The organism is Microbacterium terregens, from assembly GCF_039534975.1.
Lineage (GTDB): Bacteria > Actinomycetota > Actinomycetes > Actinomycetales > Microbacteriaceae > Microbacterium > Microbacterium terregens.
Genome location: NZ_BAAAWH010000001.1, coordinates 1,939,531 through 1,997,201, shown reverse-complemented (window position 1 = coordinate 1,997,201; position 57,671 = coordinate 1,939,531). Strand labels below are relative to the sequence as shown.

55 protein-coding genes and 4 tRNA genes (2 of these 59 only partly in view) are annotated in these 57,671 nt (G+C 68.3%); 45 read left to right on the top strand and 14 right to left on the bottom strand.

Going from position 1 to position 57,671, the window contains the following annotated elements; genetic code table 11:
- Positions 1–691, bottom strand: partial view of a septation protein SepH gene (sepH, locus tag ABD655_RS09135; RefSeq protein ID WP_344713377.1) — the 5' portion only. 344 nt of this gene lie to the left of the window's left edge; only the first 691 of its 1,035 coding nucleotides appear in the window; the start codon lies at positions 689–691; its stop codon lies off the left edge, out of view.
- A gap of 212 nt (positions 692–903) precedes the next feature.
- Between sepH and ABD655_RS09130 the strand changes: the two genes are divergently transcribed.
- Positions 904–1,197, top strand: a complete 294-nt coding sequence (locus tag ABD655_RS09130; RefSeq protein WP_344713375.1) for a DUF4193 domain-containing protein — start codon at positions 904–906, stop codon at positions 1,195–1,197.
- Here the strand turns inward: ABD655_RS09130 and ABD655_RS09125 are convergent.
- On the bottom strand, positions 1,172–1,669 hold the full coding sequence (locus ABD655_RS09125; RefSeq protein ID WP_344713372.1) for a DUF3093 domain-containing protein: 498 nt from the start codon (positions 1,667–1,669) through the stop codon (positions 1,172–1,174). The genes ABD655_RS09130 and ABD655_RS09125 overlap by 26 nt on opposite strands.
- A 12-nt stretch (positions 1,670–1,681) precedes the next feature.
- Between ABD655_RS09125 and dut the strand changes: the two genes are divergently transcribed.
- The 5 genes from dut to dxs all read left to right on the top strand — a co-directional run bounded on the left by dut (position 1,682) and on the right by dxs (position 8,517).
- Positions 1,682–2,134 (top strand): dUTP diphosphatase, encoded by a 453-nt coding sequence (gene dut, locus ABD655_RS09120; RefSeq protein WP_344713370.1) that lies wholly within the window; start codon positions 1,682–1,684, stop codon positions 2,132–2,134.
- Positions 2,131–2,730: a DUF3710 domain-containing protein gene (locus ABD655_RS09115; RefSeq protein WP_344713368.1), complete on the top strand. Its 600-nt coding sequence runs from the start codon at positions 2,131–2,133 to the stop codon at positions 2,728–2,730. Before dut ends, ABD655_RS09115 begins: the two co-directional genes overlap by 4 nt.
- Positions 2,727–3,488: a DUF3159 domain-containing protein gene (locus tag ABD655_RS09110; RefSeq protein ID WP_344713366.1), complete on the top strand. Its 762-nt coding sequence runs from the start codon at positions 2,727–2,729 to the stop codon at positions 3,486–3,488. Before ABD655_RS09115 ends, ABD655_RS09110 begins: the two co-directional genes overlap by 4 nt.
- Before the next feature lie 134 nt (positions 3,489–3,622).
- Complete coding sequence (locus ABD655_RS09105; protein ID WP_344713364.1) at positions 3,623–6,457, top strand: aconitate hydratase; 2,835 nt, start codon at positions 3,623–3,625, stop codon at positions 6,455–6,457.
- Between the two features lie 98 nt (positions 6,458–6,555).
- A complete protein-coding gene (gene dxs / locus ABD655_RS09100) occupies positions 6,556–8,517 on the top strand; it encodes a 1-deoxy-D-xylulose-5-phosphate synthase (protein ID WP_344713362.1) in 1,962 nt (653 codons plus the stop codon).
- Between the two features lie 66 nt (positions 8,518–8,583).
- On the opposite strand, the gene ABD655_RS09095 is transcribed toward dxs, so the two are convergent.
- The 4 genes from ABD655_RS09095 to ABD655_RS09080 all read right to left on the bottom strand — a co-directional run bounded on the left by ABD655_RS09095 (position 8,584) and on the right by ABD655_RS09080 (position 13,842).
- Positions 8,584–10,743, bottom strand: a complete 2,160-nt coding sequence (locus ABD655_RS09095; RefSeq protein WP_344713360.1) for a 3-hydroxyacyl-CoA dehydrogenase NAD-binding domain-containing protein — start codon at positions 10,741–10,743, stop codon at positions 8,584–8,586.
- Between the two features lie 11 nt (positions 10,744–10,754).
- Complete coding sequence (locus ABD655_RS09090) at positions 10,755–11,987, bottom strand: thiolase family protein (protein WP_344713359.1); 1,233 nt, start codon at positions 11,985–11,987, stop codon at positions 10,755–10,757.
- A gap of 72 nt (positions 11,988–12,059) precedes the next feature.
- The gene (locus ABD655_RS09085; protein ID WP_344713357.1) at positions 12,060–13,259 is read right to left on the bottom strand and encodes a ribonuclease D; all 1,200 of its coding nucleotides are present in this window, start codon (positions 13,257–13,259) and stop codon (positions 12,060–12,062) included.
- Positions 13,252–13,842 carry a DUF3000 domain-containing protein gene (locus ABD655_RS09080; RefSeq protein WP_344713356.1) on the bottom strand — a complete coding sequence of 197 codons (591 nt, stop codon included), beginning with the start codon at positions 13,840–13,842 and terminating at the stop codon, positions 13,252–13,254. Before ABD655_RS09080 ends, ABD655_RS09085 begins: the two co-directional genes overlap by 8 nt.
- 25 nt (positions 13,843–13,867) lie before the next feature.
- Here ABD655_RS09080 and ABD655_RS09075 point away from each other — a divergent pair, with 25 nt between their 5' ends.
- Positions 13,868–15,073: an alpha/beta hydrolase family protein gene (locus ABD655_RS09075; RefSeq protein WP_344713355.1), complete on the top strand. Its 1,206-nt coding sequence runs from the start codon at positions 13,868–13,870 to the stop codon at positions 15,071–15,073.
- 25 nt (positions 15,074–15,098) lie between these two features.
- Here the strand turns inward: ABD655_RS09075 and ABD655_RS09070 are convergent, their stop codons facing one another.
- Together ABD655_RS09070 and ABD655_RS09065 are read right to left on the bottom strand one after the other, a co-directional pair.
- Positions 15,099–15,539, bottom strand: coding sequence for a SufE family protein (locus ABD655_RS09070; RefSeq protein WP_344713353.1), 441 nt, complete (start codon positions 15,537–15,539; stop codon positions 15,099–15,101).
- A 52-nt stretch (positions 15,540–15,591) separates the two neighbouring features.
- On the bottom strand, positions 15,592–16,491 hold the full coding sequence (locus ABD655_RS09065; RefSeq protein WP_344713351.1) for a sulfurtransferase: 900 nt from the start codon (positions 16,489–16,491) through the stop codon (positions 15,592–15,594).
- A 121-nt stretch (positions 16,492–16,612) separates the two neighbouring features.
- On the opposite strand from ABD655_RS09065, the gene zapE reads away from it, so the two are divergent.
- The 3 genes from zapE to ABD655_RS09050 all read left to right on the top strand — a co-directional run bounded on the left by zapE (position 16,613) and on the right by ABD655_RS09050 (position 19,690).
- Complete coding sequence (gene zapE, locus ABD655_RS09060; RefSeq protein WP_344713349.1) at positions 16,613–17,647, top strand: cell division protein ZapE; 1,035 nt, start codon at positions 16,613–16,615, stop codon at positions 17,645–17,647.
- A gap of 204 nt (positions 17,648–17,851) precedes the next feature.
- Complete coding sequence (locus ABD655_RS09055; RefSeq protein WP_344713347.1) at positions 17,852–19,072, top strand: ammonium transporter; 1,221 nt, start codon at positions 17,852–17,854, stop codon at positions 19,070–19,072.
- Between the two features lie 81 nt (positions 19,073–19,153).
- Complete coding sequence (locus ABD655_RS09050) at positions 19,154–19,690, top strand: type II toxin-antitoxin system PemK/MazF family toxin (RefSeq protein WP_344713345.1); 537 nt, start codon at positions 19,154–19,156, stop codon at positions 19,688–19,690.
- Positions 19,691–19,706: 16 nt separating this feature from the next.
- Here the strand turns inward: ABD655_RS09050 and ABD655_RS09045 are convergent.
- Positions 19,707–19,779: transfer RNA gene (locus tag ABD655_RS09045), tRNA-Val, on the bottom strand.
- Positions 19,780–19,928: 149 nt separating this feature from the next.
- On the opposite strand from ABD655_RS09045, the gene ABD655_RS09040 reads away from it, so the two are divergent.
- From ABD655_RS09040 to ABD655_RS09030, 3 genes are all read left to right on the top strand, one after another.
- A tRNA-Gly gene (locus ABD655_RS09040) sits at positions 19,929–20,001 on the top strand.
- A gap of 56 nt (positions 20,002–20,057) precedes the next feature.
- Positions 20,058–20,131, top strand: a tRNA-Cys gene (locus ABD655_RS09035).
- 55 nt (positions 20,132–20,186) lie between these two features.
- Positions 20,187–20,258 (top strand) — tRNA-Val (locus ABD655_RS09030).
- Between the two features lie 188 nt (positions 20,259–20,446).
- Here the strand turns inward: ABD655_RS09030 and ABD655_RS09025 are convergent.
- Positions 20,447–21,862, bottom strand: coding sequence for an HNH endonuclease signature motif containing protein (locus ABD655_RS09025; protein ID WP_344713343.1), 1,416 nt, complete (start codon positions 21,860–21,862; stop codon positions 20,447–20,449).
- 187 nt (positions 21,863–22,049) lie between these two features.
- Between ABD655_RS09025 and ABD655_RS09020 the strand changes: the two genes are divergently transcribed.
- The 3 genes from ABD655_RS09020 (at position 22,050) to ABD655_RS09010 (ending at position 25,476) form a co-directional block, all read left to right on the top strand.
- Positions 22,050–22,715, top strand: coding sequence for a DNA alkylation repair protein (locus tag ABD655_RS09020; RefSeq protein ID WP_344713341.1), 666 nt, complete (start codon positions 22,050–22,052; stop codon positions 22,713–22,715).
- Positions 22,716–22,870: 155 nt separating this feature from the next.
- The gene (gene thrS, locus ABD655_RS09015; RefSeq protein ID WP_344713339.1) at positions 22,871–24,889 is read left to right on the top strand and encodes a threonine--tRNA ligase; all 2,019 of its coding nucleotides are present in this window, start codon (positions 22,871–22,873) and stop codon (positions 24,887–24,889) included.
- Positions 24,890–24,969: 80 nt separating this feature from the next.
- On the top strand, positions 24,970–25,476 hold the full coding sequence (locus ABD655_RS09010) for an HIT family protein (RefSeq protein WP_344715775.1): 507 nt from the start codon (positions 24,970–24,972) through the stop codon (positions 25,474–25,476).
- Positions 25,477–25,486: 10 nt separating this feature from the next.
- Here ABD655_RS09010 and pdxY read toward each other — a convergent pair whose 3' ends face one another.
- Positions 25,487–26,338, bottom strand: coding sequence for a pyridoxal kinase PdxY (pdxY, locus tag ABD655_RS09005; RefSeq protein WP_344713338.1), 852 nt, complete (start codon positions 26,336–26,338; stop codon positions 25,487–25,489).
- A gap of 96 nt (positions 26,339–26,434) precedes the next feature.
- Here pdxY and pdxS point away from each other — a divergent pair, with 96 nt between their 5' ends.
- From pdxS to ABD655_RS08950, 11 genes are all read left to right on the top strand, one after another.
- Positions 26,435–27,349 (top strand): pyridoxal 5'-phosphate synthase lyase subunit PdxS, encoded by a 915-nt coding sequence (gene pdxS / locus ABD655_RS09000; protein WP_344713337.1) that lies wholly within the window; start codon positions 26,435–26,437, stop codon positions 27,347–27,349.
- Positions 27,350–27,377: 28 nt separating this feature from the next.
- Positions 27,378–27,971, top strand: a complete 594-nt coding sequence (pdxT, locus tag ABD655_RS08995; protein WP_344713335.1) for a pyridoxal 5'-phosphate synthase glutaminase subunit PdxT — start codon at positions 27,378–27,380, stop codon at positions 27,969–27,971.
- 29 nt (positions 27,972–28,000) lie between these two features.
- Complete coding sequence (locus tag ABD655_RS08990; RefSeq protein ID WP_344713334.1) at positions 28,001–28,537, top strand: DUF1697 domain-containing protein; 537 nt, start codon at positions 28,001–28,003, stop codon at positions 28,535–28,537.
- A 42-nt stretch (positions 28,538–28,579) separates the two neighbouring features.
- A complete protein-coding gene (locus ABD655_RS08985; protein WP_344713332.1) occupies positions 28,580–29,338 on the top strand; it encodes a YebC/PmpR family DNA-binding transcriptional regulator in 759 nt (252 codons plus the stop codon).
- Positions 29,339–29,407: 69 nt separating this feature from the next.
- Complete coding sequence (ruvC, locus tag ABD655_RS08980; RefSeq protein WP_344713331.1) at positions 29,408–29,968, top strand: crossover junction endodeoxyribonuclease RuvC; 561 nt, start codon at positions 29,408–29,410, stop codon at positions 29,966–29,968.
- Positions 29,969–30,039: 71 nt separating this feature from the next.
- Positions 30,040–30,660 (top strand): Holliday junction branch migration protein RuvA, encoded by a 621-nt coding sequence (ruvA, locus tag ABD655_RS08975; RefSeq protein ID WP_344713329.1) that lies wholly within the window; start codon positions 30,040–30,042, stop codon positions 30,658–30,660.
- A complete protein-coding gene (gene ruvB, locus ABD655_RS08970) occupies positions 30,647–31,675 on the top strand; it encodes a Holliday junction branch migration DNA helicase RuvB (protein WP_344713328.1) in 1,029 nt (342 codons plus the stop codon). The genes ruvA and ruvB overlap by 14 nt, the downstream gene beginning before the upstream one ends.
- Positions 31,676–31,759: 84 nt before the next feature.
- Positions 31,760–32,221 carry a preprotein translocase subunit YajC gene (locus ABD655_RS08965; RefSeq protein WP_344715772.1) on the top strand — a complete coding sequence of 154 codons (462 nt, stop codon included), beginning with the start codon at positions 31,760–31,762 and terminating at the stop codon, positions 32,219–32,221.
- Positions 32,222–32,259: 38 nt separating this feature from the next.
- Positions 32,260–33,993 (top strand): protein translocase subunit SecD, encoded by a 1,734-nt coding sequence (secD, locus tag ABD655_RS08960; protein WP_344713326.1) that lies wholly within the window; start codon positions 32,260–32,262, stop codon positions 33,991–33,993.
- Entirely contained in the window at positions 33,993–34,982 is a 990-nt protein-coding gene (gene secF, locus ABD655_RS08955) for a protein translocase subunit SecF (RefSeq protein WP_344713325.1), read from the top strand. Before secD ends, secF begins: the two co-directional genes overlap by 1 nt.
- Positions 34,983–35,057: 75 nt before the next feature.
- Entirely contained in the window at positions 35,058–37,307 is a 2,250-nt protein-coding gene (locus ABD655_RS08950; RefSeq protein ID WP_344713323.1) for a RelA/SpoT family protein, read from the top strand.
- Here the strand turns inward: ABD655_RS08950 and ABD655_RS08945 are convergent.
- The 3 genes from ABD655_RS08945 to ABD655_RS08935 form a co-directional block, all read right to left on the bottom strand.
- On the bottom strand, positions 37,286–37,861 hold the full coding sequence (locus tag ABD655_RS08945) for a hypothetical protein (protein WP_344713322.1): 576 nt from the start codon (positions 37,859–37,861) through the stop codon (positions 37,286–37,288). The two genes, ABD655_RS08950 and ABD655_RS08945, sit on opposite strands and share 22 nt — an antisense overlap.
- Before the next feature lie 88 nt (positions 37,862–37,949).
- Entirely contained in the window at positions 37,950–39,605 is a 1,656-nt protein-coding gene (locus ABD655_RS08940) for a DUF349 domain-containing protein (protein WP_344713320.1), read from the bottom strand.
- A gap of 104 nt (positions 39,606–39,709) precedes the next feature.
- Positions 39,710–40,009 (bottom strand): dioxygenase, encoded by a 300-nt coding sequence (locus tag ABD655_RS08935; protein WP_344713319.1) that lies wholly within the window; start codon positions 40,007–40,009, stop codon positions 39,710–39,712.
- A gap of 161 nt (positions 40,010–40,170) precedes the next feature.
- On the opposite strand from ABD655_RS08935, the gene ABD655_RS08930 reads away from it, so the two are divergent.
- From ABD655_RS08930 to ABD655_RS08845, 18 genes are all read left to right on the top strand, one after another.
- Positions 40,171–41,487, top strand: coding sequence for a replication-associated recombination protein A (locus ABD655_RS08930; protein ID WP_344715770.1), 1,317 nt, complete (start codon positions 40,171–40,173; stop codon positions 41,485–41,487).
- A 176-nt stretch (positions 41,488–41,663) separates the two neighbouring features.
- Positions 41,664–42,293, top strand: coding sequence for a 30S ribosomal protein S4 (gene rpsD, locus ABD655_RS08925; RefSeq protein WP_344713317.1), 630 nt, complete (start codon positions 41,664–41,666; stop codon positions 42,291–42,293).
- Between the two features lie 256 nt (positions 42,294–42,549).
- Positions 42,550–42,900, top strand: coding sequence for an ATPase (locus ABD655_RS08920; RefSeq protein ID WP_344713316.1), 351 nt, complete (start codon positions 42,550–42,552; stop codon positions 42,898–42,900).
- 55 nt (positions 42,901–42,955) lie between these two features.
- Positions 42,956–45,616, top strand: a complete 2,661-nt coding sequence (gene alaS, locus ABD655_RS08915) for an alanine--tRNA ligase (RefSeq protein WP_344713314.1) — start codon at positions 42,956–42,958, stop codon at positions 45,614–45,616.
- A complete protein-coding gene (ruvX, locus tag ABD655_RS08910; protein ID WP_344713312.1) occupies positions 45,613–46,086 on the top strand; it encodes a Holliday junction resolvase RuvX in 474 nt (157 codons plus the stop codon). Before alaS ends, ruvX begins: the two co-directional genes overlap by 4 nt.
- Position 46,087: 1 nt before the next feature.
- Positions 46,088–47,677 (top strand): endolytic transglycosylase MltG, encoded by a 1,590-nt coding sequence (mltG, locus tag ABD655_RS08905; protein WP_344713310.1) that lies wholly within the window; start codon positions 46,088–46,090, stop codon positions 47,675–47,677.
- Positions 47,671–48,513, top strand: coding sequence for a shikimate dehydrogenase (locus ABD655_RS08900; RefSeq protein ID WP_344713309.1), 843 nt, complete (start codon positions 47,671–47,673; stop codon positions 48,511–48,513). Before mltG ends, ABD655_RS08900 begins: the two co-directional genes overlap by 7 nt.
- Positions 48,514–48,517: 4 nt before the next feature.
- On the top strand, positions 48,518–49,747 hold the full coding sequence (gene aroC, locus ABD655_RS08895; protein ID WP_344713307.1) for a chorismate synthase: 1,230 nt from the start codon (positions 48,518–48,520) through the stop codon (positions 49,745–49,747).
- Positions 49,731–50,261 carry a shikimate kinase gene (locus tag ABD655_RS08890; protein ID WP_344713305.1) on the top strand — a complete coding sequence of 177 codons (531 nt, stop codon included), beginning with the start codon at positions 49,731–49,733 and terminating at the stop codon, positions 50,259–50,261. The genes aroC and ABD655_RS08890 overlap by 17 nt, the downstream gene beginning before the upstream one ends.
- Positions 50,258–51,340 carry a 3-dehydroquinate synthase gene (aroB, locus tag ABD655_RS08885; RefSeq protein WP_344713303.1) on the top strand — a complete coding sequence of 361 codons (1,083 nt, stop codon included), beginning with the start codon at positions 50,258–50,260 and terminating at the stop codon, positions 51,338–51,340. Before ABD655_RS08890 ends, aroB begins: the two co-directional genes overlap by 4 nt.
- Positions 51,340–51,804 (top strand): type II 3-dehydroquinate dehydratase, encoded by a 465-nt coding sequence (aroQ, locus tag ABD655_RS08880; RefSeq protein WP_344713301.1) that lies wholly within the window; start codon positions 51,340–51,342, stop codon positions 51,802–51,804. Before aroB ends, aroQ begins: the two co-directional genes overlap by 1 nt.
- A 137-nt stretch (positions 51,805–51,941) precedes the next feature.
- Positions 51,942–52,502 (top strand): elongation factor P, encoded by a 561-nt coding sequence (efp, locus tag ABD655_RS08875; RefSeq protein ID WP_344713299.1) that lies wholly within the window; start codon positions 51,942–51,944, stop codon positions 52,500–52,502.
- Positions 52,503–52,521: 19 nt separating this feature from the next.
- A complete protein-coding gene (nusB, locus tag ABD655_RS08870; RefSeq protein ID WP_344713297.1) occupies positions 52,522–52,932 on the top strand; it encodes a transcription antitermination factor NusB in 411 nt (136 codons plus the stop codon).
- 112 nt (positions 52,933–53,044) lie between these two features.
- On the top strand, positions 53,045–54,622 hold the full coding sequence (locus ABD655_RS08865) for a Rieske 2Fe-2S domain-containing protein (protein WP_344713296.1): 1,578 nt from the start codon (positions 53,045–53,047) through the stop codon (positions 54,620–54,622).
- Between the two features lie 106 nt (positions 54,623–54,728).
- On the top strand, positions 54,729–55,262 hold the full coding sequence (locus ABD655_RS08860; RefSeq protein ID WP_344713294.1) for a DoxX family protein: 534 nt from the start codon (positions 54,729–54,731) through the stop codon (positions 55,260–55,262).
- Positions 55,263–55,407: 145 nt separating this feature from the next.
- Positions 55,408–55,947: a bifunctional pyr operon transcriptional regulator/uracil phosphoribosyltransferase PyrR gene (gene pyrR / locus ABD655_RS08855; protein WP_344713293.1), complete on the top strand. Its 540-nt coding sequence runs from the start codon at positions 55,408–55,410 to the stop codon at positions 55,945–55,947.
- Positions 55,944–56,927, top strand: a complete 984-nt coding sequence (locus tag ABD655_RS08850; protein ID WP_344713291.1) for an aspartate carbamoyltransferase catalytic subunit — start codon at positions 55,944–55,946, stop codon at positions 56,925–56,927. Before pyrR ends, ABD655_RS08850 begins: the two co-directional genes overlap by 4 nt.
- On the top strand, positions 56,924–57,671 hold the 5' portion of the coding sequence (locus ABD655_RS08845) for a dihydroorotase (RefSeq protein WP_344713289.1). It continues 599 nt past the right edge of the window; the window shows 748 of its 1,347 coding nt (coding positions 1–748); the start codon lies at positions 56,924–56,926; the stop codon falls past the right edge of the window. Before ABD655_RS08850 ends, ABD655_RS08845 begins: the two co-directional genes overlap by 4 nt.

Genomic DNA, 57,671 nt, shown 5'->3' with positions numbered 1-57,671 from the left:
CGCGCAGGTCCGGGGACTCCAAGTCGGCCTCCGGCATGCGGCGCGGTCCGAATGCCCCGCTGTCGAAGCGTGTGTCGTCCTTCACCGGGGTCGCATCGAGCGCACGGAGCCGGGGGATCAGGCCTTCGGGAAGGGAACCCTGGCGGGACAGCTGGATCGCGTCCGCGTTGAGCGGCGACAACGTGCTGCGTCGGGGGTCGAAGCCCCACCGCGCGTCATGGTCTACGTCGTTCGCGGTGAACTCGAGCTTGACGATCCAGCCACCGGGGCCCTTCCAGCTCGTCCAGCGCTCGCCCGAGGCACCCGCCTCGGCCAGCTTGGCTCGCACCGCACTGCCGAATGTCGGGTGGATATCCGGATCGAGTTCGGCACCGAGCAGCACGGGGACGGCGAGGGCCTGTCCCACGACGTGTTCGCGCTCGGCGAGCACCGGCCCCTCGAAACGCGCGATGTCCTCGACGCGCGCGCCCAGCAGGGCCGCGACCTCATCGGCAGACATGCCCGCACGGATGTGCGATTGGATTTCACGCGGGCTGGCCCGCACGGTCTGCGGATCACCGTCACGTTCCTTGCGCGCTTTGCGCAGTTCTACGCGCAATACGTCATCGACGGGGAGCGAAAACCGCTCACCCGACTCGGTCACCAGGACGAGCACCTCGTCCTCGGTTCCGATCACTTTGAGCTGTTCCATGCGAAAAGCCCCTCCGATCCAGCGGTGTGCGCCCATGTTGACACAGCGGTTGCCATACGACGGGAATATCCTGCGCGCGCCGCGAGTTTCACGGCACGCAGGCCCCGAAACCGACTGCGCATTTGCGAAATGGGTTCAGGTCGTGCAAACTATCGCCGCCCCGACAGGGTCAGTGCACGCAAGCTATTCCCCGGAAGTTGAGACGTTAACGCATGGCCACGGATTACGACGCCCCCCGCAAGACCGAAGATGACAGCGAATCGATCGAGGCACTCAAGGAGCGCGTCCCCGACAAGCTGTCCGGGTCCGTCGATGCGGAAGATGCCGACAACCCCTCGGGGTTCGAGCTGCCCGGCGCGGATCTTTCCGACCTCGAGCTGGATGTCGTCGTGCTGCCCGCCCAAGAGGACGAGTTCACCTGTGTCAGCTGCTTCCTGGTGAAGCACCGTTCGCAGCTGGACCACGAGGACGCCGACGGTCCTATCTGCCAGGAGTGCGCGGCGTAGTCTGCGCGCGTCGCAGCCAGGCCGCCAGCCGGTCCGGTGTCCGCGACGAGATGACCCACGACGGCGCCGGATCGTCGGGGTCCGTGATCGATACGATCACCAGCCCGTCGATCCCGCCGCGGATGACGTGCCACGACCGCGGATTCAGACCTGGTCCGCGCGCCTGCTGGGCGTCCGCGCCCGCGACGACCGCGACGTCACCCGTGAATCCCACGTCGATGTGCGCGCGTCCCGCGGTGAGCACTCCGTCGCGGATTTCGACGACCGGCGAACCCGCGATCAGCAGCCAGATGAAGCACACCCCGATCGCCGCGCCCGCGACGAGCGCGAGGTTCGTGTCGAACGGCGAGAGGACGAGCGCGGCCATCGGGGCGACGACGGCTGCGCTGGCGATCACCCACAGCGACGGACTGAGTCGCTCTCGATAGCGGGTGGCCGAACTGGCGCGGACACCGCTCACTGTCTTCTGCATTACCCTCATTGCGTGGCTGAAACTGTGGACGTCCCCATTATCGCCCCCGACGTTCCGGTGTACGCACACCCGGGCGACGCGGGAGCCGATCTCGTCTCGACCGAGGCACTGCGACTCGAGCCCGGCCAGCGCGCACTCGTCGGCACCGGCGTGCGGATCGCGCTGCCGGACGGCTACGTCGCCTTCGTGGTCCCGCGCAGCGGGCTCGCCACCAAGCACGGGATCACCATCGTCAACAGCCCCGGCACGGTCGACGCCGGGTACCGCGGCGAGCTCAAGGCCACCCTCTTGAACACCGACCCCGAGCACGCCTACGACATCGCCGTCGGCGACCGGATCGCGCAGCTGATCGTCATGCCGGTCTCGCGAGCGCACTTCATTCCGGTCGACGCATTGCCGGACAGCGTCCGCGGAGACGGCGGATTCGGTTCGACCGGCTACCAGAAGAACGGAGTCCCGTCATGACCGACCCGACACACACGGGCGCAGACAGCGCCGAACCACCCGCAGATCGCGCCACCGCTGGACCTTTCGATGAATCGGAGGCCAACCCGGTGCGGCCTTACATCGACCTGGGCGGCATCAAGATCCTGCCGCGCGAGGGTCTGAATCTCCGCCTCGAGGTCGAGGAGCAGACCAAGCGCATCGTCGCGGTCGGACTCGACTACGCCGGCTCCACCCTCCAGGTTCAGCCGTTCGCGGCGCCGCGCACCACCGGGCTGTGGGAGGAGACCCGTGAGCAGATCAAGGCGCAGATCCGCCAGCAGGGCGGACGCGTCGAAGAGCGCGACGGTCCCCTCGGCCCGGAGCTGCTCGCCGAGGTCCCGGTCGCGGCGGGGCCGGACGGTGCCGCCGGCAAGCGCCTCGCGCGCTTCGTCGGCGTGGATGGCCCGCGGTGGTTCCTGCGCGGTGTGATCGGCGGCTCGGCCACCGGCGACGTGGAGGCGGCCGGTCAGATCGAGGACCTGTTCCGTTCGATCGTCGTGGTGCGCGGCGGAACCCCCATGCCCCCGCGGGACCTCATTCCCCTCCGGATGCCGGCCACTCCAGGCACGGCATGACCGACGCACCGCGTCCTTCGGCGGACCCGGACCCCGACGACGCTCCGGACCAACCCGGACCCAGCGCGTCGGAACTGCTCGGTGCGGCACTGGGCGGGGCGGCCCTTCGGGCCGGCTTGGATCCGGCGGACGGTGCACCCACCGGGCACGTGGTCTGGCGCGCGATGGGCGGGTGGCGCGGCATCCTGGAATCGGTCCTGCCGAGCCTCGTGTTCGTCGTCGTGTTCACCGTCACCTACGACCCCACCGCGCAGGCCGGCAACCTGTGGCTGTCGCTGGGCCTGTCGGTCGGCCTCGCGGCGATCTTCACGATCATCCGACTCGCCACGAAGTCGCCGCCGTCCGCCGCCATCGGCGGATTGCTGGCGACCGCCGGCGCCGCAGCCCTCGCACTGTGGACGGGGCGCGGCCAGGACAACTTCGTGCTGGGATTCTTCACCAACGCCGCCTACGGCACCGCCTTCCTCGTCTCGGCGCTCATCGGCTGGTCGCTGATCGGCCTCGCCGTGGGCTTCCTGATGAGCGAGGGCACGCGCTGGCGGGCCGACAAGCGCAAGCGGCGCGTGTTCTTCTGGCTTGCCATCGCCTGGGCGGCTCTGTTCGCCGTGCGACTCGCCGTCCAGCTGCCCCTGTACTTCGCGGGTGATGTCACCGCGCTCGGCACCCTGAAGCTGATCATGGGGCTGCCCCTGTTCGCACCGCTGGTGGCGGTGACCTGGCTCGCCGTGCGCGCACTCTATCCACCCACGCGCAAGTGATATATTTATCTTGACATCAAGATAAATTCTCCCGCCCAGCGGTAAGGCTGGCCTCACTAGCCAGTGCTGCCGGTGACGGGGAAGATGGGGAGAGCCGGGCCTTTGCGCTCGCTCCGCCGACGAAGGAGACCTACGTGTCCACGGTTGACAGCTTCGGTGCCAAGAGCACCCTGACGGTCGGCAGCACCGACTACGAGATCTTCCGCATCGATGCCGTTGACGGCTACGAGAAGCTCCCCTTCAGCCTGAAGGTGCTCCTCGAGAACCTCCTTCGCACTGAGGACGGCGCGAACGTCACCAAGGCGCAGATCGAAGCCCTCGGCTCGTGGGATCCCGCCGCCGAGCCCGACACCGAGATCCAGTTCACTCCCGCGCGGGTGGTCATGCAGGACTTCACCGGAGTGCCGTGCATCGTCGACCTCGCCACGATGCGCGAGGCCGTCGCCGCGCTCGGCGGCGATCCCACGAGGATCAACCCGCTCTCGCCCGCCGAGATGGTCATCGACCACTCGGTCATCGCCGACCTGTTCGGCAGCGAGAACGCGCTCGAGCGCAACGTCGAGATCGAGTACGAGCGCAACGGCGAGCGGTACCAGTTCTTGCGCTGGGGCCAGACGGCCTTCGACGACTTCAAGGTCGTGCCGCCCGGCACCGGCATCGTGCACCAGGTCAACATCGAGCACCTTGCGAAGGTCATCTACGACCGCGAGGTCGGGGGAGTGCTGCGCGCCTATCCCGACACCTGCGTCGGAACCGACTCGCACACCACGATGGTCAACGGCCTGGGTGTGCTCGGCTGGGGCGTCGGCGGCATCGAGGCCGAGGCGGCGATGCTCGGCCAGCCCGTCTCCATGCTGATCCCGCGGGTCGTGGGCTTCAAACTCACCGGGCAGATCCCGGCCGGAGTGACCGCGACGGACGTGGTGCTCACGATCACCGAGATGCTTCGCAAGCACGGCGTCGTCGGAAAGTTCGTCGAGTTCTATGGAGCGGGCGTCGCATCGGTTCCCCTCGCGAACCGCGCGACGATCGGCAACATGAGCCCTGAGTTCGGTTCCACCGCGGCGATGTTCCCGATCGACGACGTCACGCTGGACTACTTGCGCCTCACCGGTCGCGAGGAGCAGGCGGTCGCGCTGGTGGAGGCGTATGCCAAGCAGCAGTCGCTGTGGCACGACGCAGATCGCGAGCCGACCTTCAGCGAGTACATGGAGCTCGACCTGTCCACCGTCGTACCTTCGATCGCCGGCCCGAAGCGCCCCCAGGATCGCATCCTGCTGTCCGAGGCCAAGTCCCAGTTCGAGTCGGACATCCTCAACTACGCGACCCCGCTGACCTCCGACGAAATCGTCGATCTCGAGTCGAAGCACTCATTCCCCGCGTCCGATCCCGGCTCATCACCCGGGGACGAGCACGAGGACACGCGTGAGGTGCATATCTCCAGCGGGGGCCCGGCCGCGGCATCCAAGCCCGTCAAGGTGACGGCCGCCGACGGCTCGACCTACATCATCGACAACGGCGCCGTGACGATCGCGGCGATCACCTCGTGCACGAACACGTCGAACCCGTCGGTCATGCTCGCGGCGGGGCTGCTCGCCCGGAACGCCGTGAAGAAGGGGCTCAAGGCCAAGCCCTGGGTCAAGACCACACTCGCCCCCGGGTCGAAGGTCGTCACGGACTACTACGAGAAGGCCGGCCTGACACAGGATCTCGAAGCGCTGGGCTTCTACACCGTCGGCTACGGGTGCACGACATGCATCGGCAACTCCGGACCGCTGATCGAGGAGGTCTCGGCCGCGATCAACCACAGCGATCTGGCCGTCACGGCCGTCCTGTCGGGAAACCGCAACTTCGAGGGCCGGATCAACCCGGACGTGAAGATGAACTACCTCGCCAGCCCGCCGCTGGTGATCGCGTACTCGCTCGCCGGATCGATGCACTTCGACTTCGAGACCGACCCGCTCGGCAAGGACCGCGAGGGCAACGACGTGTTCCTGAGGGACATCTGGCCGGATGCCGCGGAGGTACAGGCGACGATCGACTCGTCGATCAGCAAGGAGATGTTCACGCATCAGTACGCGAGCGTCTTCGAGGGCGACGAGCGGTGGAAGACCCTGCCGACGCCGACCGGCGCGGTGTTCGAGTGGGATGAGAACTCGACCTACGTGCGCAAGCCCCCGTACTTCGACGGCATGACGATGGAGCTGACGCCGGTCACCGACATCGCCGGAGCGCGTGTGCTGGCCACCCTCGGCGATTCGGTGACCACCGACCACATCAGCCCGGCCGGCAACATCAAGAGCGACAGTCCTGCCGGACGCTACCTGGACGAGCACGGCGTCGATCGCAAGGACTACAACTCCTACGGCTCGCGGCGCGGCAACCACGAGGTGATGATCCGCGGCACGTTCGCGAACATCCGTCTGCGCAACCAGATCGTCCGCTCGGTCAACGCCGGCGCGGAGGTCGAGGGTGGCTTCACCCGTGACTTCACCCAGGAAGGCGGCCCGCAGTCGTTCATCTACGACGCGAGCCAGAACTACCAGGAGCAGGGCATCCCCCTCGTCATCTTCGGCGGCAAGGAGTACGGGTCCGGATCGTCCCGCGACTGGGCGGCCAAGGGCACGAGCCTGCTGGGCGTCAAGGCGGTCATCACCGAGAGCTTCGAGCGCATCCACCGCTCGAACCTGATCGGCATGGGCGTGGTCCCGCTGCAGTTCCCGGACGGTCAGAGCTGGGACACGCTCGGCCTGGACGGAACCGAGATCGTCTCGATCACGGGGCTGGAGCAGCTGAACGAGGGTGTCACCCCGCGCACGGTCCGCGTCTCTGCCGCGCCGAGCGAGTTCTCCGCGCCCGGCAAGGGGATCGTCGAATTCGACGCTCTCGTGCGGATCGACACACCCGGCGAGGCGGATTACTACCGCAACGGCGGCATCCTGCAGTACGTGCTGCGCTCGCTGGTCTGAGCGTCGCGGACGGGCCGGGCGGCCGTGTGCCCGGCCCTTCCCCCGCCACGCCGCGGGTAGACTTTCCAGGGCCTGCCGTGGCTCGGAAAGGATGGGGAATGTCGCTGCTGTCGTCCGTGTCAGGACCCCGTGACCTCGATGCCCTGAGCGTCGAGCAGCTGGGGCAACTCGCGGGCGAGATCCGCGAATTCCTCATCGAGAACGTTTCACGCACCGGCGGGCATCTGGGCCCCAATCTGGGCGTGGTCGAACTCACGCTCGCGATGCACAGGGTGTTCGACTCCCCGAACGATCCGATGATCTTCGACACGGGTCATCAGTCGTACGTGCACAAGCTGCTGACCGGCCGGCAGGACTTCACGGGCCTGCGCGCCCGCGGCGGACTGGCCGGGTACCCGCAGCGGTCCGAGAGCCCCCACGACGTGGTCGAGTCCTCGCACGCGTCCAGCTCGCTCAGCTGGGCTGACGGCGTCTCGCGAGCCCTCACGCGCACCGGTCGTCTGGACAGACACGTCGTCGCCGTCGTCGGCGATGGTGCGCTCACGGGCGGCATGACCTGGGAAGCGCTCAACAACATCTCCGATGACAACGACCGCAACCTCGTGATCGTCGTCAACGACAACGGCAGGTCGTACGCACCGACCATCGGCGGCATGGCGCGCTACCTCAACCGCGTGCGTACGGCGGACAGCTACCGCACCCTGCACCAGAGCTCGGATTCCTTCGCCCGCCGGCTGGGCCCCGCCGCACGCGCGTTCTACCGTGGCGTGCGTGGCGGAACCCGCGGATTCCTGTCGCGGTTCACGAACAACGCCGCGCTCTACTCCAACCTCGACATCAAGTACCTGGGCCCGATCGACGGCCACGACCTGCCGATGCTCATCGAGACCCTGCAGCTTGCCAAAGACTTCGGCGCACCTGTCATCGTGCACGCGATCACCGAGAAGGGACGCGGATACCAGCCGGCACGCGACGATGAAGCCGACCAGTTCCACGCGGTGGGGCGCATCGATCCCACCTCGGGGGAGCCGGTCGGCGTGTCCAGCGCCACAGCCTGGACCGACGTCTTCGCCGAGGAACTGGTCGCCGTGGGGGAGGAGCGCTCCGAGGTCATCGGCATCACCGCCGCGATGCTCCGACCGACCGGGCTGCTGCCGTTCGCCCAGCGGTTCCCTGATCGCGTCTACGACGTCGGCATCGCCGAGCAGCACGCGGTGGCGTCGGCTGCGGGACTGGCATACGGCGGACTGCACCCCGTCGTCGCGATCTACGCGACGTTCATGAATCGCGCCTTCGATCAGGTGATGATGGACGTTGCCCTGCATCGCGCGGGCGTCACGTTCGTCCTGGACCGCGCCGGAGTGACCGGTCCGGACGGCCCCAGCCACCACGGGATCTGGGATCTGGCCATGCTCCAGATCGTCCCGCACATCCGCATCGCCGTCCCGCGCGATGCTGAGCGGCTCCGCGAGGAGTTGCGCGAGGCCGTCGCCGTAACGGACGGGCCGACCGTCATCCGGTTCCCGAAGGGCACCGTGAGCCCCACCCTGCCCGCGCTGGAGCGACTCAGTGACGGTGTGGACGTGCTGGTGCGATCCGAAGCCCAGGACGTCCTGATCGTCGGCATCGGACCGATGGCCCACCTGGCCGTCGACGTGGCGCATCGGCTCCGTGCCCAGGGCATCGGCGCCACCGTGGTGGACCCGCGCTGGGTGGTTCCGGTACAGCCGTCGATCGTGGATCTCGCGGCATCTCACCGTCTGGTGATCACGATCGAGGACGGCATCCGGGTGGGTGGCATCGGCACACGGGTGCGGCAGGTGCTGCGCGAGGCGAACGTCGACACCGCCGTGGACGAGCTCGGGCTGCCCGACGAGTTCATCTCGCACGCGACGCGGGAGCAGATCCTCGAGGATGCCGGGCTCACCCCGGAGAAGATCGCACAGGATGTCGTGTCCCAGGTTCTGGGTACCCGCATCCCGGTCGCCCGACGGACCGAGGAGCAATCCGATTGGATGGCGGGTGTGCCCACCCCGCACAACGAGGTGCGGGACGCATAGTCCCATCCCGCGCCGGAACGGAAACGCCCGCCCTCACAGAGGACGGGCGTTTTCCGTTCCGGGGCGCTAGCCTGCGATCCCCTTGATCATGGGGTGATGGAACGTGTCGCCGAACACGCGTTCTGATGCACCCTCGCGATCGAGGTACGGCGAGGCACCACCGTCGATGAACGGCCAGGCCGCGCCGAGGATGAGGCAGAGGTCGATGTCCTCGACCTCGGGGACCACGCCCTCGTCGAGCATGAGCTTGATCTCCTGCGCCAGTCCGTCCTGCACGCGGCCGAGGATCTCGGCTTCACTTGCAGGACTCGAGCCGACGGCACCCTTGAGGACCTTCTCGGCCGCCTTGGACCATCCGGTGACCCTGCCGCTCTTGTCCTTCTCGACGACCTCGGGCAGCTCGGCGAGCTGGTGGAAGTTCTCCGAGGCGAAGAATCGGCCGGGGAAGGCCCGGGCCATCGTGTCCTGCACGTGCGCGGCGACTTTCCAGCCGACGAGGTCGATGAGCTGGAAGGGCGTCATCGGCAGCCCGATCGGCGCGAACGCCTTCTCGACAGTCAGCAAAGGGGTTCCCTCGTACACGGCTCGCGCCGCCTCGCCCATCACCTTGGCCAGGAGTCGGTTCACCACGAAGCCGGGAGCGTCGGCGGTCAGGACCGCGCTCTTCCCCAGTCCACGCGCGACCACGAAGGCGGTCGACAGTGCCGCATCCGCCGTCTGCGGGGTCTTGACGATCTCGATGAGCGGCATGACGGCGACCGGGTTGAAGAAGTGGAAGCCCACGAGTCGTTCCGGGTGGGCGAGCTTCGCGCCGATCTCTTCGACGGAGAGCGAGGACGTGTTCGTCGCGAGGATCGCGTCGTCCGCGACGATCTTCTCGATGTCTCCGAAGACCTGCTGCTTGACGCCGACCTCTTCGAACACGGCCTCGATGACGAAGTCGCAGTCCGCGAACTCGGCCTTGTCCGTCGTGCCGTGAATGAGCCCGCGGAGCCGGTTGGCGGCGTCGCCGTCGAGCCGGCCCTTGGCCTCCAGCTTGCCGATCTCGTCATGGATCGAGGCGAGCCCCTTGTCCACGCGCGCCTGGTCGAGGTCGGTGATCAGCACCGGAACCTGAAGCCTGCGCAGGAACAGCAGCGCGAACTGACTCGCCATGAGCCCCGCGCCGATGATGCCGACCTTGGTGACCTTCTTCGCGAGCGCTTTGTCGGGCGCGCCGACGGGTCGCTTCGCGCGCTTCTGGACAAGGTCGAACGCATACATGGAGGCGGCGAACTGATCGCCCGTGACGAGCTCGGCCAGCGCCTCGTCCTCGCGAGCGAAACCTTCGGCCTTCGTACCGCTCTTGGCCTTGTCGAGCAGTTCGAGGGCCGCGTACGGCGACTTGGGGACCAAGCCGATCCGGCTCTCCAGCATGCCGCGCGCCATCTTGATCGCGATCGGCCACTTCGTGAGGCGCTCGATCTTTCCCGGCTCGTGCTTGCGGTCGACCTTGATCGTGCCGCCGAGCACGCCGTCCGCCCATTTGAGCGAGTCCTCGAGGTAGTTCGAGGCGGGGAATATCGCATCCACGATGCCGTAATCGAACGCCTGCTTCGGCTTGAGCATGCGGTTCTGCTTGAGCGGGTTGGAGATGACCACCTCCAGCGCGTTCTCGATCCCGATGAGGTTCGGCAGCAGGTACGCGCCGCCCCAGCCCGGGATGATGCCGAGGAAGACCTCGGGCAGCGCGATGGCGGCGGCCGAAGCATCCACCGTCCGGTAGGTGGAGTTCAGAGCGATCTCCAGACCGCCGCCGAGGGCGAGGCCGTTCACGAATGCGAACGAGGGCACGCCGAGCTCGGAGAGCTTGCCCAGTACGGCGTGTCCCAGCTGTGCGACCAGGCGCGCGGTGTCCTTGGACTCCACCCGACTGATGTCGGAGAGATCGGCGCCGGCGGCGAGGATGTACTGCTTGCCGGTGACCCCGACCGCATGGATCTGCCCGGCGGCAGCGCGGATCTTCAGCGCATCCAGAACCCCATCGAGCTCCTTCAGCGTCGTCGGCCCGAGCGTGTTCGGGCGGTTGTGGTCGCGGCCGTTGTCCAGGGTGATCAGCGCCAGCACCTTGCCGGAGGCGAGGCGGATGTCACGGACCCGTGAGTGAGTGACCACCTCGCCGTCGGCGAGGGCATCCAGCGGCGAGAAGTCGATCTTCGCGTATTGATCCGAGGCGGTATTGGTCATCGTCGCGCTGCTCACTTCTTCCCTGCGTTCTTCTTGCCACGGGCGCCGGGGCCGTCGTAGTGCGGGTTCTCCCAGATGACCGAACCGCCCTGTCCGAGGCCGACGCACATCGCGGTGAGGCCGTAGCGGACGTCGGGACGCTCGGCGAACTGCGCCGCGAGCTGGATCATGAGACGCACACCGGACGCTGCCAACGGGTGACCGAGCGCGATCGCGCCGCCCCACTGGTTGACGCGGGGGTCATCGTCCGCGATTCCGAAGTGGTCGAGGAGCGAGATCACCTGAACGGCGAACGCCTCGTTCAGTTCGAACAGGCCGATGTCAGCGATCGTCAGCCCCGCCTTGCGCAGAGCCTTCTCGGTGGACGGAATCGGACCGATGCCCATGATCTCGGGCTGCACGCCGGCGAAGGCGAACGAGACGAGCCGCATCTTCGGCGAGAGGCCGAACTCCTTGACGGCGCTCCCGCCGGCGAGCAGCGACATCGTCGCGCCGTCGGTGAGCGGCGACGCCGTCCCGGCGGTCACGCGACCGTGCGGACGGAAGGGCGTCTTCAGACCGGCCAGTCCGTCCATCGTCGTTTCGGGCCTTCGGCCCTCGTCTTCGGTGGCCAGACCCCACGCGCCATCGGCATCCTTGATCGCCACCGGCACGAGGTCGGGCTGGAACCTGCCGGCCTCATACGCGGCCTGCACCTTGTGCTGGCTCAGCATCCCGAAGCGATCGGCGCGCTCCTTCGTCAGCTCGGGGAAGCGGTCGTGGATGCGCTCGGCGGTCAGACCCATGTTCAGAGCGTCCGCACTGACGAGCTTCTCCGCGACGAACCGCGGGTTCGGGTCGACATTGCTGCCATCCAGCGGGTGGCGTCCCATGTGCTCGACGCCGCCGGCCAGGGCGAGGTCGTACATGCCGACCCCGATGGATCCGGCCATCGTGGTGACGCTGGTCATCGCGCCGGCGCACATCCGGTCGATCGCGAAGCCGGGCACCGTCAACGGCAGGCCGGCGAGGATCGCCACCGACCGACCGAGCGTCAGGCCCTGGTCGCCCGTCTGCGAGGTCGCCGCGATCGCGACGTCGTCGATCCGCTCCGCCGGTACGTTCGGGTTGCGTTCCATGAGCCCGATGCTCGCCTTGACCGCAAGGTCGTCGGCTCGGGTGTTCCAGTACATGCCCTTCTCGCCGGCGCGCCCGAAGGGCGTGCGCATTCCATCGACGAAAAAGACGTCCGAGATCTCGGCCACTCTGCCTCCGTAATTAGGGATGATCCCAGCCTATGAGCCGGGTCGAGGCGCCCGGCATCGGTTGGGTTGAACCTACGAAGCGCTCTCCGGCGCGGGAGCGGGGCTTTGCACGGATTGCACAAAGGCATCGGCAATCAGCTGTGCAGTCTGCGCAATTTGCCACGGGCGTGCGCCGAGTTCGGCCAACATCTCGCCGACGGATGCCGCGCTCAACGGCTCCGGGGGCGCCCAGGCGACCCGCCGCAGGAGCTCGGGGGTGAGCAGGTTCTCGGTGGGCATGGCGAGCTCCTCGGCGCGCGCCTCGACGACCGGTCGTGCGACCTTCAGCCGCGCATCCGCCTCCGGGTTGCGGTCCGGCCATGCGCGGGCCGGCGGGATCGAGTCGCCCCCGGTTGCGCGTTCGAGCGGGAGTTCGGGGTCCGCGCGGCCTGCCTCGAAAGCCGCCCACCAACGGTCGAGCTGAGTCCGGCTCGCGCGGCCGGTGAAGTCCTTGACCTGCGCCAACTCCTGCTTGCTCTTCGGATCGGCGATGAGCGCGGCAACCAGCGCGCGGTCGGGAACGAGGCGACCGGGGGAGACGTCCTGCTCCCTCGCGAAGTCCTCGCGTGCCGTCCACAGCGCTCGCGCGACGGCAAGTGCCCGGCGCCCACGGACGGTGTGCAGTCCGCTCAGACGGCGCCATGGCTCTTCCCGCGCCGGCTTCGGAATGCGATCGAGCACCGCGCGGAACTCCTCCGCGGCGAACTCGGTCTTGTCCTGCTCGGCGAGTTCGGCCACGAGCGCATCTCGCACGTCGATGAGGTACTCCACATCCAGCGCTGCGTACTCGAGCCAGGATTGCGGGAGGGGGCGCGTCGACCAGTCCGACGCGGAGTGCGCCTTGGCCAGGGTGATCCCGAGCGTGTCCTCGACGACGGCGCCGAGGCCGACACGCGCGTGGCCGAGCAGTCTCGCGGCCAATTCCGTGTCGAACATCGTCGCCGGCTCGAGCCCCAGCTCACGCAGAGACGGCAGATCCTGACTGGCGGCGTGCAGCACCCATTCGATCGAGCCGATCGCCGCCTGCAGCGCGGTGAAGTCGCCGACCGCGGGTGGATCGAACAGGAACACACCGGATCCACGCCGGAACACCTGGACGAGATAGGCGCGTTGCGAGTAGCGGAAGCCGGAGGCTCGTTCGACGTCGACGGCGACCGGGCCGGTTCCGGCGGAGAGTGAGGCGACGGCATCCGCGAACCCGGCGGCGTCGGTGATGACCGTGTACTCAGTCACGCGCAGCCCTGCGCGCGCCGAACACGGCGATGTCTTCGGACCCCGGGGGCAGACCTGCCAGCATGCACACCAATTCGGCCCACGCCTCCACGTGCGGCCTCATGCTGCCCAGTGGCGACCACGATGCGCGCAGCTCGATCTGAGCGCCGTCGCCTTCGGCGGACAGCGCGCCGAAGCCCTTCGACAGCGTCTTGGTCGCGGTGCCGGAGGCGGAGTGGTACTGCGCGTGTCGGGAATCCAGAGCGTCCATCAGCCACGACCATGCCACATCCGCCAGGAGCGGGTCCACACCGATGTCGGGTTCGAGCGGCGCCTGCGCGAAGCACACGATGCGCCACGCCCCTTCCCACGGCTCGGGCTCGTCGGGATCGTGCAACAGGATGAAGCGTCCCGTCCCGTACGGCGAGTCCACCCCCTCCTGTTCCGGGCGGACGTCTCCGGCCAGTGCGATGCATTCGGGCGCGAGGCCGGTCGGCGCGGGGATCTCGCGAACCGACAGATCACTGCGGAACTCGGTTGCTCGCAGATCCGCCGTCGCACGCTCGAACGACGGCGGCTCGGTCGGGAGACGATGGGCAGCCACGCCGAAAGACTAGAGTGGGGCCCCAATGGTCGTCTTCAGGCGCGCCGCGATGCGCGGTGCCTCCTCTCCCGCACTCCTGTTCGGAGTCAAGGCCGCGCTCGCCCTCGTCAGCGCCGCCTTGGCCGTCGTGCTCTCCGCGCTCACCGTCGTGTCACTGCGCATCGCGCGTCGCGTCGTGACACCTGCCGTCCGGCTCGCCGACACCCGCATTCTGTCGCTGGACACCGCCGCCCAGACCATCACCCTCGGCCGCACGCCCGACACCGAGTTGCCCGGAAGGTACGGGCTCTTCACCGACGGAACCGAGAGCTACGTCAAGCTCGGCTCGGTCCTGGCCGAGGACGCGACCAGCGTCAAACGAAAGCTCCTGACGCACATCGGCGACCAGACCCGCATCGCCCCGGACGCCGCGTTCAGCGGTTGGTACTACGACCAGCCCGAAGAGCTGCATCTGCCCTTCACGCCGGAGCTCATCGGCTCGGCCGTCGGCCCCTGTCCTGCGTGGCTGTTTCCCGCGGGCGACGGCGACGTGTGGGTCATCCAGGTGCACGGGCGCGGCACCACGCGCGCCGAATGCCTGCGGGCGGTGCCGGTGTTCCACGCGCTGGGGATCACGTCGCTCGTCGTCTCGTACCGCAACGATGGCGAAGCGCCGCGCAGCCGCACCGGCACGTACACGCTCGGAGCAACCGAGTGGCGGGACGTCGACGCCGCCGTCGGATTCGCCCGGCGGCGCGGTGCGCGCCGCATCGTCCTCATGGGCTGGTCGATGGGTGGCGCGATCGCCCTGCAGCTCGAGCTGAGCTCCGCGCACCGCGACGCGCTCGCGGGGCTGATCCTGGAGTCTCCGGTCGTCGACTGGCGCGTCGTTCTCGGCTACCAGGCGAAACTGCTGCGGCTGCCCTCGGCCGTCACCGGTATCGCGATCGGCGCGCTGAAGACCGAGTGGGCGACCCCGATGACCGGCGCCGGAGCGGCCATCCCCTTCGACCGACTCGACGTCGTCGCCCGCGCGTCCGAGCTGCGGCACCCGATCCTGATCCTGCACAGCGACGATGACGGGTTCGTACCGTCGGACGCATCCCACGACCTGGTGGTCGCGCGACCGGATCTCGTCGAGATGCAGGTCTTCGAAGTGGCGCGTCACACGAAGCTCTGGAACTACGACCAGGAGCGATGGAGTCAGAGCATCCGCACCTGGCTGGAGCGTCAGGGACTGACCGCTCCTTGACCGGCCGCCACCGGCGGCGTGGGTCTTATGCCGCTCGCTTGGCCGCGACCTGGCGTTTGGCGCGCCTGAGCATGCCGGTCATGCCTGCGATCCGCAACGGGGAGACGGCTCGGGTCAGACCGATGCTCTGCGGGAAATCATCCGGGATCGCCAGCACCGCGTCGGAGGTCAGTCCGGTGATGCCCTGCACCAGGATGCTGGCGAATCCGCGCGTTGTGGGCGCTTCTTTCGGGGCGGTGGCGTGCATGGCGACCATGCCCTCGTCGTCCACGTCGATGATGATGTAGACCGGGGACTGGCACTCGGCCACCCGCTCGCGCAGCTCGGGGTGCTCGTCGTATCTCGCCGGGACGGCCGGCAGGTCGTTCGAGAACTCCAGCAGCAACTGCAGGCGGTCGGCCTCGGGCAGCTCGAGGAACTCGTCGCGGATCTCGGCGAGGGAATCGGGCAGAACGTGCGTGGTCATCCCGTCCATCTTCCCACGGCGCGATGCGGTCCAGGCGGCGTCCCTGCCTCTCTCAGGCGGGGATACTGCCCGGCTCGGAGCCGACCGTGATCGGCACGCGAACCGCGCTGCCCCATTCGGTCCATGACCCGTCGTAGTTGCGCACGTTCTCGAACCCGAGCAGGTGCTGCAGCACGAACCACGTGTGGCTGGAGCGTTCTCCGATCCGGCAGTACGCGATGACCGCGTCGCCGTCGGACAGGCCGACTTCGTCACGGTAGATCGCATCGAGCTCGGCACGCGGTTTGAAGCCGCCATCCGGGGCCACGGCGCGCGCCCAGGGGACGCTCCTCGCCGTCGGGATGTGCCCGGCCCGCAGCGCGCCCTCCTCCGGGTAGGCCGGCGCGGTGGTGCGTGATCCGTCGTACTCCTCGGGGGAGCGGACATCGATCAGCGGGTCCCCGAGATGCGTGAGCACGTCGTCCTTGTACGCGCGCAGCCTGCTGTCGTCGCGCTCGATCACAGGGTATTCCGTCGCCTGTCGGGGCGGCGCTTCGGTGGTGATCGGTCGACCTTCGGCGATCCACTTGTCGCGGCCGCCGTCCAGAAGGCGGACGTCCTCGTGGCCGAACAGCGAGAAGACCCAAAGCGCGTACGCGGCCCACCAGTTGTTCTTGTCGCCGTAAATGACGATCGTGTCGTCGCGCGAGATGCCCTTGCGGCTCAGCAGCTCGGCGAAGCCCTCGCCGTCGACGTAGTCCCGCACCACCGGATCGTTGAGCTCGGTGTGCCAGTCGACCTTGACTGCGCCGGGGATGTGCCCGGTCTCGTAGAGCAGGACGTCTTCGTCGGATTCGACGACGACGAGGCCGGGCTGGTCCAGCCGTGCCTCCAGCCACTCGCCGGTGACGAGCCGGCCGGGTTCTGAGTACTCGGCGAACTTGGGGGATGACGTGTCGAACTCGACGGACACCGGTGGCTCCTCGGTCGGGATGGCGGGATCGACGGCGTAGGGTTGGACCGTCTCTTCGAGCCTAGATTCCCGGGCGGGGGAGCGCACTCATTCGGTAAGACGGCGACACAGGATCAGCAGGATGACACCCACCGCGACCCGTACGGGGATCGTTCACCTCACCGAACGCGCCCCACAGATCTCCGGTGCGGAGATGGTCGCCTCGCTCGTTCCTCCGCCGCAGTTCACGGATGCGACCTTCGAGTCGTATCGCGCGGATCCGGCCTACCCCTCGCAGCAGGAAGCCAAGGACGCGCTCATGGCCTTCTCGGGGGTCGCGGCACCGGCCGCTCGGACCGGTCTGTTCCGACGCGCGAAGAAGGGGCCCGAGCTCAAGCCCGGCGTCTATCTGGACGGCGGGTTCGGTGTCGGCAAGACCCATCTCCTCGCCTCGATCTATCACGCGATGCAAGTGCGCCGGAAGTACTTCGGCTCGTTCATCGAGTACACGGCCCTGGTCGGGGCGCTCGGCTATCAGAACACCGTCGAGCTTTTCCGCGGCTCTGATCTGCTGTGCATCGACGAGTTCGAACTCGACGATCCCGGCGACACCATGGTCATGACCAGACTGCTCGCCGAGCTCGTCGCATCCGGCACGCGTCTGGCCGCGACATCCAACACTCCGCCGAACGCACTCGGTGAGGGACGTTTCGCCGCGCAGGACTTCCTGCGGGAGATCCACGCGATGGCCGTGAGCTTCCAGACGATGCGCATCGATGGCACCGACTACCGCCACCGCGCCCTCGACGGACATGCCGCCGTCCTGACCGCTCCGGAATACGAAACGGCGATCGCGGATGCCGCCACCACCGGACTCGCGTCAGACGACGGCTTCGCAGCACTCGTGGCGCATCTGGCGACGGTGCATCCCTCGCGGTACATCCGTCTGATCGACGGGCTTTCGCTCGTCGGCTTGCGTGATGTCGTGCCGCTGACCGATCAGTCCGCCGCTCTTCGATTCGTCGCCTTCATCGACCGCGTCTACGACGCGCAGCTGCCGATTCGCGCCACGGGGGAGACCCTCGACCTGGTGTTCCCGGAAGAGATGCTCGCCGGCGGGTACCGCAAGAAGTACCTCCGCGCCATCTCCCGGCTCGTGGCCTCGACGCTCGACTGAGCTCCGCGCCCGCATTCAGTCTCACCTCTCACGTCGGCGAAACGTGATGTTTACGCTGAGCGACCTCGCGTAACAGACGCGAAACACGACCTACCCGTCGCCGGAAACTCCCGCTCGTCAGACTGGCCTCGCCCGAACAGCCGCGACCCGACCCCGCGGCGGCCCCGGGGCACTGAGTAACACGACACATGGATGAGGACTCTCATGGATAGCGGAAACCTGGCATGGTCTGTCGCCGCGACAGCACTAGTGCTCTTTATGACACCGGGTGTGGCCTTCTTCTACGGCGGCCTCGTCAAGGCGAAAAGCGTCGTCAGCATGATGATGATGAGCTTTGGGGCCCTCGGCCTCGTGAGCGTGCTCTGGATCCTCTACGGGTTCAACATGAGCGCCGTCAGCTCCCCGTGGGAGTTCGCCGGCAACCCCTTCTCCGATTTCGGTCTGGCGACGGCCGACAGCGACACGCTGGTCGGCGTCGCGTTCGGAGCGACGTTCGCGATCATCACCGTCGCACTGATCTCGGGCGCCATCGCCGACCGCGCCAAGTTCGGCGCATGGCTGATCTTCGCGGGCGTCTGGGTGACGCTGGTCTACTTCCCGGTGGCGGCATGGGTGTGGGGCGGCGGGTGGATCATGAGCCTCGGTGAAACCTTCGGCTTCTCCACCAGCGTCATCGACTACGCCGGCGGAACGGCGGTCCACATCAACGCCGGTGCGGCAGCACTCGCTCTGGCGCTCGTGCTGGGCAAGCGAATCGGCTTCCAGAAGGGCATCCACAAGCCGCACAACGTTCCGCTCGTCATGCTCGGCGCGGCGATCCTGTGGTTCGGCTGGTTCGGCTTCAACGCGGGCGCCGAAGGCACGTTCAACCTGCTCGGCACCGCAGACTCCAGCGTCGGCCTCATCGTGATCAACACGATCGGAGCCACCGCCGCTGCGATCATCGGCTGGCTCGTCGTCGAGAAGCTCAAGGACGGCAAGGCGACCTCGGTCGGTGCCGCGTCCGGAGCCGTCGCCGGCCTCGTCGCGATCACGCCGGCCTGCGCGAACCTCGCTCCCGGTTGGGCGCTCCTGCTCGGCGTCGTCACCGGCGCGGTCTGCGCACTGGCGATCGAGCTGAAGTGGAAGCTCGGCTTCGACGACTCGCTCGACGTCGTGGGCATCCACCTCGTCGGCGGCCTGATCGGAACGATCTACCTCGGCTTCTTCGCCACCGAGACCGGCCTGCTCCTCGGTGGCGGCTGGGAGCAGCTGATCCTCCAGGTCATCGCTGCAGTCGGGGTTATGGTCTACTCCTTCATCGTCGCGCTCCTCATCGGCTTCGCGATCGAGAAGACGATGGGCTTCCGCGTCAAGAACGAGGACGAGATCGCCGGCGTCGACACCGTGGTGCACGGCGAAGAGGGCTACGCCCTCGTCGACTGACACCATCGCTGCATCGGAAGGGCGTCGCGGATACCGCGGCGCCCTTCCGATGCGCCCAGGGGCGGCGCATAGTGTGAACCCGTGACTGAACGACGAGGCTTCCTCAGCGCGCTCACGCGCCTCTTCCGTCCGACGCCGCAGACCCGACGACCGCTGCCACTGCCTGACGCCGCGCTCGGAGACCGACCCGGGCAAGACGCGGCGACCGCGACGATCGAGATCGCACCGCCTCCCAAGAACGGGTTGCGTATCAGCTACGCACCAGATCGCGATGGCGAACCGGATGCGGGCGAGATCGTCTGGACATGGGTGCCGTACACGGAGAACGACGGCCGCGGCAAGGACCGTCCGGTCCTGATCATCGGTCGACACGCCGACGATCAGCGGGTCTGCGCCGTGCGGCTGACGAGCAAGTCTCACGAGGGGGATCGAGACTTCCTCAGCATCGGCGCGGGTCCGTGGGATTCGCAGGGGCGCCCGTCATGGGTCGACGTCGAGCAGATCTACAGCGTCCATGCGGACGGCATGCGTCGCGAGGCATCCGCACTCGATCGCGAGAGGTTCGCCCGCGTCGCGGACGCGCTGCATCGCCGCTACGGCTGGCCGGTGGACAACTGACATCCGGAGACTTCGGTGGGCGATACCAGACTCGAACTGATGACCTCTTCCGTGTGAAGGAAGCGCGCTACCAACTGCGCCAATCGCCCATGACCCTGCGGGGTCGGCTTCCGATCTTACCGGATGCGTCGGGCGCCGACGAACTGCCCGGCACGTGACACGCGCGAGCCGACGATGGTTTTGCAGGGCGCCATGGATCGGCTAAAGTCATGGAAGCGCCCGGAGCAATCCGGGAAACGCGGATGTAGCGCAGTTGGTAGCGCACAACCTTGCCAAGGTTGGGGTCGCGAGTTCGAGTCTCGTCATCCGCTCGAGTGTTGGGATCCCTCTTCGGAGGGATCGCTTCACGTGGGGTCAAACCACACGCGGTGGCGTGGCCGAGCGGCTAGGCACCGGCCTGCAAAGCCGTTTACACGGGTTCGAATCCCGTCGCCACCTCCATACGGTCACCCCACAGTCACCATCACTCCCGGTCCCGACCGGCCAGCACGAATTCGGGCGATTGGCGCAGCGGTAGCGCGCTTCCCTGACACGGAAGAGGTCACTGGTTCGATCCCAGTATCGCCCACAGAGAGAAACCCCCGGTTTACCGGGGGTTTCTTGGTTTCTACCCGGGGTTCGTAGGCGCCGCGTGGGTCATACGTGGGACATCCGGGCGAATCGGTGAGCTCAGAGGACGCCAGCGGAATCGCAATCAATCGGTGGCCGCAACGGGCGTAGGGTGATCGACCCGGTGGAGGCTCACTGCGAGCACCGTCAGAACGGTGCGGGTTCAGGCTGGAGTTCGCACTCGGGGTCGGGTGCGAAGGCGATGGTGCTGGTCGGGGTGTCGGTGTAGCGGCGGCCGGTGGGGCTGGTCCATTCCAGGACCCCACCGCCGTGTTGTCGGACGGTCCAGGCTGTGTGGTGTTTCAGGGTGTGATGTCGCCGACACAGGTGCGCGAGATTCTGCGCGGTGGTCTCCCCGCCGGCGGCGTGGTCCAGGGTGTGATCGGTATCGCATCGTCGGGCTGGGATCCGACAGCCTGGGAACCGGCAGTGCCGGTCGCGGACCCGCAGATGCCGGCGCAGTTCTTCGCTGGGCCGGTAGCGGTCCACCCCGAGCACCGCCCCGCTGATCGGGTGGGTCAGGACCCGGTCCCAGCCGGGTGCGTCCGCGGTCAGGACCCGCGCGGTCTGCGCATCAATCGGGCACCGCCCCTCCAGCATCGCCAGCTCGAACGGATCCGCGACATCGTCCCCGATCAGCGACAGCACCGGCACGGTGATCTGCACGGTGGCGTGGATCGCGCCCAGCCCGCTCGAACCGGTGTGCGCGACCGGGTCGGCGGCCAGCAGTAGGTCCGCGAAGATATCCGCCCGCACCTCATCCAGGGACCGGGTGTCGGCCCCTGCAACGTCTGGGCCGTCCTGGCCCCAGCCTCCCAGTAAAGGTTCCCCGGCATCCGCGGCAGCCGTCGCGTCCGCGGCGCGCGCGGTATCGGTCACGTCCACGGCGTCCGCATCCCCACCGTCCCGCGCGTCCTGTACGCGGCGGGCGAGCCGGGTGAGCCGGTCGTGGATGCCGTGCGCGATCACCGACGGCACGATCGCCCGCACCTCGGACATCGCATCGTCAAGATCACTCACCCACACGCGCCGCCCCGCCCGGGCACGCCGGTGCCGGTCATCGATCGTGGACTCGGCGAACCACTCCGCCCGCCGCCGCGCGATCGGAGCCAACCGGGACGCGGACTCCGCCTTCGCGTACGCCAGCACCGACCCTTCGAACTCCGCCCGCAACTCGGGTCGGTCGATCACCGCCCCGGCCGTCACGATGATCCGCGCATGCGCCGCCGAGATCTCCCCGGCCGCCAGCGCCCCGAGCGTCTGGTCGTACTCGCCGACCAGGACCGAAGCCTCCCCGAGTCGGCGCTGCACGGTGCGGTCACTGACCCGCCATGCCGCCCCGATCTCGGCCGCCACCGAGCGGAACGGGAACTCCGCCGCGCTGGTCGCATCCGGATCCTCCTCGGCCGCCCAATCCGCCGCGACCAGCTGCGCCTCGGCCAGCAGCTCCACCTCCGCCGCCGCCAACCGCGCCACCTCCCGCCGCACCCGCACCAGCTCCGGCAGCAATACCGCCAACCGCGCATCCGCCCGCTCCCTGGCGGCGATCGCGCGGCTACTCATACACCCCATTGTGCTCAGGGCCTCCGACATCCAAGAGGTCGAAACGGCCGCGACTTCCCGTCCTCAGATGGCCGCGTCCCACTAGCGTTGACGCGTGTCGCACGCCCGCGACCGGGGCCTCGCGGCGAAGCAATCAGTGGGACGAGACGGGGCGTGCCCGATCGCCATCATCGAAACGGAGTAGCGCGTGAGCGACCTCGCCGACAGCATCCGGGCCGCGCTGAGGTCGGCAGCGGACCCCTCCCGCGCGCCCGGCCAGCAGGCGTACATGAAGTCGTCGATGCCCTTCCTCGGCGTACGGCTACCGGATGTCCGGCGACTCACTCGCGCGGCCGCGAAAGCCGCGGGCGTCGCAACCGCAGCCGGCCTCAGGGATGCCGCCCGCGAACTCTGGGACTCCGCGTCCTACCGGGAGGAACGCTATGCCGCGATGGCGCTGCTCGGTGTGGACGGCGCCTCGGCCGATCAGGCGGTGGTTCCGCTGATCGAGCACATGGTGCGGACGGGGCGCTGGTGGGACTACACCGACGAACTCTCCCACCGCCTCGCCGGCCTTCACGACCGCGAGCCGGCGGTCACGGCCGAGCTCGTGCGGCGTTGGAGCACGGATGAGGACATGTGGGTCCGGCGAATCGCGATCATCTCCCAGCTCGGGAGGCGTGATCGCGTCGACCTCGATGTGCTGGCAGAGGTGATTCAGTCGAATCTCGCCGATCGCGAGTTCTTCGTCAGAAAGGCGATCGGCTGGGCTCTGCGCGAGTGCGCGCGTGTGCATCCGGAGTGGGTGCGCACCTACACCCAGACGCACGAGCTGAGTCCGCTCAGCCGACGTGAAGCGCTCAAGCACCTCTGAGGCGGCGCAACTAGACTGACAGGCATGGGATTGCGCCAACCGCCGACTGCGACCATCGTCGCCGCCGGCACGCGAACGCTCAGTGCCTGAGCGGGCGGGGCGCTGTGCGCGCCTGAAGCTGAGCTGCCTTGATCCTGCCACCTCTGGAGAGTCCTTTGACTGACGCCACCCTCTCGCCGGACGTTAACTATCCCGCCGACGGATTCGCCCTCTTCCCCGACCGCTCCGTCGTTGCGCTGCGCGTCAACGGCGAGCTGAAGGACCTAGCCACCACCGTCGCCGAGACCGACTCCGTCGAGCCCATCGCGATCGACAGCCCTGAGGGTCTGGCGATCCTGCGCCACTCGGCGGCGCACGTGCTCGCACAAGCCGTGCAGCGGATCAACCCGCAGGCCAACCTCGGGATCGGCCCGCCGATCACCGACGGCTTCTACTACGACTTCGGGGTGAAGGAGCCCTTCACCCCTGACGATGTGAAGGCGATCTCCAAGGAGATGCAGCGCATCGTCCGCGAAGGCCAGCGGTTCGTCCGACGCGTGGTGAGCGACGACGAGGCACGAGCCGAGCTGGCCGCCGAGCCGTTCAAACTCGAACTGATCGGCCTCAAGGGCGGCACGGGCTCGGGCAAGGAGGCCGCCGAGGGCGCCTCCGTCGAGGTCGGCGCGGGCGAGCTGACCATCTACGACAATGTGAACCGCGACGGCGAAGTCGTCTGGAAGGACCTGTGCCGGGGGCCGCACCTGCCGAGCACCCGCCTGATCGGCAATGGCTGGGATCTGACCCGCATCGCCGCCGCGTACTGGCGGGGCAGTGAGAAGAACCCGCAGCTGCAGCGCATCTACGGCACCGCCTGGCCCTCCAAGGATGAGCTTCGCGCGTACCAGCAGCGCCTCGAGGAGGCAGCAAAGCGCGATCACCGCCGCCTCGGCAAGGAGCTGGACCTCTTCTCGTTCCCCGAAGAGGTCGGCTCCGGGCTGTCGGTGTGGCATCCTCGCGGCGGAATCGTCCGGCAGGAGATGGAACAGCACGCCCTGCACCGCCACCGCGCGGCCGGATACAGCTACGTGTACACCCCGCACATCACCAAGAAGGACCTGTTCATCGAGTCGAACCACCTGGTGACGTACGCCGAGGGGATGTTCCCGCCCATCCACATGGATGAGGAGCGCGACGAGAGCGGCGAGATCACCAAGCAGGGCGTCGACTACTACCTGAAGCCGATGAACTGCCCGATGCACATCCTGATCTACCGGGAGCGGGCGCGCAGCTACCGCGACCTGCCGATGCGTCTGGCGGAGAACGGCACGGTCTACCGCAACGAGCTCTCCGGCGCTCTGCACGGTCTGACCCGCGTGCGAGGGTTCACCCAGGACGACGCACACCTGTTCGTGACGCCCGAGCAGCTGGAGGGCGAGGTCGCGGAGGTGCTGGAGTTCGTCCTGTCGCTGCTGCGCGACTTCGGGCTCAGCGAGTTCGAACTCGAGTTGTCGATGCGCGACGACGAGAAGTCGAAATGGATCGGCGACGAGGCGCACTGGGCCGAGGCGACCGACGCGCTGCGCCGCGTCGCGCTCGCCAGCGGGCTGAAGCTCACCGAGGTCGCCGGCGAGGCGGCCTTCTACGGACCCAAGATCGATCTGAAGGTCAAAGACGCGATCGGTCGCACGTGGCAGCTGTCCACCGTGCAACTGGACTTCAACCTTCCGGAGCGGTTCCACCTCGAATTCACGGATCGCGACGGGACCAAGAAGCGGCCGGTGATGATCCACCGTGCGCTGATGGGCTCGATCGAACGGTTCTTCGCGATCCTGCTGGAGCACTACGCCGGCGCATTCCCGGTCTGGCTGTCGCCGGTGCAGGTGGTCGGCATCCCCGTCGCCGAGGAATACGCGGACTACCTCAACGAGGTGATCGTGAAGCTGCGTCGCGAGGGCGTGCGCGCGGAGCTCGACGCCAGCGACGATCGCATGCAGAAGAAGATCCGCACCCACACGACGCAGAAGGTGCCACTCCAGCTGATCGCGGGGGAGCAGGACCGCGCCGGCGGTACCGTGTCCTTCCGATTCCGCGACGGGTCTCAACAGAACGGCGTGCCGATCGATGACGCCGTGAACCGGATCCTGGCTGCGATCTCTGGCCGTGCGCTGGTGAACACCGCGGAGGACCTCGCGTGAGCGAGATCCCGGTCCCTGGGCGAGCGCAGCGAGTCGAAGGGGGCCCGACGGATGACGCGGAACTCGTCGACGCCGCCACCCTGGCCGGCGTGCCGGATGAGTTCCAGCGGCTGTGGACTCCCCACCGGATGGCGTATATCCAGGCGGGCCCGCAGCCGCTCCGCGACGCCTGCCCGTTCTGCGCCGCCCCGAAGATGTCGGACGAGGACGCACTGATCGTCGCGCGCGGTGAAACCGCCTACGTGCTGCTGAACCTCTACCCGTACAACTCCGGGCACCTGCTGGTGTGCCCGTATCGGCACATCTCCCAGTACGACGAGGCCACGCCGGAAGAGGTCGCCGAGATCGGTGCCCTCACGCAACGGGGAATGCAGGTGCTGCGCAAGGTCTCGCGGTGCGACGGATTCAACATCGGGATGAACCAGGGGCACGTGGCCGGTGCCGGGATCGATGGTCATCTGCACCAGCACATCGTGCCGCGCTGGACGGCCGATGCGAACTTCTTCCCGATCATCGCCAAGACCAAAGCCCTGCCGCAGCTCCTGGGCGACGTTCGCCGTGTCGTGGCCGACGCCTGGTACGACTGACGAGCGCAGGTCAGCGGACGCGGCGAGCCTGGAACTGCATGCGCGGGTGCGCGTACGACTCCTGCGACTGGATGAGCTGCAGTTCGCGATCTCCGGACAGGTAGGTGCGCTCCAGCAGGTCGAAGACGCTGGATGCTGTCCGCGCCACGGCGTCCGCGGCATCCCCGGTCCGTCGATAGTGCGCAGTGAACAGTGCTGCCGTCACATCGCCTGACCCGTTCGCCTTCATCGGCAGCAGCGGCGTCTGCACGATCCACGCACCGGTCTCGTCGACCGCCAGCATCTCGATGGTGTCGTCTTCGCGGTCCGGACGCTCGACGCTGGTGACGAGCACGACACGGGGACCGGTGGCGCGGACGCGGTCCACGGCCTCGAGGGTCGATTCCATCGTGTCGGGCTCGGTGTCCGTGAGGAATCCGAGCTCGAACTGGTTGGGCGTGATGATGTCGGCCGCAGGAACGACCCGGTCCCGCAGGAGCACCGGGATCGCGGGCGCGACGAAGCATCCGGACTTCGCGTTGCCCATGACCGGATCGCAGGCGTACAGCGCACCGGGATTGGCGGCTTTCACCCGGGAGACCGCGTCCAGGATCACATCGGCGATACCCTCGCCGCCCTGATAGCCCGACAGCACGACATCGATCTCACCCATCACGCCGCGTTCCTCGATGCCGATGATGATGTCGCGCACATCGTCGGGGCTGACCATCGGACCGCGCCAGGAGCCGTAGCCGGTGTGGTTGGAGAAGTTCACCGTGTAGACCGGGAGCACTTCGACCCCGATCCGCTGGAGCGGAAAAACGGCGGCGGAGTTGCCGACATGACCGTAGGCGACGGCGGACTGGATCGAGAGGATCTTCACCGCTCGATTCTCCACCCCCGGCCGGGTCCAGCAGACCGTCGGTGGCCCGCGTCCGCGACCGGATGGGGCCGCGCAGGCCAACTAGAATCAGGGATTATGACTGACAGCACCACGCCCTCGCCCTCGTCCGCCCAGCACGGATCGAGTCGCGTCAAGCGCGGCCTCGCCGAGATGCTCAAGGGCGGCGTCATCATGGACGTCGTCACGGTCGAGCAGGCTCGCATCGCCGAAGACGCCGGAGCCGTTGCCGTGATGGCGCTCGAGCGTGTTCCCGCCGACATCCGGGCGCAGGGCGGCGTGTCCCGCATGAGCGACCCCGACATGATCGACGCGATCATCGAGGCGGTCTCGATCCCCGTGATGGCCAAGGCCCGCATCGGCCACTTCGTCGAGGCACAGGTGCTGCAGGAGCTGGGCGTCGACTACATCGACGAGTCCGAGGTGCTTTCGCCCGCCGACTACGTCAACCACATCGACAAGTGGAAGTTCACGGTCCCGTTCGTCTGCGGTGCGACCAACCTCGGCGAGGCGCTGCGTCGCATCAACGAAGGCGCGGCGATGATCCGCTCCAAGGGCGAGGCCGGCACCGGTGACGTGTCCGAGGCGACCAAGCACATCCGCAAGATCTCCGGCGAGATCAACCACCTCCGCTCCCTGACCAAGGACGAGCTCTACGTCGCGGCCAAGGATCTGCAGGCGCCCTACGAGCTCGTCGCCGAGATCGCCGAGACGGGCAAGCTCCCGGTCGTGCTGTTCGTCGCCGGCGGCGTGGCCACCCCTGCCGACGCGGCGATGATGATGCAGCTGGGCGCAGACGGCGTGTTCGTCGGCTCCGGCATCTTCAAGTCGGGAAATCCCGCACAGCGCGCCGCCGCGATCGTCAAGGCGACCACGTTCTACGACGACGCGAAGGTCATCGCCGAGGTCTCACGCGGGCTGGGCGAGGCCATGGTCGGCATCAATGTCACCGACCTCGCCGCTCCGCACCGGCTGTCCGAGCGCGGCTGGTAGCGGCGGAAGCCGGTGAGCGGGTACGCGAGTGTCTGAGCGCCCCCGCGTCGGGGTCCTCGCGCTGCAGGGCGACGTGCGCGAGCACGCGCGGGTACTGTCCGATCTCGGTGCGGACGTGATCCTCGTGCGGCGCCCGGCCGAGTTGGCCGGTGTGCAGGGCCTCGTGCTTCCCGGGGGTGAATCCAGCGTCATCGACAAACTGTCGCGCGCGTTCGGGATGCAACAGCCGATCCGCGATGCGATCGCCGCCGGCATGCCCATGTACGGCACGTGCGCGGGTTTGATCCTCCTGGCCGACCGCATCACCGACGGCATTGCGGGGCAAGAGACCTTCGGCGGACTCGACGTGACCGTGCAGCGCAACGCGTTCGGCGGTCAGGTCGAGTCCTTCGAGACCGATCTCGACGTGCCGCTGCTGGAGGGCCCGCCGGTCCACGCCGTCTTCATCCGAGCACCCCTCGTGATCGACGTCGGGCCCGGGGTGGAGACGATCGCGAGCCTCGACGACGGGCGCGTGGTCGCGGTCCGCAGCGGCGCGCTCCTGGGCACGTCCTTCCATCCCGAGGTCACCGGCGAGCACCGCTTCCATCACCTCTTCCTCGAGACGGTGCGCGCAGCCTGACGTCGTGGCACCGGCGTATGCTCACCCGCATGACGAGCTGGGTCGCGCTTCTGCGGGGTGTCAACGTCGGCGGCATCACGGTGCGCGGCGCAGACCTCGCCGATCTGTTCCGGGGGTTGGGCTTCGACGGGGTGAAGACCGTGCTCGCCAGCGGCAACGTGCTCTTCGATGCGGATGCCGGGACCTCCGCGCGGTCGGACCTCAAGACCCGCATCGAGAAGGCCCTGCGTGACCGCTTCGGCTATGACGCGTGGATCGTCCTGGTTCCGCGGGTCGAGCTGGACGATGCGATCGAGGGCTTCCCGTTCGACGCCGAGGACGCCGACCGGCAGCCGTGGGTGATCTTCTGCTCCGATTCCGCGACGGTGGGCGAGCTTCTCGAGGCGGCCTCTTCCCTCGACGAAGGGGTCGACCCGGTCGCCCCCGGACGCGGTGTCGTGTACTGGAACCCCGTCAAGGGGACGACCGTCGACACGCCCTTCGCGAAGCTGTTGGCACAGAAGCGGTACAAGGCGATGACGACCAACCGCAATCTTCGAACGCTGCGCAAGATCGCCGGCCGGTGACGTCCGCGCGTGGGTGAGGGCGGAGCCACGTAAACTGGGGGAATGTCCGGCCACTCCAAGTGGGCGACCACGAAGCACAAAAAGGCGATCATCGATTCGCGCCGTGCCAAGTCGTTCGCCAAGCTCATCAAGAACATCGAAGTCGCGGCCAAGCTCGGCGGCGCGGATCTCGCGGGGAACCCGACCCTTCAGGACGCCATCCAGAAGGCGAAGAAGACCTCGGTCCCCATCGACAACATCAACCGCGCGGTCAAGCGCGGTGCCGGCCTGACCGGTGAGTCCGTCGATTACCAGACGATCCTCTACGAGGGCTACGGGCCGAACGGCGTCGCCCTGCTCATCGAGTGCCTCACCGACAACCGCAACCGTGCGGCTGCCGAGGTGCGCACGGCGATGACCCGCAACGGCGCGACGATGGCCGACCCCGGCAGCGTGGCCTACAACTTCCATCGCAAGGGCGTCATCGTCGTCTCCGGCGAGGGGACCAACGAGGACGACATCATGCTCGCCGTCCTCGAGGCCGGGGCGGAGGAGATCGAGCCGCACGCCGAGGGCTTCGAGATCCTCACAGAGCCGTCCGACCTCGTCCCGGTCCGTTCGGCACTGCAGGACGCGGGCATCGACTACGAGTCGGCGGACGTCGAATTCGTCCCGACGCTCAAGGTCGAGGTGGATGCCGACACCGCTCGCAAGGTCTTCCGCCTGATCGATGCACTCGAAGACAGCGACGACGTGCAGAACGTCTACAGCAACTTCGATCTGACCGCCGAGGTGCAGGCCGAACTCGAATCGGACGAGTAGCAGCGCGCAAGTGCCGCCTGTCGGGCGCGCCGTCGGTGGCCGCTCGCCGAGGCCGCTTAACGTGGGGGAGTGGCAGCCCTGCGCGTTATCGGCATCGACCCCGGCCTGACCCGCTGCGGTGTCGGCGTGGTCGACGTCGCCCGGAACCGGTCCGCGACACTCGTGCACGTGGGTGTCGTCCGTTCCGACCCGGGCGAGCCGATCGAACGCCGTCTCGCGACGATCGCCGCCGGCATCCGGGCGGTCATCGACCTCCACGGTCCCACCGTCATGGCCGTGGAGCGCGTGTTCTCGCAGAACAACCGCCATTCGGTGATGGGGACCGCGCAGGCCAGCGGCATCGCTCTGCTCATCGCCGGTGAACGCGGGCTCGCGGCCACGACGCATACCCCCACCGAGGTGAAGGCCGCCGTCACGGGGTACGGTGCCGCAGACAAGAGGCAGGTGCAGGCGATGGTCGCCCGCATCCTGCGCCTCGACGAAATGCCGCAGCCCGCCGATGCGGCCGACGCGCTGGCGCTCGCCCTCTGTCATGCGTGGCGCGGCGGCGCCGCACAGGCGCCCGCGGGTGGGACCCTCACGCCGGCACAGCGCGCGTGGGCGGATGCGGAGCGCCTGGCCCGCCGATGAGTGTGCTCGTGCTGAGCTTGTCGAAGCGTGTCGGTCGAACAAAACTGCGAACCGGCTCGTAGGCTCGTTGCATGATCTCCTCGTTGCGCGGTCGGGCCGCCCACATCGACACCGACTCGCTCGTGCTGGAGGTGGGGGGAGTGGGTCTGACGGTGGCCGTGACCCCACACGTGGCCTCGGCCACGAACGTCGGCGACGACGTGCACCTGCACACCAACCTGATCGTCCGAGAGGATGCGCTCTCGCTGTTCGGGTTCGAGTCCCGCGAGGAACTCCTGGTCTTCGTCCAACTGCTGAGCGTCACCGGCGTGGGCCCGAAATCCGCGCTCGGAGTGCTCGCGGCCCTCAGCGTCACGCAGATCGCCGAGGCCGTCGGATCCGACGACGACGCCCCGTTCCGTCGCGTGTCCGGCATCGGCCCCAAGACCGCCAAGCTCATCGTCGTGCAGTTGGCCGGCAAGATCGCCGCCCCTTCGCCGTCAACCGCAGGGCGACGAGATGTCGCACCCGATGTCGCGACCCAGGTCATGCAGGCGCTGGTCGGACTCGGCTGGAACGAGCGAGCCGCCGCCGAGGCGGTGGCAGCCGCCGCCGAGCAGGCCTCGCCCGCGGAGCGTGCGGCCGTCCCGTCGTTGTTGCGGCTCACCCTTGCCACCCTCGGCCCCGCACGTAAGGAGCATGCCGGTGGATGAGGTTCGCGACGCCGATGAACCGGTCGACGACCTCGAGCTGGCGATCGAGGGAGCACTGCGACCGGCATCGCTGTCCGAGTTCGTCGGGCAGCAGAAGGTCCGCGGGCAGCTCCAGCTGCTGTTGGATGCCGCACGCATCCAACAGCGCCCGGCCGACCACATTCTGCTGTCGGGCCCCCCGGGGCTGGGCAAGACGACACTCGCGATGATCATCGGCCACGAGAGCGGCCGACCGCTGCGCCTGTCCAGCGGCCCGGCGATCCAGCACGCGGGCGACCTGGCCGCTCTGCTGTCCAGCCTGACCCCGGGCGAGGTGCTGTTCATCGACGAGGTGCACCGGATGGCGCGCTCGGCCGAGGAGATGCTCTATCTCGCCATGGAGGACTTCCGCATCGACATCATGGTCGGGAAGGGCGCTGGGGCCACCAGCATCCCCCTGGATCTGGCTCCGTTCACGCTGGTCGGCGCAACCACGCGCTCGGGGCTGCTCCCCAACCCGCTGCGCGACCGGTTCGGCTTCACGGGGCACCTCGAGTATTACGAGCCCGCCGAGCTGGAACGGGTCATCGAGCGGTCAGCGGCCATGCTCGCCGTCGACCTGCCGCCCGCGTCGCGCGCCGAGATCGCCCGTCGGTCGCGGGGGACTCCGCGTATCGCGAACCGCCTGCTGCGGCGGGTGCGCGACTTCATGATCGTGCGCGGCGGAGGAGGCGACACGGCGACCGTCGACGCCGCCCTGGACCTGTACGACGTCGACGCGATCGGACTGGATCGCCTCGACCGCGCAGTGCTGGACGCGCTGGTGCGCCGCTTCGGAGGCGGTCCCGTGGGGCTGAGCACCCTCGCTGTGGCCGTGGGCGAAGAACCGGAGACGATCGAGTCCGTCGTGGAGCCCTATCTCGTGCGGATCGGCTTCATCGGGCGCACGCCACGCGGCCGCGTGGCGATGCCGTCGGCCTTCGAGCACCTGGGCGTTCGGCAGGCCGACTCTGTGCTCAGATTCAATGATCTATAATCGCTGGAGGCTCTCGCCTACCCTCCTCATGCAAGGCAGTGCCGCAACGGCGCGCGCCTGATTCGAAAGGTGCTCTCGCCTCCCATGGACATCGCCACGTTCTTCGGCAACTACGGCCTCATCATCCTGCTGGTCGTCCTCCTCGTCTTCATGTTCTGGAGCTCGCGTCGCCGGATGCAGAAGCAGAAGACCGAGCAGGAGCAGAAGGCCCGCCAGACCGTTCCCGGCGCGGAGGTCCTCATGCAGGGCGGCCTCTACGGCACGATCATCGCCTACGACCCCGACAACCTCGACCAGCCCGCTCTGGTCGAGATCGCGCCGGGCGTCCAGATCAAGGTCCACAGCCAGGCCATCCTGCGCGTCGTCGATCCCGTCGAGGGCGTCGTGACCGAGGACGAGCTCATCGAGTCCGAAGAGAGCGAAGCCGGATACATCGACGGCGTCGCCGGCGGCTCAATCAGCTCGATCAGCGACGACTACCGCCGGGCCGAATCACTCCCGCCGGTCGACCCCGACACCGACCTGGACAACAAGCCCAAGGCCTGACCACTCGCCCTCTCGGGCTCCCAGAAAGCTGACCCCTCGTGGCGACTTCCACCCCCGTCCGTCATGCCTGGCGCGCGCTGACCGGTCTTCTGATCGTCACCGCCGTGCTGTTCGGCATCAACGCGCTCGGCGTCCATGTCTTCAAAGCCAGTTCCTGGAGCCCCGAGCTCGCGCTCGACCTCCAGGGCGGGACGCAGATCATCCTCGAGGCGCAGACCGCCGACGGCGCGGCGCCGTCGAGCGAGCAGCTGAACCAAGCGGTCACGATCATCCGCCAGCGCGTCGACGCCTCCGGCGTGGGCGAGGCCGACGTGACGACCGAGGGTGGCAGGAACATCGTCGTCCAGATCCCCGGTCAGGCGGATGAGCAGACCCGTCAGCGCATCGAGGCCTCTGCCCAGTTGCAGCTGCGGGCCGTGCTGTACACCGCTCAGCCCGCGACGACGTTCGTGGGGGACGACGGCAAGCCGACGCCCTTCCCGACACCCGATCCATCGCTGAACTCCACCCCGACGGCCGAGCCGACGAACGGGAGCGATCCCGCGTGGATCACCGAGGCGCTGTTCGCACAGTTCAATGCGTACGACTGCGCCAATCCCGACAACGACCCGGCCAACGCCCCCAAAGACCAGCCGCTGGTCACCTGCGACGTGGACGGCACCGTGAAGTACATCCTCGGTCCCGTGGAGCTGGACGGATCGTCCATCTCGGACGCGACGTTCGGGCTGGAGCAGACGAGCGGTCGTTGGGCCGTCAACATCAAGTTCGACGACGCCGGCACCAAGACGTTCGGTCAGATCAGCCAGCGGCTCTTCGGGGCCACGTCGCCGCTCAACCAGTTCGCGTTCGTCCTGGACGGCAGCGTGCTCTCGGCTCCCTCGATGAACGCGATCATCCTGGGCGGCGACCCGAGCATCACCGGCAGCTTCACGCAGGAGACTGCCAAGACGCTCGCCGACCAGCTCAAGTACGGCGCACTGCCGCTCAGCTTCGAGGTCGTCAGCTCCGACACGATCTCGGCGACGCTGGGGTCGCAGCAGCTGCAGATCGGCCTCATCGCAGGTCTGATCGGCCTCGCGCTCGTGGCGATCTACTCATTGATCGTCTACCGGGCGCTGGGTCTGGTGATCATCGCGTCGCTGATCGTGATGGGTGTGCTGACCTATCTGGCGATCTGCATCCTCGCCTGGCGGATGGGATTCCGGCTGTCCCTCGCCGGCGTCGCCGGCCTGATCGTGTCCATCGGATTCACCGCCGACTCGTTCATCGTTTACTTCGAACGAATACGAGACGAACTGCGTGACGGTAAATCGATCACCGGGGCCGTCGAGGACGGATGGAGCCGCGCGAAGCGGACCATCTACATCTCGAAGTCGATCAACGTGCTCGCCGCGGTCGTCCTGTACATCCTGGCCGACGCCACGGTGAAGGGCTTCGCCTTCACGCTGGGTCTGACCACCGTCATCGACGTGTTGATCTTCATCCTGTTCACCCATCCCGTGATGCAGCTGCTCGCTCGTACGCGCTTCTTCGGTTCGGGGCATCCGCTCTCGGGCATGGATCCCGCGGCGCTCGGGGCGGTCTACCGCGGGCGTGCCCAGTTCCGCGCACCGGTGGCGCCTTCGTCCAAGACGGCGGCAGAGCGGCGCGCGTCGCGTTCGCGAGGTGAGGCCGAACGTCGTCAGACCATCGCCGAGCGCAAGCAGGCGGAGCTGGCCGACCTCACCGGCGCCGGCAAATCGTCCACACGCGACAAGGAGGGAGAGCTCTGATGCGTTCCATGAGCCAGCTCGGCAACGACCTCTACACCGGCAAGACCTCATTCCCGTTCGTCGGGCGCCGACGGCTGTGGTTCATCCTCGCGGCGATCCTCGTGATCGCCTCGGCGCTCGTTCCGCTCGTCCGGCCCATCCAGTTCTCGATCGAGTTCACCGGCGGATCACAGTTCACCGTGACCAACGTCAGCACGCCGGACCAGCTGCTGGCCACCGAAGCGGTCCAGTCCGTCGTGCCCGATGCCACCACGAAGGTCACGACCGTGGGGGACAGCAATGTCCGGGTCCAGACCGATCAGCTCACTCCTGCCGAGACGCAGGAGGTGACGGACGCGCTCGCGGAGATCTACGAAGTGCCCGTCACCGAGGTGACGTCGTCGTTCATCGGGCCGAGCTGGGGTGCCGATGTGACACGCCAGTCGCTGTGGGGCCTGGCGATCTTCCTCGCACTGACGTTCCTGATCCTCGCGCTGTATTTCCGCACGTGGAAGATGTCGGCCGCCTCGATCATCGGCCTGCTCGACGTGCTCGTGATCACGGTCGGCGTGTATGCGCTGTGCGGCTTCGAGATCTCGCCCGCGGCGGTGATCGGCTTCCTGACGATCCTGTCGTACGCGCTGTATGACACGACGGTCGTCTTCGACAAGATCCGGGAGAATACGACCGAAGACGGCGAAGTGTCAGGCCGCACCTTCGGCGAGTCGGTCAACCTCGCGGTGAACCAGACACTGATCCGCTCGATCAACACGACCGTCGTGGCCATCCTGCCGACGGGTGCGATCTTGTTCATCGGCGCACTGTGGCTCGGTGCGCAGACGCTGACCGACATCTCGCTCGCGATCTTCGTCGGAACCATCGTGGCGGCGTATTCCACGCTGTTCGTCGCGTCGCCGCTGTATTCGCTGTTCCGCGAGAGCGAGCCGAACATCAAGACGCGCGATGCACGCGTGCTCGTCGCGCGCGAGCGCGCCGGTTCGCCCGTCTAAGCCGGGCTTCCCGCACGGGAACCGCTGCTCGCCGCGGGCATAGGATTGGTGGATGCGGCGGAGGGGAGGTATCGGATGACCGAGACCGTTCCCCCCGCCCAGTCCTCGTCTTTGCGGCGCCTCGTGCCGCGCATCTTCTCGCGCTCGGCGCGCCGCGACGACGTCGAGCAGCTGCTGCGGACCGTGCGCACGCACCACCCCAAGGGCGATCTTTCGATCATCGAACGTGCCTACACGGTCGCCGATCAGGCGCACTCGGGCCAGAACCGCCAGAGCGGCGAGCCGTACATCACGCACCCGCTCGCCGTCGCGCAGATCCTCGCCGACCTCGGCCTCGGCCCGAAGGCGATCGCGGCGGCCCTCCTGCACGACACTGTGGAGGACACCGACTACGCGCTGGACACGCTGACGGCGGAGTTCGGTGACGAAGTGTCGATGCTCGTCGACGGGGTCACCAAGCTCGACAAGGTCAAGTACGGCGAGAGCGCGCAGGCGGAGACCGTCCGCAAGATGATCGTGGCGATGTCGCGCGATATCCGCGTACTGCTGATCAAGCTCGCCGATCGCCTTCACAACGCCCGGACGTGGGGCTTCGTCCCCCCGGAGAAGGCGCGCAAGAAGGCGACCGAGACGCTGGAGATCTATGCCCCGCTCGCGCACCGGCTCGGCATCCAGACCATCAAGTCTGAGCTGGAGGACCTGTCCTTCGCCGTCCTGCACCCCAAGCTCTACGCCGAGATCGAGAGCCTCGTCAAACAGCGCACGCCCCAGCGCGAGCAGTACGTGCAGAACGTGATCGAGGCGGTCGACACCGACCTGCGTGAGCTCCGCATCCGCGGTCGTGTCATGGGCCGGCCGAAGCAGCTTTACTCCGTTTATCAGAAGATGGTCGTCCGCGGACGCGAGTTCGACGACATCTACGATCTGATCGGCATCCGGATCCTGGTCGGGAGCGTCCGGGACTGCTACGCGGTCCTCGGTTCGATCCATGCCCGCTGGACGCCGCTGCCCGGCCGTTTCAAGGACTACATCGCCACGCCCAAGTTCAATCTCTACCAGTCGCTGCACACCACCGTGATCGGTCCTGGTGGGCGCACGGTGGAAATCCAGATCCGCACCAACGAGATGCATCAGCAGGCCGAGTACGGCGTGGCGGCGCATTGGAAGTACAAGGAGCGGCTGGTCGGCGGCAAACCCGACGCGAAGTCGATGGACACCGACATGGCGTGGCTGGCGCACATCTCGGACTGGCAGGCCGAGACCGCCGACCCGGGAGAGTTCCTCGACTCGCTGCGCTTCGAGATCGGCGCGAAAGAGGTCTACGTCTTCACGCCCAAGGGCCGCGTCATCGGCCTGCCCAGCGGCGCCACGCCGGTGGACTTCGCGTACGCGGTGCACACCGAGATCGGGCACCGGACGATGGGCTCGAAGGTCAACGGGCGCCTGGTGCCGCTCGAGTCAGAGCTGCAGAGCGGCGACGTGGTCGAGGTCTTCACCTCGAAGAACCCGGATGCCGGACCCAGCCAGGATTGGCTCACCTTCGTCAAGAGCACCCGCGCGCGCAGCAAGATCCGCGGCTGGTTCACGAAGGAACGGCGCGAAGAGGCCATCGAGCAGGGCAAGGAGTCGATCGCCCGGGCGATGCGCCGTCAGAACCTGCCCCTGCAGAGGCTGATGAGCCAGGACTCCTTCGCCGAGGTCGCGCACTCCCTCAAGTACGAGGACGTCTCGGCGCTCTATGCCGCTGTGGGCGAGGGGCACGTCTCCACGCAGTCGGTCATCGAGAAGGTGACCGCTCTGGTGAGCGCCGACGACACCTCGACCGGACCGATCGACCTGCCGCAGGTCGGCCGTTCCCGCGCGCCCCGCGGCGGCGACTCCGGCGTGCTGGTGCGCGGATCGCCCGACATCCTGGTCAAGCTCGCGAAATGCTGCACACCCGTGCCCGGAGACGAGGTCATCGGCTTCGTCACACGCGGCAGCGGTGTCTCGGTGCATCGCACCGACTGCACGAACATCAGCGCGCTCATGCAGGATCCGGAGCGGCTCATCGAGGTCGAATGGGCTCCGACCAGCAAGAGTGTGTTCCTCGTCCAGATCCAGATCGAGGCGCTGGACCGGTCCGGGCTTCTCAGTGACGTCACGCGGGTGCTGAGCGAGCACCACGTGAACATCCTGTCCGCCACGGTCTCCACCACGAATGATCGCCTCGCGTTGAGCCGGTTCGTCTTCGAGATGGGCGACATCGTCCACCTGGAGCGGGTCCTGAACGCGGTGCGGCGCATCGACGCCGTCTACGACGTCTATCGCGTCACGTCGTCCTGACCCCGCGACCCCGGTTCGCGCGCCGCGAGGCCGCGCAGGAACGCCAGCGCGGAGCGCTTGTTCGGCAGGGCGCCGTGCGATGCGAGCCACGCCATCGCCCCCGCGGCGAGCCCGGGTACGGAATCCGCCAGCAGTCGCGCGGCCTGCGCGTACTCGTCATCTGCGATACGTGAGAGGTCGGCGAGCGTGCGCACCGGATCGGTGACCCAGACGCCGCTGATGCGCATCATGTCGCTCGGGTCGACGCTCAGATCGCGGTAGAGCAGTCGGCGCCCGATGACCTGGTGGAGCCGACGCGACACCGCTCGCTGGACCGTATGCCGCGCCGGCGGAGCGTGCAGGGCGCCGTGGACCCACGCGGCGCTCAGGTGTGTCGCCGCCAGGGTCTCCCCGAGGATTCCACGCAGCGATCCGGCACGCAGCTCACGCGTTTCGACCGCATCGGCCGGAATGTACGCGTCACCCAGCTCGACGAGGTGGCCGTCCAGACGGGCCGCCGACAGCTCGGCCTGGGAGAGACGCTCGTCGGCGAAGTACAGGAAAGGTGAGGACATGACAGCCACTGTGGCTCACGACGGTGAACCGCGGGTGGCGTATGCCGGACTCTGTGGAGAACCCGACCGTCTGTTCTGCCGGGAGAGGTCAGCCGCCGAGAGCGTTCAGCCAGGCCCGGCGCGCCTCGAGCGCTTCGGTGGCGTTGGCGATCGCGGCCTTGTCGCCTGATTTCTCGGCGGTCACCAGTTCGTCCTCGAGCTTCGCGATCGCCTCGGTGAGCTGGCGCGTCATGTCGTTCGCACGCGCCTTGGTCTCGGGGTTGTTGCGCTTCCAGTCGGTCTCTTCGCGAGTGCGCAGCGCCGTCTCGATGCGACGCAGGTCGTCGTCGAGGACGCGCTCCTTGTCGCGGGGGAAGACCCGGCCGATGTCGTCCCAGCGACGCTGGACAGCGGTGAGCGCACTGCGGGCTTTGACGAGGTCGCGCTCGTCGGCAACCGCGCGAGCTTCATCCAGCAGCGCGCGCTTGGCGTCGATCTTCTCGCGGGATTCCTCTTCGTCCGCGGCCTCGCGTGCGCCGCGCGCACTGTAGAGGGCGTCGCCGGCGGCCTTGAAACGCGCCCACAGCGCATCGTCGGCCTTCTTGCCCGCGCGACCGGCGGTCTTCCACTGGTCCAGGAGCTCGCGGTAGGCGTTGATGCCGTCCTCGCCCTTCGGGCCGAGTGCCTCGGCCTTCTCGACGAGCTTCGCCTTCTGGTCGCGCACCGTCTTGTGGGCTTCGTCCAGTTCTGCGTAGAACTCGCGGCGGTGCTTGTCGACGATCGCCCGGGCGTCGCGGAACCGCTTCCACAGCTGCTGGCCGCTCGACTTCGGAAGACGTGGACCGTTCTGCTGCTGCGCCTGCCACTGGTCGAACAGCGAGGCCAGGTCGACCGAGGCCTGCTTCCACTGCACGGTGCGGGGGTCCCGCGCGGCGAGGGCCTCGGCCTTCTCCACCAGTTCGGTGCGGGCGCGTACGGCGTCATCCACAGCCTGCCGCGATGCGGCGGCCTCGGACTCGGATGCTGCGGCCAGGGTCCCGGTCAGCGCGAGCACACGCGCGTCCAGCGCCGCCAGGTTGCCCACGGCGGCCGCGTCCTGCAGCTTGGCATGCAGGGCGCGCGCTGTGGCTCGCAGGTCCGACGGCGATACACCGCCGCGACGGGAGCGCACCTCGAGGAGGGCCACCTCGCTGGCCAGGTCGGAGAACTTGCGCCGGTAGTAGGCCAGCGCCTCGTCGGCGGATCCGTCGGGGTACTGTCCGACGACACGCCAGCCGTCCGCCTCGCGCACGGAGACGGTGCCGTCGTCGTCGACGCGTCCCCACGGTTCCGTCTCGGTCTCCACCGGCGCGGCGTCGACGGACGAAGGCACGGCCTCCGCCGGTGAAGGCACAGCCTTCGCGGGGGAGGGCAGCGCCTTCGAAGGTGAGGGCACGGCCTTCGAAGGCGAAGGCACCGCCTGTGAGGGCGTCGCAGGTGCAGTCTCTTCGGATGCGACGGTCTCGTCCGGCGTATCGGAAGCGGGCACGGCGTCCTCGGTCGCCGTGGCGTCCGTCTCGGGCACGACGGTCTCGGCCTGGTTCTCGGTCACCTCGACGGGCGGAACGCCGGCCTCGACCGGGTTCTCGGTCCCCTCGACCGGCTCGACGGCCTCGATCGGGTTCTCGGTCACGTCAGCGGTCGGAACGCTGCTCTCCATGCCGGGATCGCTCTCCGGTGCGGATTCGGTGGGGGACGGGGGAGTGGACTCTGCTGCGGCAGTCACGGGATGCACCTCATCGCGGCTCTCGCCGCCTGTGGGGGATGGACGGCCCCAGCCTAGTACGGCACGGCCGGGCCGCCGAGAGCGCGAGCCACCGGCTCCTGCGGTCAGGGAGCCGGCGTCGGAGTCGGCGTCGCGTCCGGCGAGCTGCCGGGTGCGGGACTGGTCGTCGGTTCCGGGGATGTCGACGTCGAGGGGCTGGGCTCGGGCGCACCGGGTCCGGCCATGAAGTACGCCGCCTGGCCGGCGACCACGGCGAGGATCAGGAGTCCGCCGCCGATACCCGCGATGAGGTTGTCACGCGTGCGTCGACGGGACTGCCCCTCATGAAACGCACGGCGCGCCTGGTAGACACGGACGCGCTCCCGCTCCGCACGCGTGTCACGCTGCTTTCCACCCTGCGCCACGGGACCTCCTTCTTTCCCGAGCCGTCCCGGGCGGGTTGATCCTACGGCGCGGGTGAGAGCGCCGCCAAACCAGCCGCCGCCCCCGCGTCGGCTGCTCCCGTTACCCTTGACCAGTGACCTCGACCGCGCTCTTCCAGGGGCAGACCCCGCTCGCGGTGCGTATGAGACCGACTTCTCTCGACGAGGTGGCGGGCCAGTCGCACCTCCTGCGTCCCGGCTCTCCACTCGTCCTGCTCGCCCGGGCGGACGTGTCGACGGGAGCCGCGTCATCTGTGATCCTGTGGGGACCACCCGGCACGGGCAAGACCACCCTCGCCCAGGCGATCGCACGATCGTCCGGGAGGCGATTCGTCGAGCTCTCCGCCGTGACCGCGGGCGTCCGGGACGTGCGCGAGGTCATGCAGGAGGCGCTCACGCAGCGGGACCTCTACGGGCAGTCGACGATCCTGTTCCTGGACGAGATCCACCGCTTCACGAAGGCGCAGCAGGACGCGCTGCTGCCCGGCGTCGAGAACGGCTGGGTGGTGCTCATCGCGGCGACCACTGAGAATCCATCCTTCTCGGTCATCTCACCGCTGTTGTCCAGATCGCTCCTGCTGACGCTCCAGCCGCTGACCGACGATGATCTCGGGATGCTGCTGGACCGTGCGGTCGCGGACCCTCGCGGTCTCGGCGGCGCCGTGACGCTTCTGCCGGAGGCCCGCGACGCTCTCGTGCGACTCGCGTCGGGCGATGCCCGCCGCGCGCTGACGGCGCTCGAGGCCGCGGCATCCCTCGCCGAACCGGTCGACGAGAACGCCGACGAGAGCGGCGACGCGCAGGAGGAGAACTCCCTGCCGCCGGAGATCTCGGCCGACGACGTGTCCAACGCGGTCGACCGCGCTCTGCTGCGCTACGACCGGCAGGGCGACGAGCACTACGACGTGATCAGCGCGTTCATCAAGTCCATTCGCGGATCGGACGTCGATGCCGCGCTGCACTACCTCGCGCGGATGATCGAGGCGGGCGAGGACCCGCGCTTCATCGCACGGCGGCTGATCATCGCGGCGGCAGAGGACATCGGGCTCGCGGACCCGCAGGCGCTGCCGCTCGCCGTCGCCGCAGCGGACGCCGTGCAGTTCATCGGGATGCCGGAGGGACGCATCCCGCTGGCCGAGGCCACCGCATACCTGGCGACCACGGCGAAGTCGAACGCCGCGTACGTGGCGATCGACAAGGCGATCGCGGACGTCCGCGCGGGCGGGTTCGGCCGCGTCCCCCCGCCGCTGCGCGATGCGCACTACCCGGGCGCCAAGCGGCTCGGCCACGGCAAGGGCTACCGATACCCGCACGACTCGGACGTCGGGGTGGTCGCTCAGCAGTACCTTCCCGACGAACTCGTCGGACGGCGCTACTACGAGCCCACCAACCACGGCCAGGAACGCGAAGTCCAGGCGCGCCTCGACAAGATCCGTCGCATCCTCGGCTCCGGCTCCTGAGAAGGGCCCCGGACCCGGACCTGCTAAGCTGGACCGGCTCGAAACCCAGTTTTCGGGTATCTCCTACCCCCAACACACCTTCGGTGCGCCCCGACGTGCGCCCCGGATGGGAAGGGCAGCAGATACGTCCATGAGTCGCGAAAGACGCGGCCATGTCATTTTGGAAGGACACATCCGTGCCCACGAAGTCCCAGGACCGCCGCAAGGTCCGCCTGTCGCGCGCGCTCGGCATCCCGCTGACGCCGAAGGCCGCCAAGTACCTCGAGAAGCGCCCGTACGCGCCCGGGGAGCACGGCCGCACCAAGCGCAAGCAGGACAGCGACTACGCGGTGCGTCTGCGCGAGAAGCAGCGTCTGCGTGAGCAGTACGGCATCCGCGAGAAGCAGATGCGCAACACGTTCAACGAGGCGCGCAAGACCCAGGGGCTGACCGGTGAGAACCTGGTCGAGCTTCTCGAGATGCGTCTGGATGCCCTCGTGCTGCGTGCCGGGTTCGCCCGCACCACCGCTCAGGCCCGCCAGCTCGTCGTGCACCGTCACATCCTCGTCGACGGACAGCTCGTCGACCGCCCGTCGTTCCGCGTCAAGCCGGGTCAGCTCATCCACGTCAAGCCCAAGAGCGAGGGCACCGAGCCCTTCCAGGTGGCTGCCGCCGGCGGTCACGCCGAGGTGCTGCCCCCGGTTCCGGGCTACCTCGAGGTCGAGCTCGACAAGCTGCACGCGCGTCTGCTGCGTCGCCCGAAGCGCGCTGAGGTCCCGGTCACCGGTGACGTCCAGCTCGTGGTGGAGTACTACGCCGCGCGATAGCGCGACGTAGCGGTTGTCGAGTAGCGGCGCAGCCGCGTATCGAGACACGCCGCGCGATAGGGCCTGTCTCGATACGCGGCTCTGCCGCTGCTCTTCAACCGAGTACGCGTGCAATAGCCAATGCCGAAGGGCGCCGGGGAGACCCGGCGCCCTTTCGCGTGCGCGTACACTCGGTTGTCGTGCGAGCGCCTGCGAGCGTGTCGAGACACCCCTACGATGGGGGAGTGCCGCGCCCTGCGGACGAGGAAGTGGTGACATGAAAAGCCTGCTGTGGTTCCTGTTCGGCGTGATCGGCGGCTTCGTCGCCGCGCATCTCATGAACAAGGATCCCCGCGGCCACGAGGTCCTCGCCGATGTGGACGCTCGCATCACCGAGTTCACCGACCGGATCGGCGACGCCTATCGCGAGCAGGAGGCACGCTTCTCCGGAATCGTCGACGAGGTGAAGGATGCCGCGAACGACGCCTACGGCGCGGCGAAGGCATCAGCAGCGGAGGCCGTGGACACCGTGAAGGACACTGCCGCCGATGCGGTCGCGGCCACCGCCGATGCCGCAGCGGGCACGGTCGATGCGGCGGAGTCCGCCGCATCGAAGCTCACCGACTGATCGACCCGCCCGGCGGTGTCCCCGAAGGGGACGCCGCCCTTGTTCGAGGATTCTCATGAAGACCGCAGAGCTCGCCGACCGTTTTCTCCGCTATTTCGAGAAGCGCGATCACACCATCGTGCCTTCGGCGTCGCTGGTCACCGATGACCCGGCTCTGCTTTTCACCGTGGCGGGCATGGTCCCCTTCATCCCGTACCTCAGCGGCGTGGTTCCGGCACCGTTCCGGCGCGCCGCCGACATCCAGAAGTGCATCCGCACCAACGACATCGAAGAGGTCGGCAAGACTCCGCGCCACGGCACGTTCTTCCAGATGCTCGGCAACTGGTCCTTCGGCGACTACTTCAAGGAAGGCGCGATCACGTACGCGTGGGAGCTGCTGACCACTTCGGAAGCCGACGGCGGCCTGGGGTTCGATCCGAAGGACCTGTGGGTCACCGTCTACAAGGACGACGATGAGGCCGCTCGGCTGTGGCGCACGATCGCCGGGCTGCCCGAGGAGCGCATCCAGCGCCTCGACAAGGACACGAACTACTGGAGCACCGGGCTTCCGGGCCCGGCCGGCCCGTGCTCGGAGATCTTCTTCGACCAGGGTCCTGCGTACGGCATCGACGGAGGCCCCGCGACCGACGACGACCGGTACGTGGAGATCTGGAACCTCGTCTTCATGCAGTACGCGATCGACGATGTGACCTCGAAGTACGACTTCCGCATCGTCGGCGAGCTGCCGCAGAAGAACATCGACACCGGCATGGGGCTCGAGCGCATCGCGTTCATCAAGCAGGGCGTGCAGAACATGTACGAGACCGACCAGGTCCGACCGGTGCTCGATCTGGCATCCGAACTGAGCGGGCGGCGCTACGGCGCAGACCACGGGGATGACGTCCGGATGCGGATCATCGCCGACCATGTCCGCTCGTCGCTCATGCTGCTGGCCGACGGCGTCACACCGTCGAACGAAGGGCGCGGCTACATCCTCCGCCGTCTGATGCGCCGCGGCATCCGCTCGATGCGTCTGCTCGGAGTGGACGGACCGACCTTCCCCGAACTGTTCGCCGCATCCCGCGATGCGATGAAGGACGCGTACCCCGAACTGGGTACGGAGTACTCCCGGCTGTCCGCGTACGCGATCGCCGAAGAGGAGACGTTCCTGCGCACTCTCGCGGCGGGAACCACCACCCTGGACCTCTCGGTGGCCGAGACCAAGAAGTCCGGCGGCACCACGATCGCGGGTTCCGAGGCATTCCTTCTGCACGACACCTACGGCTTTCCCATCGACCTCACCCTCGAGATCGCCGAGGAGGCGGGGCTCACGGTCGACCGCGCCGCATTCGACACGCTCATGCTCGAGCAGCGCACCCGGGCCAAGGCGGATGCGCGATCGCGCAAGCGCGCGCTGGCCGACCACGGCGTCTACCGGGAATTCCGCGCCAAGGGCGAGACCGTCTTCACCGGGTACACGGATCTGGAGACCGAGTCCACCATCCTCGGCGTGCTCGTGGACGGTGTGTCCGTCGACCGCGCCAGGACCGGCGAGGTCGCCGAGGTCATCCTCGCCGACACCGCGCTGTACGCCGAGTCCGGAGGTCAGGTCGCTGACAAGGGCATCATCGTCGGTCCGGGGTACGAACTCGAAGTCCTCGACGTGCAGAAGCCGGTGGCGGGCCTGATCAGCCACACCGTCGAAGTCACCTCGGGCGAAGTGGGTGTGGGCCAGCCGGCGACGTCCGTCGTGGATGCCGTCAACCGCCGCGCCGCGCGTCAGGCGCACTCGGCGACCCACCTCGTGCATGCGGCCCTGCGCGACACGCTCGGCAAGAGCGCCACGCAGGCCGGGTCACTCAACCGCGCCGGGTACATGCGGCTCGACTTCACCTGGGGCCAGGCACTGTCTTCCGAGACCCGCACCGAGATCGAGGAGATCGCGAACAACGCCGTGCGGGACAACCTCGAGGTGACCACCCGGGTCGTGTCTCTCGATGAGGCCAAGTCCCTGGGCGCGATGGCGCTGTTCGGCGAGAAGTACGGCGACACGGTGCGCATGGTGGATATCGGCGGCCCCTGGTCGCGCGAGCTGTGCGCGGGAACGCATGTCGTCTCGAGTGCAGAGATCGGCCTGGTCAACCTCGTCGGCGAATCGTCCGTCGGAGCGTCCAACCGTCGCGTCGAGGCGCTGGTCGGGCTGGACGCGTTCCGCGACCTCGCCGCGGAACGGGCGATCGTGTCGCAGCTCACCTCGACGCTGAAGACTCCGCGCGACCAGCTGCCGGCTCGGATCGCCGAGCTGACCGCCAGCCTCAAGGCCGCGGAGAAGAGGATCGCCGCCTTCGAGGCCCGGGCGCTGACCGAGCGCATCCCGGCTCTGGCTGCGAATGCCGAGACGGTGGGTCCGCATCGTGTGGTCGCCGAGACGATCGGCGCAGCGTCCTCGGCCGATGACGTGCGCTCCCTGGCCCTCGGCGTGCGCGACCGGCTCGGCTCCGAGCCCGGTGTCGTCGTGATCGGCGCCGAGGTCGGCGGCCGGCCCGTCGTGATCGTGGCCACCAACGAAGCGGCCCGCACGGCCGGCGCACGTGCCGGGGCACTGGCCAAGGTCGCGGCGGCCACTCTCGGCGGCGGCGGCGGCGGACGTGATGACGTCGCTCAGGGCGGCGGCACCGATGCGACGTCCCTGCCGGCGGCACTGAGTGCCGTCAAGGCCGCGCTCGGGTCCCGGTGACCGGCTTCCGGCGGGGCGTGCGCCTCGGAATCGACGTCGGCAGAGCGCGGGTGGGTGTCGCGCGCTGCGACCCGGACGGGATGCTCGCGACGCCGGTGGAGACGGTGCCGCGCAACGACGACTCGATCCGGCGGATCGTCGCGCTGGCCGAGGAGTACGAGGCGAGCGAACTCCTGGTGGGGCTGCCACTGAACATGCGCGGCGAGGACACCGCCTCGACGACCGACGCCCGTTCCTTCGCGGCCGCGCTGTCCGCGGCATCCGAGCTGCCCATCCGCCTGGTGGACGAACGACTCAGCACGGTGTCCGCGCACGCGGCACTGCGAGACTCGGGCAGAACCCAGCGTTCATCTCGTAGCATTGTTGACCAGGTCGCGGCGGTTGTTCTGCTCCAGCAAGCACTCGATGTCGAGAAGAGCACCGGGCGGCCTGCCGGATCGCCCGTTCCCCCGGCCCAGGAGCCCGCCTGACATGCCCGATGCGAAGTCGCCCTTCGATGATCCGTTCGCGGATCTGTTCGGCAAGCTCCCTGATCCGCGTGAGCGGCGGGCCGCGGGCGAGGACGCCCCGCGCGGCACGTCCGAGCCGGTGACCCCGACCGGCGGCCGGAACGCGACCGGGGGGCGTCCGCTCTCGCGTCGCGAGGCGCGCGAGGCCGCCGCACGGCAGGCCGCGGCCCGCAAGAGCCCCGTCGAGGTCTCCGTCCCAACCCCCGCGCCCACTCCCGAGACATCTCCACCGGCCGCGCCCGCCCGCGCCGTGCCGGCGGCCTCGCCGCTGTCGGCCCCGTCCGTGCTGCCCGTCGATGACGCGCACAACTGGCCGGTCGTCGGGGGGTCCACACCCGGCTCGCCGTCATACAGCCGCACCGGCGAATCCGCGGCCCCGCGGGCTGTGGCCACCGCGACGCTCGAGGACCTGTTCACCGGGGAGCAGGCGACCAACAGCCTCGGGCAGGAGCCACCGCCCAGGAACAGGCGCAAACGCCGCATCGGCGGATGGATCGCTCTCGGCGTCGTGCTGCTGCTGATCGGCGGCATCGTCACGGGCGGACTCTGGGTCTGGAACACCTACGAAACCCAGATCCGTGAGGTGATGGGCTGGGAGGAACCGAAGGACTTCGAACCCGGCCTGGCCAACGGCGAGACGTTCGTGACGATCTCGTCCGGCGACACGGGCGGGCCGATCTCGCAGAGCCTGTTCGATGCGGGCGTCACCAAGACGCCCGGGGCCTTCTACGACTACCTGATCGACACGGCCCAGAATCCTCCCTTCGTCCCCGGCGTCTTCAAGCTGCAGAAGCAGATGACCTCGGCCGCCGCCCTCGAGGCGCTGCTGGATCCCGCCAACAAGCTGGAGAACACCGCGCAGCTGCGCGAGGGACTGACCGTGGAGCAATCGCTGCCGATCCTCGCCGAGGGCACGGGGCTGCCGATCGAGGACTTCCAGGCGGCGGTGGCCAACCCCGCGGACTACGGCGTACCGGCGGACAGCCTCGAAGGATGGCTGTTCCCGGCCACCTACACCTTCGATCCCGGCGCCACCGCGGCGGATGTCGTCACGACCCTGGTGAACCGGACCGTCCAGTCCCTGGATGCCGCGTCCGTGGCTGTCGACGACCGGCAGCGCGTGCTGACCATCGCCTCGATCATCCAGCGCGAGGCGCGCTTCGAGACCGACTTCTACAAGGTCTCCCGCGTGATCCAGAACCGCCTCTCACCGGACAACCAGCAGACGTTCGGAAAGCTCGAGATGGATTCGACAGCCCAGTACGGGTTCGGCGAGGCGGACGGCACCGCCAGCACATCCGAGGACGCCCAGTTCAACGACAACCCGTGGAACACCTATGTGCACCCCGGTCTGCCGATCGGGCCGATCTCCAACCCCGGCGACGTCGCCATCGATGCCGCGATGCATCCGGCCGACGGCGACTGGCTCTACTTCGTGACGGTCAACCTCAACACCGGTGAGACGGTCTTCACGTCGAACCTGACGGACCACAACAAGGCGGTCGCGCAATGGCAGGCGTGGTGCACTGAGAACCCCGACGCAGGATGCTGAGGCCGGAAGCCACGCGCCTGGAGGTGTGGGGCGATCCCGTCGCGCACAGTCGCTCACCCCAACTGCACGCGGCGGCCTACCAGGCACTGGGCCTGGACTGGACCTACGACCGACGCCGCGTGACCGCCGCCGACTTCCCTCGTGAGCTGGCCGGACTCTCGGACCGTTGGCGAGGCCTGTCCCTGACGATGCCGCTCAAGGGGCGCGCGTTTCAGGCGTCCGCCCGGCGGGACCGGCGCGCGGAGCTGACCGGAGCGGTCAACACTCTGTTGCTCGCCGGCGATGGCCCCCGCGGGTTCAACACCGACGTGGGGGGGATCGTGCGCGCCCTCGAGGGCGAGGGCGTGCCCGGGCTGGACCGGGCGCGCATCGTCGGCGCCGGTGCCACGGCGATGTCCGCACTCGTGGCTCTCAGCGAGCTCGGGGCAAACCGCGTCGAGGTCGTGGCTCGGCGCAGCGCCGCGATCGAACCGCTCGCCGGTCTGGGCGCGACGATCGGCGTCGAGGTCATCGGTGTGCCCTTCGACGCGCCCGCCCACACGGAGACGCCCGTCACGATCGCGACCCTGCCCGGAGACGCGGCGGTTCCCGCGGCCGCGGCCGATGCACTCGCCCAGCGCGGCGGACTTCTGCTCGATGTGGTGTACGGCCACTGGCCCACCGCATTGGCGGATGCCTGGGAACGCGCGGATCGCCCGGCGACGTCCGGCCTCGGGATGCTGCTGCATCAGGCGCTTCTCCAGGTCCGCGTCTTCGTCACCGGAGGCACCGACGAGGCTCTCGAGAACGAGAGCCTCGTCCTCGCCGAAATGCAGTCGGCGGTCGTGGGAGACTAGACGAATGCTCCGCGTGCTCACGGCCGGCGAATCCCACGGCCCCGAACTGGTCGCCATCATGGAGGGTCTGCCCGCGGGCGTCCCCGTGTCGCGCACCGCGATCCAGGCCGATCTCGCCCGCAGGAAGCTCGGCTACGGCCGAGGCTCGCGGATGAAGTTCGAGGAGGACGAGCTGACGATCTCCGGCGGCGTCCGGCACGGATCCAGCCTCGGAAGCCCCATCGCGCTGCGCATCGGCAACACCGAATGGCCCAAGTGGGTCGAGGTGATGAGCCCTGAGCCGATCGACCTGACCGACATGTCCCGCGGACGCGGGGCGCCATTGACCCGCCCCCGCCCCGGCCACGCGGATCTGGTCGGCATGCAGAAGTACGGATTCGACGAGGCCCGTCCGATCCTCGAGCGCGCGAGCGCCCGAGAGACCGCGGCACGCGTCGCGCTGGGCGCGATCGCACGCGGATTCCTGGCCGAGCTCGGGATTCGGCTTGTCAGCCACACCCTCTCCATCGGTCCCGTGCGCGTCCCCGAGAACGCGGCCCTGCCCACGCCCGACGACGTCGACGCGCTCGACGCCGATCCGCTGCGCTGCTTCGACCCGGCCACGTCGGCCCTCATGGTCGAAGAGGTCGACGACGCCCGCAAGGACGGCGACACGCTCGGCGGCATCGTGGAGGTGCTCGCCTACGGTGTCCCGCCCGGGCTCGGCTCCCACGTGCACTGGGACCGCCGCCTGGACGGCAAGCTCTCGCAGGCGCTCATGAGCATCCAGGCCATCAAGGGCGTGGAGGTCGGGGACGGATTCCTCACCACCACGCGCCGGGGATCGGCGGCGCACGACGAGCTGTTCGCGACCGAGCAGGGGATCACCCGCTCCAGCGACCGCGCCGGCGGCATCGAAGGGGGAATGTCGACGGGCACCGTCCTGCGCATCCGTGCCGGCATGAAGCCGATCGCCACGGTGCCGCGCTCGCTGCGCACCATCGACGTCGCAACCGGCGAGACGGCGTCGGCCCATCACCAGCGTTCCGATGTGTGCGCGGTCCCGGCCGCGGGGGTCGTTGCCGAGGCGATGGTGGCACTCGTTCTGGCGGAAGTGGTGCTGGAGAAGTTCGGCGGCGACAGCGTCGTCGAGACGCGCCGCAATCTCGAGGGGTACCTCGCCGCCATTCCCGAGACGCTCCGGACGCACAGCGAGAGCGATCCCGCCCTCATCGAGCATGACCTCGCCCGGTAGCGCGATCGTCCTGATCGGACCCATGGGTGCGGGCAAGACGAGCGTCGGCCGGCGCGTGGCGCGCGCGCTGGGGCAGACCTTCACCGACACGGACAAGGCGATCGTGCGCGATCACGGTCCGATCCCCGAGCTCTTCGCGAGCTTCGGCGAGGCCCGCTTCCGCGAGATCGAGCGAACGGCCGTCGCGGACGCGCTGGCACGGGGCGGCGTGGTCGCCCTCGGCGGCGGTGCCATCCTGGATGCCGCCACCCGGGCGGATCTGGCCGCGCATCGCGTCGTGCTGCTGACCGTCTCGCCGCACATCGTCGCCGGCCGTCTGCACGGCGGCGACCGCCCCCTGCTCGCCGACGCCGACCCGGTCGCGCGCTGGCAGCGGATCTTCGCCGAACGCCGCGGCCTGTACGAGGAGGCCGCCGACGTCACCTTCGACACCTCCTCGGGCCCGCTGGCGGCCGTCGTCGCAGACATCGTGTCCTGGGCGAAGCAGACTCAGACCGCCGAGGAGGACGCATGACCGAAACCACCACCATCTCCGTTCCCGGGGAGACCGGCTACGACATCACGATCGGGCGCGGCATCCTCGACCTGGTCGGCGCAGCGCTCGACCCGGCCGTGCGGAAGGTGCTCGTCGTGCACCCCCCGACCCTGGGCTCCGCGGCCGCGGAGCTCCGCGAGCGACTGATGTCAGACGGCACCCGCGAGGTGCTGCTGGCCGAGATTCCGGACGCCGAGCAGGGCAAGCGGGTCGAAGTCGCCGCGTTCTGCTGGCAGGTCATGGGAAAGGCGGACTTCACCCGCACGGACGCCGTGGTGGGGTTCGGCGGCGGCGCGGTCACCGACCTGGCGGGTTTCGTGGCCGCCACGTGGCTGCGCGGCGTGCAGGTCGTTCAGGTGCCGACCACCGTGCTGGGCATGGTCGACGCCGCGGTCGGCGGAAAGACCGGCATCAATACGGCGGAGGGCAAGAACCTCGTCGGCGCCTTCTGGGCCCCGCGCGCGGTCGTCTGCGACCTGAGCACCCTGGAGACCCTCTCTCCGAACGAGGCGGTGGCCGGGTTCGCCGAGGTCGTCAAGGCGGGGCTGATCTGGTACCCCGAGATCCTGGACATCATCGAAGCTGACAGCGCCGCCGCGGTGGATCCGACCAGCGACTCCTTCCGGCGATGCATCGAACTGGCGATCGGCATGAAGGCCCACGTCGTGGGGGAGGACTTCCGCGAAGGCGGTCTGCGCGAGGTGCTCAACTACGGCCACACCCTGGGTCACGCCATCGAGCACGCGGAGCGCTACCGCTGGCGTCACGGGGCGGCGATCTCGGTCGGCATGATGTACGCCGCCGAGCTCTCACGGCTGGCCGGACGACTGCCGGATGCCGCGGTCCAGCGTCACCGCGGCGTCCTCGAGCTGCTGGGACTGCCCACGACGTACCGCGCCGGGGCATGGCCGCAGCTGCTTGCCACGATGCAGCGCGACAAGAAGAGCCGCGCGGGGATGCTGCGCTTCATCGTCCTCGATGACATCGCGCGGCCGACGGTGCTGCGAGCGCCGGACGAATCACTCTTGTTCGCCGCGTACCAAGAGATCGCCGGCTGATGTCTGCGCACGCGCCGCGTCGCCTGCTCCTGGTCAACGGGCCGAACCTGAACCTGCTCGGCACGCGGGAGCCGGACGTCTACGGATCGCAGACGCTCGCCGACGTCGAAGACCTCGCGGCGGCCACTGCCGCCGCAGCCGGCTTCGAGATCCGCGCGGTGCAGAGCAATCACGAGGGCGTCCTGATAGATGCGATCCACGCCGCCCGGCAGGACTGCGCGGGAATCGTCATCAACCCGGGCGGTCTGACCCACACCTCCGTCGTGCTCCGCGATGCGCTGTCCGCGGTCGCGCTGCCGGTTGCCGAAGTGCACATCAGCAACGTCTACGAGCGGGAGCCCTTCCGGCATCACTCCTACGTGACGGATGTCGCTGTCGTCCACGTGATCGGCGAGGGTGTCAACGGATATGCGACCGCAATCACGCGCCTGATCGCCGTTCTCACCGGGCAGGCGGACGGCTGAGACCCAACCGCCGCCGCTGCATCCCGTAGAATCGAGCGTCGGCAACAACCGGCCGCGGTTCCTGAGCTTGTCGAAGGGCGGCGACCTGAATCGGCGCTTCGCGCCCCGTGCTCCCTCACGATCGGAATCACTTCGTCATGGCATCCACCGCAGACATCAGAAACGGCGTCGTCCTCAGCATCGACGGACAGCTGTGGAACGTCATCGAGTTCCAGCACGTCAAGCCCGGAAAGGGCGGCGCCTTCGTGCGCACCAAGCTCAAGAACGTCGTCTCGGGCAAGACGGTGGACCGCACTTACAACGCCGGCGCCAAGATCGAGATCGAGAACGTCGACCGCCGCGACTTCACGTACCTGTACAACGACGGCGAAGCGTTCGTGTTCATGGACGTCGCCGACTACGACCAGCTCACCGTTCCGGCGACGGTCGTCGGCGACGCCGCGAACTTCCTCCTGGAGAACCAGCAGGTCCAGATCGCGCTGAACAACGGCAACCCGCTCTATGTGGAGCTGCCGGCATCCGTCGTCCTGGAGATCACCTACACCGAGCCGGGTCTGCAGGGCGACCGCTCGTCGGCCGGCACCAAGCCCGCCACCGTCGAGACCGGCTATGAGATCCAGGTGCCGCTGTTCCTCGAGACCGGCACGAAGGTCAAGGTCGATACCCGCACGGGCGACTACCTCGGCCGCGTCAACTAGCGCGGCGGAGCCCCTCTTCATGAGCGCACGTACCAAGGCGCGCAAGCGTGCCCTCGACATCCTCTTCCAGTCCGACGTCCGCGGGGACGACCTCTCCGTCACACTCGCCGCGGAGGCCACGCGCGCCGCGAACGAACCGGCCCGCGAGTCCTCGTGGCTCTACGCCCGCGAGATCGTCGACGGCGTGATCGACAACCGCGACGAGATCGACGAGCAGATCAGCACCTTCGCCAAGGACTGGTCGCTCGCGCGGATGCCCGCCGTCGACCGCGCTCTGCTGCGAATGGGCGTCTGGGAGATCCTCTTCAACGACGAGGTGCCCACCGCCGTTGCGATCGACGAAGCGGTCGACCTGGCCAAGGAGTTCTCGACCGACGATTCGGGAGCCTTCGTGCACGGAGTCCTCGCTCGAATCGCCCGTTCCTCCTGATCGCGGCGCACAGGACCGGCTGCCGCACAGCCGGTCGACAGGAGCGCCGCACGGCCGCACCGTAGAATCGGGGCGTTCACAAGACGACGTCATCTGAGGATATGGGAGCGCCATGAGGATCACGGGCCTCGGCCACGCAGGCATGTTCATCGAGACCCGCGGCGGCAGCATCCTGTGCGATCCGGTGATCGGTCCGACGTTCTTCGGATCGTGGTTCCCGTTCCCCGACAACCGAGGGCTGGATTGGGAGAAGTACGGCAAGGCCGACTTCCTCTACATCTCGCACCGCCACCGCGATCACTTCGACCCGGCACTCATGGAGCGCGTCGTTCCGAAGGACATCAAAGTCCTGCTGCCGGACTACCCCACCGATGATCTCGAGCAGGATCTGCGCCGTCTCGGGTATAGGAACATCCTCTACACGCAGGCCGGCGTGCCGCTGGAGTTCGGTGACCTGAAGGTGATGGTGACGCCGCTGCGCGCGCCGAGCGACGGTCCGATCGGAGATTCGAGCCTCTCGGTCGATGACGGCACTGCCGGCATCCTGAATCAGAACGACTCGCATCCGCTGGACCTGGACACGCTGCTCCGCTTCAGAAAGCCCGACGCGTACTTCACGCAGGTCTCGGGCGCCATCTGGTGGCCGATGGTCTACGACCTGCCCCAGGACGCCAAGCAGAACTTCGCGCGGCTGAAGCGCGACGCGCAGAACAAGCGCGCGATGTACTACATCGAGAAGGTCGACGCCGAGCATGTCTTCCCGATGGCCGGGCCGCCGATGTTCCTGCGCGAGGATCTGTTCCGCTACAACGGGTTCGGACTTGACGACGACTCGATCTTCACGGATCAGCGGCAGTTCCTCGCGCATATGGCAGCGCTGCGCCCCGAGCAGAAGGGCTACGAATTCGTTCCGGGAACCGTCGTCGAGCTGAACGACGGTGAGATCTCGGTGACGCAGACGCTCTACACGGATGCCGAGATCGACCGCATCTTCGACGAGAAGTGGGACTATCTCGCCGAGCAGCGCGACTCACGACAGAACGAGATCGCGGCGGAGGAGGCGTCCCGTGCCCCGGTCCTGGCACCGGACGAGATGCTCGCGGCGATCCGGGACTGGTGGGAGCCGCTCCTGCGCCGCGGCCGGACGATCCGCAACGGCGTCGGAGGCAACGTGCGATTCCGGATCGGCGACCTCGACATGGTGGTGGATTTCCCGAAGGCGAAGGTGCGGGCCTACGCGGGGGAGGACTGCATCTACTGGTACACGATCCCGGCCGACCTCGTCTCGACGAACATCCGCGACCACGAGATCGACTGGTCGAACTCCATCTTCCTGTCGATGCAGTTCCACGTCGGTCGCAGTGGCAAGTTCAACGAATTCCTCACGACCTTCCTGAAGTGCCTGTCCCGCGACCGCATCGAGTATGTCGAGAACTGGTACGCGGAGCAGACCGACCAGACCGAGGATGCGCAGCTCGGCGACTGGATCGTGCAGCGGCGATGCCCCCACCTGCGGGCGGACCTCACCAAGACCGGAAACATCGAGGACGGCGTGCTCACGTGCAGCCTGCACGACTGGAAATGGGACCTCGCCAGCGGCAAGTGCCTCACCACGCAGGGGCACCCGATCCGCTCTCGCAGCGCCGAGGATGCGCTCTCGCCCGGGGCCACCAGCCCCGCCGTCGCGTAAGGCATCGCCCGGGCCTCGACCACGGCCGTGTATCACCGAGCGTCGTTCGTCCTCTTGATCCAGGAACCGCACAACGAGCGGATCCCGGCCGATCAAGGAGCCTCGCATGACCACCATTCCCGTCCGCCACGGCGCCGTCGGCGTCGTCTCCGGGCCACGCACGTCGCCGATCCGGCGCCTCGTCCAGTTCGAGGCGAACGCCGAGGCCGCGATCAAGATCTTCCTGCAGCGCTGGAGCATCCCGGTCCTGCGCATCGCCCTCGGAGGCGTCTTCGTCGTCTTCGGCGCGTTCAAGTTCGTGCCCGGCATGAGCCCGCTCGAGACCCTGGTCCAGTCGACCTGGGAACGGCTCACGTTCGGCATGATCACGGGGCCGACGGCGATGGTCCTGACAGCGATTCTGGAGGTCGTCGCCGGTGGACTGCTCATCGCGGGCGGGGTCTTCGCCCGCGCCGGTCTCGTCGTCCTCGCCGTGGCGTACGTCGGCATCCTCTCGCCGATCGTGCTGATGCCGTCCGAGGTGTTCGGCGCGGCCGGACCGACGCTGACGGGCCAATACATCTTCAAGAACGCCGTCCTCATCGCGGCCGCTCTGGTCGTGGCATCGCGTGTGCTGAAGGGACCCGACACGAAGCGGTGACCTGCGCGCATTCTCCGGTCAGCTCCCGAGGGAGCCGGCCGGAGTCATGTCAGGTCGGGGCCGCGGCGGCCCGCTATTCGCGTCGGGTAAGATCGATCGAAGCAACCTTTAACACCGTCCAGTGAGGCGGAGAAGGGAGCGGCGGATGAGCACGCGAACCGTGCTGCATGAGGCCGACATCGCCCGGGCCCTGACTCGGATCTCTCACGAGATCCTCGAGTCCAACCGCGGACCCCATGGGCTGGTGATCCTCGGCATCCCTACTCGCGGCGTCGCCCTCGCGAACCGCATCGCCACACTGATCAGCGAGTTCAGCGGCACCGTCGTGCCGGTGGGCGCGCTCGATGTGACCATGTACCGGGACGATCTGCACCGCAATCCGACCCGAGCCCCCCAGCCGACGTCGATTCCCGCGGGCGGAATCGACGGTGCCGTCGTCGTCCTGGTCGACGATGTGCTCTTCTCCGGCCGCAGCATCCGTGCCGCACTGGACGCGATCCAGGACATCGGGCGCCCGGCGGCGGTCCGCCTTGCGACCCTGGTGGATCGCGGACACCGTCAGCTGCCGATCCGACCCGACTTCGTCGGGAAGAACCTGCCGAGCTCCTCGGACGAGCGCGTCAACGTGCGGCTGGCCGAGGTGGACGGCGAGGAGTTCGTCACGATCCAGGGAGCGGACTCGTGAGGCATCTCCTGGATACCAAGACGCTCTCGCGTGCGGACGCGCTGGAGATCCTCGACGTCGCCGAGGACATGGCCGACACGCAGCAGCGCGAGGTCAAGAAGCTTCCGACACTGCGCGGCAAGACCGTGGTCAACCTCTTCTTCGAGGACTCCACGCGCACGCGCATCTCCTTCGAGGCGGCCGCGAAGCGTCTCAGTGCCGATGTGATCAACTTCTCCGCGAAGGGCTCCAGCCTCTCGAAGGGCGAGTCGCTGCAGGACACCGCGCAGACGCTCCAGGCCATGGGTGCGGATGCCGTCGTCATCCGCCACGGCGCTTCGGGCGCGTCGCGGACGCTGGCAACCAGCGGCTGGATCACCGCGGGCGTCGTCAACGCCGGTGACGGCACGCACGAGCACCCCACCCAGGCGCTGCTGGATGCCTACACCATCCGCAAACGGCGCTTCGGCGGCGGCGGCAGCCGGGGCCGGGACCTGTCCGGAGTGAAGGTCACCATCGTGGGCGACATCCTCCACTCCCGGGTCGCCCGCTCGAACGTCTGGCTGCTGGACACGCTCGGCGCTGAGGTCACCCTGGTGGCCCCGCCCACGCTCGTGCCCCAGGACGTGTCGGCCTGGCCGGCGCGGGTGATCTTCGACCTGGACGACGCGGTCGCGGCGGAACCGGACGCCCTCATGGTGCTGCGGATCCAGCTGGAACGGATGAATGCCGCGTATTTCCCCACTGAACGGGAGTATTCCCGCCGCTGGGGTCTGGACGCGCGCAGGCTGGAGGTGCTTCCGCCGGGTAGCATGGTGATGCATCCGGGCCCGATGAATCGAGGCCTGGAGATCTCCGCCGAAGCCGCCGATTCCCCCCGGTCGACCGTGCTCGATCAGGTGACGAACGGCGTGTCCGTGCGGATGGCGGTGCTCTACCTGCTGTTGGCGGGAGAACGTGCCGGGGGACCGGCGAATGACGAGAGGGAGGACGCATCATGACCGCCCTCGACAGCGCTTCGCACCGCAACCCTCGGACAGAGACCCTTCTCATCCGCGGCGCGCGACTCGAAGGTGGCGGCACCGGCGACCTTCTCGTCCAGGACGGGGTCATCGCCGCGTCCGGCGGAACGCTCAGCCGCGCCGGCGCCACCGTGATCGACGCCGAGGGTCTGGTGGCCCTTCCCGGCCTGGTGGATCTGCACACGCATCTGCGCGAACCGGGATACGAGGCATCCGAGACGGTCCTCACCGGGTCCCGCGCTGCGGCAGCCGGCGGTTACACGGCCGTCTTCGCAATGCCGAACACATCACCCGTCGCGGACACCGCCGGAGTCGTCGAGCAGGTGCTCGCCCTCGGCGAAGCGGCCGGCTTCGCGACCGTGCAGCCCATCGGTGCGGTCACGGTCGGGCAGCAGGGCGAACGCCTCGCCGAACTCGGCACGATGGCCGACTCCCGCGCCCAGGTCCGTGTCTTCAGCGACGACGGCTCGTGCGTCTGGGATCCCCTGATCATGCGCCGCGCGCTGGAATACGTGAAGGCCTTCGACGGTGTCATCGCCCAGCACGCGCAGGACCCACGGCTGACCGAAGGCGCCCAGATGAACGAGGGCGCGGTCTCAGCTGAGCTGGGCCTGGCCGGATGGCCCGCCGTGGCGGAGGAGTCCATCATCGCGCGCGACGTGCTGCTCGCCGAGCACGTCGGATCGCGCCTGCACGTGTGCCACCTGTCCACTGCGGGATCGG

Coding starts and splice junctions, on each gene's coding strand:
- ABD655_RS08985 (WP_344713332.1), top strand. CDS start 28,580: ATGTCCGGCCACTCCAAGTGGGCGACCACGAAGCACAAAAAGGCGATC.
- ABD655_RS09125 (WP_344713372.1), bottom strand. CDS start 1,669: ATGCAGAAGACAGTGAGCGGTGTCCGCGCCAGTTCGGCCACCCGCTAT.
- ABD655_RS08965 (WP_344715772.1), top strand. CDS start 31,760: ATGGACATCGCCACGTTCTTCGGCAACTACGGCCTCATCATCCTGCTG.
- ABD655_RS09025 (WP_344713343.1), bottom strand. CDS start 21,862: ATGAGTAGCCGCGCGATCGCCGCCAGGGAGCGGGCGGATGCGCGGTTG.
- efp (WP_344713299.1), top strand. CDS start 51,942: ATGGCATCCACCGCAGACATCAGAAACGGCGTCGTCCTCAGCATCGAC.
- ruvA (WP_344713329.1), top strand. CDS start 30,040: ATGATCTCCTCGTTGCGCGGTCGGGCCGCCCACATCGACACCGACTCG.
- ABD655_RS08920 (WP_344713316.1), top strand. CDS start 42,550: ATGAAAAGCCTGCTGTGGTTCCTGTTCGGCGTGATCGGCGGCTTCGTC.
- ABD655_RS08990 (WP_344713334.1), top strand. CDS start 28,001: ATGACGAGCTGGGTCGCGCTTCTGCGGGGTGTCAACGTCGGCGGCATC.
- ABD655_RS09055 (WP_344713347.1), top strand. CDS start 17,852: ATGGATAGCGGAAACCTGGCATGGTCTGTCGCCGCGACAGCACTAGTG.
- ABD655_RS09130 (WP_344713375.1), top strand. CDS start 904: ATGGCCACGGATTACGACGCCCCCCGCAAGACCGAAGATGACAGCGAA.
- mltG (WP_344713310.1), top strand. CDS start 46,088: ATGCCCGATGCGAAGTCGCCCTTCGATGATCCGTTCGCGGATCTGTTC.
- ABD655_RS08900 (WP_344713309.1), top strand. CDS start 47,671: ATGCTGAGGCCGGAAGCCACGCGCCTGGAGGTGTGGGGCGATCCCGTC.
- ABD655_RS08865 (WP_344713296.1), top strand. CDS start 53,045: ATGAGGATCACGGGCCTCGGCCACGCAGGCATGTTCATCGAGACCCGC.
- aroB (WP_344713303.1), top strand. CDS start 50,258: ATGACCGAAACCACCACCATCTCCGTTCCCGGGGAGACCGGCTACGAC.
- ABD655_RS08945 (WP_344713322.1), bottom strand. CDS start 37,861: ATGTCCTCACCTTTCCTGTACTTCGCCGACGAGCGTCTCTCCCAGGCC.
- nusB (WP_344713297.1), top strand. CDS start 52,522: ATGAGCGCACGTACCAAGGCGCGCAAGCGTGCCCTCGACATCCTCTTC.
- aroC (WP_344713307.1), top strand. CDS start 48,518: ATGCTCCGCGTGCTCACGGCCGGCGAATCCCACGGCCCCGAACTGGTC.
- ABD655_RS08950 (WP_344713323.1), top strand. CDS start 35,058: ATGACCGAGACCGTTCCCCCCGCCCAGTCCTCGTCTTTGCGGCGCCTC.
- ABD655_RS09115 (WP_344713368.1), top strand. CDS start 2,131: ATGACCGACCCGACACACACGGGCGCAGACAGCGCCGAACCACCCGCA.
- ABD655_RS08860 (WP_344713294.1), top strand. CDS start 54,729: ATGACCACCATTCCCGTCCGCCACGGCGCCGTCGGCGTCGTCTCCGGG.
- ABD655_RS09110 (WP_344713366.1), top strand. CDS start 2,727: ATGACCGACGCACCGCGTCCTTCGGCGGACCCGGACCCCGACGACGCT.
- ABD655_RS09095 (WP_344713360.1), bottom strand. CDS start 10,743: ATGACCAATACCGCCTCGGATCAATACGCGAAGATCGACTTCTCGCCG.
- pdxS (WP_344713337.1), top strand. CDS start 26,435: ATGACTGACAGCACCACGCCCTCGCCCTCGTCCGCCCAGCACGGATCG.
- zapE (WP_344713349.1), top strand. CDS start 16,613: ATGACACCCACCGCGACCCGTACGGGGATCGTTCACCTCACCGAACGC.
- dxs (WP_344713362.1), top strand. CDS start 6,556: ATGTCGCTGCTGTCGTCCGTGTCAGGACCCCGTGACCTCGATGCCCTG.
- ABD655_RS09070 (WP_344713353.1), bottom strand. CDS start 15,539: ATGACCACGCACGTTCTGCCCGATTCCCTCGCCGAGATCCGCGACGAG.
- ABD655_RS09075 (WP_344713355.1), top strand. CDS start 13,868: ATGGTCGTCTTCAGGCGCGCCGCGATGCGCGGTGCCTCCTCTCCCGCA.
- aroQ (WP_344713301.1), top strand. CDS start 51,340: ATGTCTGCGCACGCGCCGCGTCGCCTGCTCCTGGTCAACGGGCCGAAC.
- ABD655_RS08930 (WP_344715770.1), top strand. CDS start 40,171: ATGAGACCGACTTCTCTCGACGAGGTGGCGGGCCAGTCGCACCTCCTG.
- alaS (WP_344713314.1), top strand. CDS start 42,956: ATGAAGACCGCAGAGCTCGCCGACCGTTTTCTCCGCTATTTCGAGAAG.
- pyrR (WP_344713293.1), top strand. CDS start 55,408: ATGAGCACGCGAACCGTGCTGCATGAGGCCGACATCGCCCGGGCCCTG.
- ruvB (WP_344713328.1), top strand. CDS start 30,647: ATGCCGGTGGATGAGGTTCGCGACGCCGATGAACCGGTCGACGACCTC.
- ABD655_RS08890 (WP_344713305.1), top strand. CDS start 49,731: ATGACCTCGCCCGGTAGCGCGATCGTCCTGATCGGACCCATGGGTGCG.
- secF (WP_344713325.1), top strand. CDS start 33,993: ATGCGTTCCATGAGCCAGCTCGGCAACGACCTCTACACCGGCAAGACC.